The organism is Delftia sp. WSY_7, assembly GCF_043104845.1.
GTDB classification, from domain to species: domain Bacteria; phylum Pseudomonadota; class Gammaproteobacteria; order Burkholderiales; family Burkholderiaceae_C; genus Comamonas; species Comamonas tsuruhatensis.
Genome location: NZ_JBICLB010000013.1, coordinates 1 through 55,133, shown reverse-complemented (window position 1 = coordinate 55,133; position 55,133 = coordinate 1). Strand labels below are relative to the sequence as shown.

The following is a 55,133-nucleotide window of genomic DNA, read 5'->3' as shown; positions in this document are numbered from 1 at the left end:
ATCGAGGGAGAGCTGCGGCAGAGGTTCCAGGCGTCGCTGGTCGATCACAGCGGACAACCGCGCGAGGCGACGGTGGATGACCACTTGGCCCATAGCCAGCGCCGTGTCACGTCGCTGGCACAGGCTGGATACTTCAAGGAAGCGGACCAGGTCACCAGGGATGCGATGGCGCAGTCGTACATCAAGATCCAGCGGGATACCCCGTCGCGCCGGGATGCCGCTGCAAAGGCTGCCGCTGCCATGGCCGAGGGCGACTATGCACCGCTGCGCGATCTCTACAACGGCTATGTTCCCAGCGGCATCAGGATTTCCAGTATCGAAGCGGGGCAGGGCGGCGCCTTGCATATCAAGCGCGCTGACCTGGATGGCCGAGCCTTGCCTGCTGTCACCCTGAGGGACCGCGAAGAGGCCTTGGGCATGCTCAAGTCCATAGATGATCCGAGGAATCTGTACCAGTATTCCCAGAGCGAGTTTGAGCGCAGCCTACGTCCCGGCCGCAGTGTCGGTACAGGCGGCCCGATGCTGGAACCCTCCAGGTAGGTCCCTGTTGATTCTGCGGCCAGATCTGGTAGGCCAGCCTTTGCGCGGACCTGGGCGTTCCAGGTGGCATGAACTCCGGTGGCGGTCGGAGCACCCCTGGTCCACCGTACCAAGCCTGCCAGTCTGTGATCTTGCCGAAAGGGGATCAGATGAGCAGCAAGCAATACACGCCCGCAGCGCGGAACCAGAAGGGCCTCCAAGCCTACGAGCCAGAGGCATTCGAATTGCTGGACGGGATGGATGTGACCGGCATCGGTGCCGGCGCACGCTACCGGCCCGTGCCTGCTCAGCCGCCTGCACAGCCACAGGAGCGCAGCTGGGGTGAGGCGATCGCAGATGCCGGCGTGCAAAGCGCTGAAGGTGTGAATGCAACCTTGGGCAGCGTTGTCAACCTCTTTTCGCCCTCATCCGGTGTCGCGGATTTTTTCCGCAGCAATGGCGAGCATTGGCGCAAGGCACAAAGCCCCGTGATGCAGCGCAAGCTGGCCGAAGCCGAAAAGCTGATCAGCGCGGCGGACCAGGATTCGATCATCGATCAATCCATCGCGGCAGCGCGGGCCTACAGCTCGGACCCCGCACTGATCGCGCGCTTCATCTTCACGAATCTGCCCAGTGTGCTCCCGGGCCTTGGTGCATCTAGGGTGGGGCAGATCGCCACGCTGGCCGCGGGAGGAAGCACTGCCTTGGCGGCCACAGCCGGCACCACCATGGCAGGTGCTACAGAGGCACTTATGAATGCGGGGGGCGCCCGTGGAAAAGCCTTCGAAGAGATCCGCGACACGCTGCGCAAGCAGAACGTCCCGGAGGACGAGGCGGTACGGATCGCCCTCGGCAAGTCGGTGTTGCCAGCTGCCATAGGCAGCTTGACCGGCTTGCTGCCTGGCAAGCGCCGCATCGAGCGTGCTCTGGCGGGCAGGGGATATGCCGCTACCGGAGCGATGGCATCGGCGGTGCTGGGCAAGCAGTTGGATGACGTACTGCCCCAGGTCGCGACAAACCACCAGGCTGGCGGTTTCGATGGGCGGCCGTTGTCGCGCAATGTCGGACGCACGGCGGTGGAGGCCGCTGTCAGCGGCCTGCCGCCTGCGGGCGTCGCCGCCATCGCCGCCAGGCGTGGTCATGCCCGGGGAGGCAAGGCGGGCAGTGAGGGCGATGCAGCGCTGCCCGTCACCGGCCCGGAGTCTGCAAGGCCCGGTCCACCGGCGCTGGCGGACGCAGGCCAGTCTGCTCTGGAGGCCCCCGCAGGCCTTGCCAGACCGGACAAGGCCGTCAGCCCAGTGCCTGCGGAATCCGGCCGTGGAGCCGGTGGCGAGGCTAAGCCGCAAGGCGCCAGGCAGCACCGGCAAGTGCCGGCCGATGCTTTTGCTAGCGGCGATGCGCCGGCCTTCGATCCAGCTACGGTGCAGGCCCGCAATTGGTTGCAGTTCGTGTCCGAGCGCGGCGAGAACATTGGCAGGCTGCGCAGGGGAACACCTGCCTGGGAACTGCTTCAGGATGACTGGAAAGCCGTGCAGGCTGCACGCAAGGACGCCTCGGCTGACCGCACAGCGCCCGTGGAGGATGCCACGGTCCGTGCACCGGGCGACGAGAATGCGCCCGCCGCCCCTGTCGCTGAAGACAGCGCGCCGGTGCCGGGCAGCGAGAAGGCATCCATGCAACCTGCCCCGGGTGCGCGGCGGAGTGGGGAGCCTACTGCGGATGAGGCTTCTGGTGCACAGGACTCCTCCGGGCCGCCCGCCGCTGCGGCGCAACGGCCCCATCCGGATGGACAACTGCCCGCCGCGTTGCCAGCTGCAGCGGAGGTCGGTGCGGGCGATGGCGCCTCGGCACCCCATACAGCGCCTGCTGCGGCACAGCCAGCTTCGCGCCAGGATGCAGACAAGAGTCCAAACCCGGCGCCTGATGCCTCCACGGGCAAGGTGAAAGAGGTGGCTGATGCCATCAGTGCCTCATGGGCCAAGGGGCCTCAGGTGCGCGTCATGTTCGACCTGAAGGAGCCCCGCCTGGCGCAGGCAATGCGTGATGCCGGCAGGGAACCGGGGGCCGATGGCGGCACGCAGGTGCCGCGCGGTTTCTATGCCGATGGTCAGCTCCAGCTGCTTGCCAATGCAAGCCATACGCCGGCCCAGGTTGCACGGGTCGTATACCGGCAGGCGCTAGGCCAGCATGGTCTTCAGGGTGCCTTTGGCGAAGGGATGGATGCCGTGCTCGACCAGATCGTCGCGGCGCGCCCGCGCGATGTGCGTGAGAAGGTCCAGGAGCACGGGCTGGCCGAGGGCCGGGAGGGTCGGCGTGCCGCCGCCCAGGATGTGCTGGCGGCCATGGCCGAGCAGTCGCCGCAGGCGGGGTTCGTTCGAAAGGCTGTCGAGGCGGTCCGCTCGCGGCTGCGTGCTCAACTGCCGTCCATCAGGCCCATGGCGATGTCCGATGCCAGGATCATCGAGGACTTCATCCTGCCTGCCCGCGACTGGGTGCGGCGGGGCGGGCAGCCTGCTGGCAACGGCCTGCCCGCTGCCGTCGCTGTGCCACGCACCGAAGCCGATGCGCAGCGGCAGAGGGTGGACGCGCAGGACCGCACCGGCATGGACAAGGGCGAGTCCGGCGATGTGGGCTCCAGGCAGTGACGCGGGGGCCGTGGCAGGAATCGCCGACCCGGGACGTTGCACACCATGACGACATCCATTGAATCCGTCAGCCCGCCCGAGGATTCGGCGGCGCAGTTGCTGGAGTGCGAGCTGCTGGAGATTGCCGAACAGGAGCTTGGCCTGAGCGGTCCGCAGGCCTTGTGCGTCGCCCAGGCCATGTTGCGCGGGTTGAGAAAGCGCTATGGCGGCATGCGCATGGGCGCGCGCGGCGCTGCCATCTACGTGCCCGCGCCCAGCAAAAAGGAGCGCAACGAAGCCATCCGCCGTGAATTCAACGGAGTCAACCGCCAGCAGTTGCAGACCAAATATGGACTCCAGCGGGCCCAGCTGTACCGCATCCTGGGTGAGCGGCCTGGTTCGGTACGCAACGGCATTTCCAGTCCGGAGACATCGCCTTCCGTAGAGGGCTGAGCCGTGCAGCACCGCTGCGGACGGCGACCGTTGCAGCGCCGGGCGTGTGTTTGAAAACAGTCTCATTTGTCGGCAGGAAATGAGACGCGAGGAAAGAGAAACTGCCTGAACACGCTCTGTATGGGCGCAACGGAAACAACGAATACAGGTGGTCTTTTTTCCATGTTCACCAGCTCGCGAAACAACACCTTCAACACTGCGGGCCTGAGCTCAGCCTCGCTGGATGCCGCAGTCGGCTGTGTCCCCAGCGTGATGGCCGCTACCAGAGAGCACGCCTGATGCTGCAGATCGAGTCCGTCTTGACGGCACGGCTCGGGTCGCTGCCGGCTTTCAGGGGCTGGCGCGTCAGCGGAGCCAGCGAGTCCATCGATCGCTCGGCCGTGCCTGCTGCGCAGGTGCGCATGGCATCTGCCACAGCGGCAACCGCCATGAGGACCTCGGCACAGTTGCAGCCGACCTGGGTTACCGCCCTGGTGGTGCCGCGCGGCGCACAAGCTGCTGCCACGCTGGGCGAGGCACTCGCAGCCCTGGTCGAAGCACTGCACAACTGGTCGCCGGGAGCGGTCGATGGCCGCTTCTGGACCCCCTTCCAGTTCGTCTCCATCCAGGAGGCGGTTTTCCCCGACCCAGGCCTCGTGGGGTACGAGGTCGCATTCACCACCACGGCCCTGTTCGACGGCCAGCCGTGATTTCTTACCTTTGATTGGAGCAGCGACATGCCGATTGCACACCCGAAAAATGACTACCAGATTCCACGAGGCCGCGTCTACATCGACCTCTATGACGCCAACGAGCAACTGACGGGCGAGATTCCCATGGGCAACTGCCCGGGCTTCACCCTCACCGTCGCGGCAGAAAAGGCCGAGCACTTCAGCAGCGAAGAGGGCATGTCCGAGAAGGACGGCAGCTGGCCCATCAAGGTCACCCGCACCGGCGCCCTGACCTGCGACAACATCAGCGCGCGCAACGTGGCCTCCTGGCTGTCCGGTACCCATGCGCTGAAGACACAGGACGCCACCCCCGTGGACAACGAGATCCGCTCCGTGGTCCCCGGCCGCCAGTACCAGCTGGGCGCGACGCCTGCCAATCCGCTGGGCGTGCGCAACGTCTCCACCGTGTCCATCAAGAGCGAGGACGGTCAGACCAGCTACGTCGCGGGCCGCGACTACAACCTGAGCCTGGAGACCGGCCGTGTCCAGATCATCGAAGGCGGTCAGATCGCCGCCGGCAAGGTGGTCTTCGGCTACACGCCCGTGGCCGGCCAGTTCGAGTCCGTGATGACGGGCGCCAAGTCCGACATGACCTGTGCGATCCGCATCGTGTCCGACAGCGCTGCCGGCCTGGACAGCGACTGGTACATGCCGCTGGTGGCGCTCACGCCCACGGGCGAGATGCCCCTGATCACCGAGGACACCAAGCCCGTGAGCATGCAGTTCTCGCTGGAAGTGCTCAAGGGCCCCAACGCGCAGGCCATCTACCGCGACGGCCGTCCGGTCTCCATCCCTTGATGTAAGCCTCCCCACCTGGCCACGCGCCGGGTGGTTCGCCCTGCCGCTTGGACAGGCGACAGGGCGAACCAGAAATGCCTACAAAAAACCTCTGAATCATGGTCGAGAAAATCATTTCCATGCTCACCAGTGCCAAGGATGCCTCAGTGAAGGCATTCGACAGCCTTCAGGCCAAGGCGGCCGAGGTGGGCGCATCGATGCTCAAGAGTTTCGGCGCTGCGGCCACATCCGCTTTCGACAAGGCGGCCAAAGGGATCAGCAACGTCCAGACCGTGATTGACGGCGTGCAGGCAGTCCTGGATGAGTTGGCATCCAAGGCCAGCCAGGGCGCGCAGGCCTTCACCGGGCTGGGAGCGGCAGCCGGCTCGGCAGTGAGCGGGTTGGTGAGCAAGGGAATGGCCTCATTGGACGGCCTGACCTCCAAGCTCCAGGAGGTGGGCGCATCGATGTTCAAGGGCTTTGGCTCCTCGGCGGCGACGACGTTCCAGGGTGCCGTCGACAGTGCGGCAGCCTTCGAGTCAGCGATGGACCGTGTCCAGGTCGCCACCGGCAGTTCGGCCGAGGAGATGGCCGCGCTGACCAAGGCGGCCACGGATGCCGGACTCACCACGCAGTACTCGGGAGTGCAGGCTGCCGGCGCGCTGGAAAGCCTGGCCCAGGCGGGGTTGACGGCCCAGGAGAGCATTGCCACGTTGCCGGCGGTCCTGAGCCTCGCGCAGGCCGGCGGCATGGAACTGTCCGCCGCCAGCGAAGCCTTGACCAAGGCAGTTTCGGGCATGGGCCTGCAATTCGAGGATGCAGGGCACATGGCGGATGTGCTGGCCAAAGGGTCGGTGCTCACCGGCACCAGTATCGGCAGCCTGGCCGAGACCCTGGGCACGGTGGGCCCTGCTGCCGGACGCGTGGGACTGAGCCTGGAAAGCACGGTGGCCATGATCGGCCAGTTTTCGCAGGCTGGGACCGATGCAGGGAAGGCCGGCACGGCGTTCAACACCATGCTGGGCCAGTTCGCGGATCCGGCCAGCGCGTTCCGCAAGGAGCTGGGCGAGGCCGGCATTGTCACCGACGATTTCGAGCAGGCATTGCAGCAACTTGCCGGCAAGGGCCCGGAAGGTGCGCAGGCCATCAAGGCACTGGGGACGGAGGCCGGTCCCGTGCTGTCCGGGCTGCTCAGCCAGGGCATGGGCTCACTGAATGCTCTCTCCACCACGCTGGGCAATGCTTCCGGCAGTGCCGCCGACATGGCAGCAACCATGTCGGACAACCTCAATGGCTCGGTCAAGGGGTTCGGAAATGTCTGGGAGGGTGTCAAGACCGCGCTGGGCACGCCCGTGTTGCCTGTTCTCAAGGAGGCGGTGGATGCGGTGGCGGAGGGTTTCCGCACCGCAGTTGCTGACGGCGCTATCGGGCGCTTCGGCGAATCGATTGCCGCAGCCTTCCGCTCCGGCCTGGAATTCGCCAAGGGCTTCATTTCCACGATCGATTTCAAGGCCGTGGGCGAAAAGCTGCAGGCCTTCGCGGACCAGGCCAAGGACGCCCTGACGCGGGTGCAGGAGTACGGCACGAACACCGGCAACGTGCTGAAGATTGCCTGGGGCACGATGAGCGCTGGCGTCAATGGCGTAATGACCGTCATCTATGGCCTGGGCGCGGGGTTCGCCGAGATCGCCAGCGCTGTCATGACCGGAGTGGCGAAGTTGCGCGAAGGTCTGGCCGCCGTGACGTTCGGCCAACTGTCCCAATCCTTCAAGCTGGCCGCGCAGGACGCCGAGGTGATGGCGGGCGGCTTCGGGGCTTCGGCCCAGGCCATGCGCGACAAGGCCGCCGAGTCCCTGCAGGCCGTGGCCGATGCCGCGCAGACGGCGCGCAATGGATTCACCGGCCTGGTGCAAGGCTCCCAGGAGGCCAGTACGGCGAGCGGCGAATCGGAGCGCGCCTTCCGGCAGATGGCTGCTTCCATCGAGGAGACCGGCCGAAAGAGCATGGAAACCAAGGTGGCGCTGGAGAGTACGGCTACGGCGACGGCCACCGCGTCACAAAGCGTCAGCCAGTTGCGTGCCGAATATCAGCAACTGATGGAGGCGGGCAACCTGCAGGCCGCTGCAGAGAAGCTGGAGGAAATCAACAAGATCCAGAAGGCGCTTCCCGAGTCCGCTCAGAGCGCGCAGCAGGCGGCCAAGGCGGTGGATGAAGCCTATACGGGCCTGGACAAGGGCAAAGCCTCCTTGCAAGGCCTCAAGTCCGAGGTGGACAAGACCGGGAAAAGCACTCGGGACCTGAAAGACGCTGCCGACAAGACGAAAGGCTCGAACGATCAGGTAACCCGTGCCGTGAACGACCAGCGCACTGCACTGGAGCGCTTAAATGCCGAGCGTGAGCGAGAGATCGCCGCGCAGGAAAAGGCCAACGAGCTCAAGGAACGAGAGCTGGAGCTGTACCGAAAGAAATGGAATATCGACAAGGAAGGCCACAGCCTGAACACCGCAGGCGAGCGAGTGGGCATCACCATTCTTTCACGCACGGCCGTGCTCGAAATGGCCAAGGGCCAGGGGCTGGATGACGCGGCCGCATTGCGCGTCGTGGACCAGTTCGAGCAGCAGTACGACAAACCCGCCGGCATTTTCGGCGGGATCCAGGGCGGCGTGAATCCGAACGAGGTGAACAGGGCTATCGCCGATGCTGTTTTGCAGCAGGCGAGGGACAAGGTTGCCCAAGCGCAGAGGGCACCGCTGGAGTCTCCCACCAACACGTCCACGGTTGGGGCCGCAGCTCGGGTCATCGACCTGCGGATCAACGGCAGCTCGCTGGGCAATGTTAGGACCGACGCCGATGGCGAACGGGCGATCGAACGCCTGCTGTCGGAGCTTGAGCGAAGCAAGAACCTTTCCGGAATATGACGATGACAGCCAAGAACCACCTATTGGGAACGCTTGAGATTCCCCGCGGGATGACCTGGACGGATGAATTCACATGGTCCGCCGTGGCGCGCAGTACGGCGCGCAGCATCACGGGGGCGCTGATCGTGGACGAAGCCGGCAAGTCCGCGGGACGTCCGATCACTCTGGAGGGGGATGAGTCCCATGGCTGGATCCGCCGCGCCACCTTGCTCATGTTGCTGCAGATGGCTGGCGCCGCAGGCCAGGTCTACCGCCTGCGGCTGGCGGATGGCCGCAGCTTCGACGTGCAGTTTTCCGGCGACGAGCCCATCACGGCCCGGCCCGTCGGCAGGCCCGAGCTTCCCGCGCTCGCCAATCCCTATGTCGCAACGTTGCGGCTCATCACAGTTTGAGGAGTTGAAAATATGACAGTCAGAGACGGCGATATCCGCCTGCTCGAATCCAAGGTCATGACAGATGACGCCAACGGCGGCGGCGGCCCTACGGGCAACGTCATCGCCTGGGGCAAGAGCAATGGCGTCTTCGAGGACATCACCGAGGTCGACAGGGCCGGCGGCGACGTGTCCATCCGCCAGGTGCACGCGGCCGTGCAAACGCCCACCACCGAGCCGCTGATGGACACCAACATCATTGTCTCGGCCGTGCCCAACGATCCGAATGTGTCCATCACCATCGCGCCGTGCGACGTATTCGCGCGCCGCTCGGAGATCGCCGCGGCCATCGCGGCCTACCTCATCCCGGGCACGGAGTGGGGCGGCTATCTGCTGGAAAACCATGTCCAGGGCCAGGCCTCAATCAAGATCTTCCACCGGCCCGGCACACCGGCGCCGACCATCGGCCGCACGCTGATCCTCGTCTACAACGAGGGGCTGGCCAGCCAGGTGCTGCAGTACGTGCGCGTGCTGCGCGCCGAGACCGAGACCCTGCAGTTTTCCTACTCCAGCAGCGGCGGCTACACGGACTACACCGCCAGCGTCACAACGTGCGAGATCTCCCCCCGGCTGCGCAGCGCCTTCCCGGGGTCGCCACCCAACCGTGGCTATGCGGTGGACCCCGCCAAGACACGCATCCGGGACACCACGGTGGCCGATGCGGCCAGCTACTACGGCGCCCAGCCGCTGACCACAGCGGCCCAGCTCGGCGAGAGCGTGCTGCGCGTCTCCAGCATCTACACGCAGCTGGTGCCCAACTCGCGCACCGAGACGGCTGCGCTGGACCAGCGCCCGGCCGGCGTGCGCGAACTGGTGCTGGCCACCTCCCCGCGCGAGATCCGCGTGCCCAACTCGCCGCATACGCGGCGCATCAAGGTGGGCCAGGAAAACCGGGGTTTCAGCTGGGTGGCGATCCTCAAGCCGTTCCCCGCCCCGGGCACGCTGGTGGTCTCGTTCCAGGTGATGGGCGTGTGGTACACGGCATCCGACAACGGGCAGGGCGAGCTGTCAGGCTCGGCCGTGGGCACGGTCAACTATGCCAACGGCTCCGTGTCCGTGACGCTGCCTGCGCTGCCTGATGTGGGCGGTTCCATCATCTTTCAGTGGGGTGAGGCCTCGGCCTTCGTCAACCGCGCCAGCGCCACAGGCTGGCGGCTGCCTGAACACGCCATGCGCCTGCCGCACCAGGGCATCAAGCCGGGCTCTCTGGTCATCAAGTGGACCTCGAGCGGCGTGCTGCGCACGGCCACGGACAACGGCCAGGGCGACCTGCAGGGCGCCGCCACGGGCGAGATCAACTACGCCTCGGCCGCGCTGCTGCTGCGCCCGCAATTCATGATCGATGCGGGCGGGCAGTTCGCCATCGAGTACGACTACGCCAACATCGTCACGATGAATGTGGCGGTCACGCCCGATGCGGGCGGCTTCGCCACGGTCAACTTCGACACCGAACCTGCACCCGGATCGGTGTCCATCGGCTGGATCACCGTGCGCAACCTGTCGGCCAGCTCGGGTGCAAGCTCCAGCGGTACGGCGGCAGCCAAAAACACCAGCAACACCAGCAAGGTGAGCTACATGCCGCAGGTACCGCCCGCGCCACCGCCTGCAACTACCAGCCGTGTGCCGCTGCCTGGCAACGACATCTATGCCAAATACATGGCCCCCGGCGGCAAGCGCGTGCTGACCCAGGAGGCGGTCTACATCGAAGTGATCGCTGCATACGCCCCGGACGGCTACCACTACCCCGTGCCCGATGCCATGGGCGTGACCTGGTCGGAAGCCGAATTTGCATCTGGGCAGATCAGCATCGGCGGCACCACCTACAAGCGCTGGGGTGTATCGATCAACAACTGGAGTAGCGGATCATGAGCGGGATAGCTGCAGCCGTCGTCACGACGACAACCAACACGAACTCGACGGCCACGTCGACGTCCAGCCACAGCAGGACAAGCTACCAGACAAGCAAGACGCAAGACACCGTGCGCCACCTCGTCACCGACGATGGCTTCGGCTCGCTGGGGCCTGACGGCACGATCAGCTACACAGGCAAGTTCGCCAACGTGCGCCTGGTCTCGCTCGACAGCAAGACCGAGGGCTACAACAGCGACTACGAGAACGCCAAGACATTCGAGAGCACCTCGATGTCCGGTGGTGGCGGCGACCCCGGCTCCACCAGTTCGTCATCCAAGGGCGGCGAGCGCAGCGACACTTCAGTCAGCGAAGAGATCCTTGCCGCCAGCACGGTGACGGTGTCCTATGCCGAGGACTTCGCCAGCGCCCAGCACCATGTCATGAGCTACACGCCTGAGCCGCTCACGCTGGATCTGTGCCCCTACACGACGGACTACATCGTGCCCAACAGTGTGCGTTTCGCCTGGATGGGGCACATCTACGAAGACTACGACGGCGTGCTGGTGCGTGATCGCACCGCCTCCGCACAGGGGACTGTGGCCGGGGCCATGGACTACTCCAGCGGCGTGGCGCGCATTACCGACTATGCCGTCGATGGGCAGCCCTCGGACCTGACGGTGCAAAGCCTGTGGACCGTGCGCCAGAACTGGACCACCGCCAGCATCTTCATGCGCTGCGCGGCGGCCCCGGTGAAGCCCAGCGGGTTCGTGCTCAACCTGGCCGACGCCACGGGCGAGCAGATCACGGCCATGGCCGGCATCGATGGCGTGATCTCGGGCGACCACCTGCGCGGCAAGATCGACTACCAGACGGGCGTTGTCGAGTTGCAGTTCGGCGACTTTGTGCCGGCCGCGACCCTGACCGATGCACAGAGGGCCGAATGGTGGTATTCGGCGGACGACATCGGGGCCGTGCAGCCTGACCGCATCTGGCGCCCATGGCCGGTAGATCCGACCACGCTGCGCTACAACAGCGTCAGCTACTTCTACCTGCCGCTGGACGCGGACGTCATCGGCCTGGACCCCGTGCGGCTGCCGCCCGATGGCCGCGTGCCCATCTACCGCGTGGGCAGCTACATCGTGATCGGCCACACAGGCACGGTCGGCCCCGTCACTGTGGCCAACGGTCAGGTCATCAATTGTGGTCGCGTGCGGCTCTCGCGTGCCTATGTCATCGGCGCGGATGGCCAGCGCATCCAGCAGGGCTGGAGCGTGGATCTGGAGGCCGGCAAGATCACCGTCAGCGACATCACAGGCTGGGCCCAGCCGGTCACCTTCCAGCACCGCATCGAGGAGATGGCGCGCGTCAGCGATGTGCAGATCAACGGCATGCTGGCGATCACCAAGCAGCTGAGCCACGAGTTCCCCGTGGGCAGCGTGGTGTCCAGCGCGCTGATGGCCGGCACACTGCGCGCCCGCGTCAGCCAGATGTTTGACCAGGCCACCTGGACCAACAAATGGCAGGACACGGTCGATGGTCCCGAGGCCCTCGCCAGCTACAACGACACCATTGCGCCCCTGCTCGTCACCAATGCCGGCGCGCTGCCTGAGCGCTGGATGTGCCGCTTCACCAGCGCGACAACCTTCGAGTTCATCGGCGAGCACGTGGGCAACCTGGGCACCGGCTCCACCAATGTGGATTTCGCGCCCATCAACCCGATCAGCGGCGTGCCCTACATCACGATCCGCGCCCTCGGCTGGGGCCAGGGTTGGAGCGCGGGCAACGTGCTGCGCATCAACACCGAGGGTGGCATTGCCCCGCATGCCCTCATCCGCACCGTGCAGCCCAGCGAGGCTGTGGCCGACGACTACCAGTTCGAGCACCTGGTGCGCGGCAGCGTCGACCGTCCCTGAATTTTTGGAGATCACCCATGGCATCCCTTGTCGATACCAGCGTCAAGCACTTTCTCTCAACCATGTACGGCGCGCCCGTGCAAAACGGCCTAGCCGGCAGCAAGATCGCCGTACTCGATGCCTGCCTGATCACCGGCTTCGGCCTGCGCGCGGCCACGCGCATCACGGTCGCGGCCGGCGTCGCCACGGTGGAGTTTTCCGTGAGTGCGGCGCTGCCGCCGCCGCCGGACAGTGTGCTGCTGATCGAGGGCGCTGCGCAGGTGCTGCTCAACGGTGAGCAGCGCGTGTCCGAGTCGGGCAGCGGCGTGTTCAAGTTCCGCACGGCCGCGCCCGATGGCGTGGACAACGGCGCCGGCATCACGTTCAAATATGCAGCGCTGGGTTGGGCCAAGGTGTTTACCGGCACGAATCAGGCCGTGTACCGCTCCACCGATCCGCAGAGCTATGGCATGTATCTGTATGTCGATGACCGCAACGCGCAAGCGACATCGATGCGTGGTTACGAGAGTATGTCGGCCATCGATACGGGGCTCGGTCCATTTCCGACCGTCGCTCAAATGCCGACGGGTCTTTGGTGGGCGAAGAGTACAAGTGCAAATGCAAATGCCGTGCGCTGGAGCTTGGTTGGCGATACACGGTACTTCTTGGAGAACCCCGCCCCGGGCATGTCAACTTCGGCCAGCAGCACCGCAGGCGGATCTCGCTCATTTGGCGATCTGTTGGCGTTGCGCCGTGCGGGGGACGCTTACGCTGTCTTGATATCGGGCGCGTCAAGCAGTTCCGATGCTGTCTCAACGCCCAATCGCAACTCGCTGGAAGTACCTGGGTCGAGCGGGTTCTACATGCCCAGGGCTTCGACTGGCTTGGGAGGATCCATATCCATCAGGTACGCCAGCTTTGTGGGATCGAGCGCGTCAGGCACAGATTCCTATTTTGGATATTTCCCTAGCGATGTGGATGGCGAACTGAAGCTGACTCGTACGTTCGTCGACAACACTCCAGTCTCAAGCTATACCCAGCGCGCATTGGTACCAGGCTTTCGCTACGTTCCCCAGGCTGGCACCTCCGCGTATTTCGAGCGTGACTCGACCTTGATCGAGGCGGCAAGCGGCTGTCGCCTGCTGGCACTTCCGCATTCCAGTTCCTATGGTACCCCTTCAGGGTATGCCTTCATCGACATCACAGGGCCCTGGCGCTAACGGTATGGCAGAGCTGTCCTATCCAAGCCGCCTGCTCCAACCCACGGCTGTCGTGGGAGTGGGCGGGCGCGAAATCTATCGGGCCACGGTCTTGCTGCCGATGATCGCCGCGGGTCAACAAGACTACGTGCTAGGTGGCAACGGCCTGGGCCGTGTGCGCGGCCGCACTGTCGAGCAGCAAGACAAGAACAGCCCCAAGGTGCCCGTCTCGCGCCGCGTGCGGCTGTACCGTGACCGTGATGGCCTGCTGATCCGCGAGGCATGGAGCAACGCCCAAGGCGAGTACGACTTCCCGCGCATCGACAGCACCACCTCATACACCGTCCTCAGCTACGACCATGAGGGCGACTTCCGCGCTGTGGTGGCCGACCGCGTTACGCCGGAGGACATGCCATGACACAGCGCAGTGTTGAAATCACGGTGCAGGCCAACGAGGCCCGCTTGCAGGGCCTGCGCGATCTGCTGCTGGACGTGGGTCCGGGCACGGCCTGCGTGCGCTTCTTTGCGGACGCCCAGCGGCCCGCCTTCGGCGAGCCCTCGGCCCTGCCCATGCTGGTGGAGCTGCCGCTGGCCCGGCCCTGTGGCGAGATCGTGGCCGGCCGGCTGCGGCTGCTGGCCCGTGATGCGGCCGGCGCCATGATCCTGGAGTCCGGCATCGCCACCTGGGGCCGCGTCGTCTCGGCCAGCGGTGCGCTGGTGCTCGACGCGGATGTGTCGATCGAAGGCGGCGAGGGTCAGATCCAGATCCCGGACAGCACCCAGCTGTACGCGGGCGGCTATCTGACGCTGGCACCGACCAGCTACATCGAGTAGCGCCATGGCACGCATCGAGCTGATCTTCCATCGCCCACCAACTGCTGGCTCACCCAGCCAGATGGTGTTCGGCGACGAGGACGATTCGGGCCCGGACCCGGGCTCGACTCAGGACGCAGTCGCACGGATGGCCATCCGGCTGCCGGGGACGAGCGTGGCCATCGGTGCCTTGCGTCGCAAGACCGCTGGCGCCGGCATTCGCCTGCCTGGGGCGCGCATGGCGCTTGGAGCGGCGTACCAGACGCGCACCGACAGGCCGGCCGTGGGGGGCACATTGTCGGGATTTGAAGAGGCCGCCCCGGCACAGGGCGGCCTAGTGTCTGTCTACCAGCAGGCGGCCATTGCCGACAGGGTCACGCAGATTCGCGGTTGGCGAGCGCTGCACGCAGGCGCGGCCACCGTGCAGCGCTGGCAGGACTCGGCGCGCCTGCACCTGACCACACGCCAAGGCATGGGCTTTGCCATGGACGTGGGGGGACTCACGGCGCAGGCCTGGCAAGAGGGTACGCGCTTGCGCCTGGCCACGCGCCAGGGCCTGGCCAACGCACTGGCTGGCCAGGCGGTTGTGCTGCAGAGGTTCCAGGAGGGCATCATTTTGCGCCGTGCCATGCGGCAGGCTTTCAGCGACGGCCTCTGCGAAGGTGCCTGGCACGCCAGCAGCATGGGCGATGCCCGGGTGCTGGGCATCGTGATGGGCGGTGCCCGCCATCAGGACGCCATGGCGCCGCTGCCCGGCGTCACGCCGGGCCGCCCTGTCGATCCGCCCAAGCCGCCACCGTGCTATCGGCCGCCGCCGGGTGGGGCCGTCGAGCTGGCGTTCTCGAGCGTCTGGAGCGAAAGCTCCGAACTCGTGTTCATCTGCTGCAGGCCGGGCCCGGATCCCCAACCACCCCGCTATGTCATCCCGCAACTGAAGGTTTACATGACAGTACACACGATGGAGGCAGCCCTGCTGCCGGACATGGAAGCCGTTGCGCTGAGCGATGTGACGATCGCCAGCGATGACGACGGCTTCGGATGGAGCTTTTCGGCCAATGGTCCGGAACACCTGCTGGATCAACTGGCGCCGTCCGGGGGACTGCCTGCACGGCTGCGCGTGGTGGTCGATGGCATCGACTTCGTCTTTGTCATACAAAGCCTGAGCCGCACGCGCAGCTTCGGCAACCACCGCGTGGCCGTACAGGGCGTGAGTGCCACCGCCTTGCTGAGCAGTCCCTACATGCCGGAGCAGACCTGGCTGAACACGGTGCCGGCCACGGCGCAACAACTGATCCGCAATACGCTGGAGTTCACCGGCGTGCAGCTGGACTGGAAGGTGTCGGACTGGCTGGTACCCGAAGGCGCCTGGAGCCATCGTGGCACGCCGTTGTCGGCCGTGATGCGTGTGGCCGCATCGATTGGTGCGGTGGTGAGCAGCCATCGGACGCAGGAGCGCCTGATCGTTGCGCCGCGCTTCGCGCACCTGCCATGGAATTGGGCGGATGCGACGCCTGACGTGCGCATGCCGGCGGACGTCATCGTGACGGACGAGCTGCGGCCCGAGCCGCGTGCCGCCTACAACGCGATCTATGTCAGCGGCCAGGCGGGCGGCATCCTCGGCCACGTGCGCCGGGCCGGGACGGCTGGCAACAGGCTGGCTCCCCAGGTCACGGATGCCCTGATCACCGAGGCCGTGGCTGCACGCCAGCGTGGCGAGGCCGTGCTGGGAGCATCGGGCAATAAGCTGGTCCAGTCCATCACCATGCCCTTGCTTTCCGGTGGGACGGCACCAGGCCTGATCCGGCCCGGCCAATTGATCGAAGTCGTCGATACCGACGAATCCTGGCGCGGCCTGGTCCGTGGAACCCGTCTCAACGCTGCCATGCCCGTGGTGCGGCAGCAGATTACCGTGGAGCGCGCAACCGTATGAGCACCGTCAATCTCTTCAAGCGTCTTGTCCAACTGCTGCCTGACGAGCCTGTGCTCACCGGACGGATCAGCGCGGTGCATGGCGACGGAACAGCCACGGTCGATCTGCCTGGCAATGGCCGATTGCGCGTACGCAATCCCCTGGGCAGCCAGGAGGGCGGCAGCGTCTATGTCCAGGGGCAGGCGATCACGGGTGAAGCCCCTCAATTGACCTATGTGCTTATTGATATCTAGGGGGTGCGCCAGGGCTTAGATGCAGGGTGATCGGCCGATTGGGTCCTGCTGCGGGGAGGCGCGGTCCCCGCGCTGCCGGCGCACACTGAAAACCGAGGGCAAATCCCCAATGCGGCCTTTCTGATGGGAAAAGCGCCTCGTTTATAATGTCCGGCTTCGCTTACATCACGGGTTGAGCGAACCATGTGCGGTCCCCAGCGGCCAGGTGCATGTGATGTAAGCCCTTGAAATCTGAGGTGCCGCGCGGCCGACTGGCTTGGCTCGCGTCGCACCGTGACTTTTGCGCAATACGGTGCGGGCTGTACAGCAGCCGGCACGGTCCAATCCCTCATAGGAACAAACATGGCCGTTACTGTTGAAACCCTTGAAAAGCTCGAGCGCAAGATCACGCTGAGCCTGCCCCTGAACTCCATCCAGAGCGAAGTCGAGAACCGCCTCAAGCAAGTGGCGCGCACCGTGAAGATGGACGGCTTCCGTCCCGGCAAGGTGCCGATGAGCGTGGTGGCCCAGCGTTATGGCTATTCGGTGCAGTACGAAGTGCTCAACGACAAGGTCGGCGAGGCTTTCGCACAGGCTGTCAACGAAGCCAAGCTGCGCGTGGCCGGCCAGCCCCGCATCTCCGAAAAGGAAGGCGCTCCCGAGGGCGAGGCCCAGTTCGAAGCCATCTTCGAAGTGATGCCTGAAGTCAAGATCGGTGACCTGACCTCGGCCGAAGTCGAGAAGCTGACCGCCGAAGTGGACGACGCCGCCATCGACAAGACCGTGGACATCCTGCGCAAGCAGCGCCGCACCTTCGCGCAGCGCGCCCAGGCCGATGTGGCCGTGGACGGCGACCGCGTGACCGTGGACTTCGAAGGCAAGATCGACGGCGAGACCTTCTCCGGCGGCAAGGCTGAAGACTTCCAGTTCCTGGTCGGCGAAGGCCAGATGCTCAAGGAATTCGAAGACGCAGTGCGCGGCATGAAGGCCGGCGAGTCCAAGACCTTCCCCCTGGCTTTCCCCGCTGACTACCACGGCAAGGATGTGGCCGGCAAGACCGCCGACTTCCTGGTGACGGTCAAGAAGATCGAGGCCGCCAACCTGCCCGAAGTGGACGAGGCTTTTGCCAAGGCCCTGGGCGTGGCTGAAGGCACGGTCGAAGGCCTGCGCGCCGACATCAAGAAGAACCTGGAGCGTGAAGTCAAGTTCCGCGTCCAGGGCCGCAACAAGCAGGCCGTGATGGACGCCCTGGTGTCCAAGGCCGAGCTGGAACTGCCCAAGGCCTCGGTGCAGGCTGAAGTCGCCCGTCTGCTGGAAGGCGCTCGCGCCGAGCTGCAGCAGCGCGGCATCAAGGACGCCGACAAGGCCGAGATCCCTGAAGACGTGTTCCTGCCCCAAGCCGAGCGCCGCGTGCGCCTGGGCCTGGTGGTGGCCGAGCTGGTGCGCGCCAACGAGCTGCACGCCACGCCTGAGCAGATCAAGGCCCACGTGGAAGAGCTGGCCGCCAGCTACGAAAAGCCCGAAGACGTGGCACGCTGGTACTTCGGCGACCGCCAACGCCTGGCTGAAGTCGAAGCCGTTGTCATCGAAAACAACGTGACCGAGTTCGTGCTGGGCAAGGCCAAGGTCTCCGACAAGGCCGTGTCCTTCGACGAACTGATGGGCCAGGCCTGAGGGTTTGAGCACCGCCTGCCTGCCGCTTCGTGAGATCGGCGGGCGGGTTGGCATCTGCGGGGCTTGTGCTTTGGCGCACAAGCCCCATTTTCTTTCCGGATACGGCTAAAGTAGCCCCCTAGTACTGGAGAAAACATGAGCGCATTGGAAACTCAGGGTTTGGGCATGATCCCAATGGTCATCGAACAGTCCGGCCGCGGAGAGCGGTCGTACGACATCTACTCGCGCCTGCTCAAGGACCGGGTGATCTTCCTGGTGGGCCCTGTCAATGACCAGACGGCCAACCTCGTCGTGGCCCAGCTGCTGTTCCTTGAAAGCGAAAACCCCGACAAGGACATTTCGTTCTACATCAACAGCCCCGGCGGCTCCGTGAGCGCCGGCCTGGCCATCTTCGACACGATGAACTTCATCAAGCCCGATGTGTCCACGCTGTGCACCGGCATTGCAGCCAGCATGGGTGCCTTCCTGCTGGCCGCTGGCACCAAGGGCAAGCGCTTTGCGCTGCCCAATTCCCAGGTCATGATCCACCAGCCGCTGGGCGGCATGCAGGGCCAGGCCACCGAGATCGAGATCCACGCCCGCGAGATCCTCAAGACCCGCGAGCGCCTGAACAAGATCCTGGCCGAGCGCACGGGCCAGCCGCTGGAAAAGATCCAGCACGACACCGAGCGCGACTACTTCCTGTCCGCCGACGAAGCCAAGGACTACGGCCTGGTCGATCAGGTGATCAACAAGCGCTCCTGAAGCCCGGAGGCTGTATGAGAATGGGCGGCGTTTTCCCCCTACGGAAAACGCCGCTTTCCATTTGGTTATCATCCTTTTCCATATTTCTGTAACAAGGCACCGACCCCATGGCCGAGAAAAAAGGCTCCTCCAGCGAAAAAAACCTTTATTGCACCTTCTGCGGCAAGAGCCAGCATGAGGTCAAGAAGCTGATCGCGGGTCCGTCAGTCTTTATCTGCGACGAGTGCATCGATCTCTGCAACGAGATCATCCGCGACGAGCAGCCCAGCACCGAGGCCAAGGACGGCCGAGGCGACCTGCCCACGCCCGCCGAAATCAAGGCCAACCTGGACAACTACGTGATCGGCCAGGACCTGCCCAAGCGCACGCTGGCTGTCGCCGTATACAACCACTACAAGCGCCTGCGTCACAAGGACAAGGCCGGCAAGGACGAGATTGAGCTGGCCAAGAGCAACATCCTGCTCATCGGTCCCACGGGCTCCGGCAAGACGCTGCTGGCGCAGACGCTGGCGCGCATGCTCAACGTTCCCTTCGTCATGGCCGATGCCACCACGCTGACCGAGGCCGGCTACGTGGGCGAGGACGTCGAGAACATCATCCAGAAGCTGCTGCAAAGCTGCGAATACGACGTCGAGCGTGCGCAGCGCGGCATCGTCTACATCGACGAGATCGACAAGATCTCGCGCAAGTCCGACAACCCCAGCATCACGCGTGACGTGTCGGGCGAGGGCGTGCAGCAGGCCCTGCTCAAGCTCATCGAAGGCACCATGGCCAGCGTTCCCCCACAAGGTGGCCGCAAGCATCCGAACCAGGACTTCCTGCAGATCGACACGACCAACATCCTGTTCATCTGCGGTGGCGCGTTCGCGGGCCTGGAGAAGGTCATCGAGAACCGCACCGAGGCGTCGGGCATCGGCTTTGGCGCCACGGTCAAGAGCAAGAAGCAGCGCTCCATCTCGGAAGTGTTCCAGGAGATCGAGCCTGAAGACCTGATCAAGTTCGGCATCATCCCCGAGCTGGTCGGCCGCATGCCCGTGGTCACGGCCCTGGCCGAACTGGGTGAAGACGCCCTGGTGCAGATCCTGACCGAGCCCAAGAACGCCCTGGTCAAGCAGTACAGCAAGCTGCTGGCCATGGAAGGCGTGGAGCTGGAGATCCGGCCCGCCGCGCTCAAGGCCATCGCCCGCAAGGCGCTGGCGCGCAAGACGGGTGCGCGTGGCCTGCGCTCCATCCTGGAGCAATCGCTGATCGGCACCATGTACGAGCTGCCCAATGCCGACAATGTCGAGAAGGTGGTGGTGGACGAGTCCACCATCGAAGACGGAAAAGCACCGCTGCTGGTTTACCGCGAGGCGGCCAAGAAAGCCTGATGCGCCGCTGCCTGCAAAGGTCCGGCAGCGCAAGTCCCTGTGGCCCGAAATCCTTTCGGGCTGCGGGGTTGAAATACACCGGTGGGCGGACCATCTTCCGCTGACAAACCGAGGATTCCCATGTCAGGACATACCCCTTTGCCTTCCACCCCCCTAGACCTGGCGCTGCTGCCGCTGCGCGATGTGGTCGTGTTCCCCCACATGGTGATCCCGCTGTTCGTGGGCCGCGCCAAGAGCATCAAGGCGCTGGAGCTGGCCATGGAGGGCGACCGCCGCATCATGCTGGTGGCCCAGAAGACCGCCTCCAAGGACGAACCCACGGCGGCCGACATGTTCGACGTCGGCTGCGTCTCCACCATCTTGCAGATGCTCAAGCTGCCCGACGGCACGGTCAAGGTGCTGGTCGAAGGTCAGCAGCGCGCGCTGGTCAAGCAGGTCATGGATGAAGAGACCCACTTCGTGGGCTCCGTCGTGCCCGTGGCGCCCGAGGCCGAAACCCACAAGCCCAGCGAGATCGAAGCCCTGCGCCGCGCCGTGACGCAGCAGTTCGACCAGTACGTCAAGCTCAACAAGAAGATCCCGCCCGAGATCCTCACCTCCATCGCCAGCATCGACGATGCCGGCCGCCTGGCCGACACCATCGCCGCGCACCTGCCGCTCAAGCTCGAGAACAAGCAGGCCGTGCTCGACCTGGTGGACATCAAGGAGCGCCTGGAAAACCTGTTCGAGCAGCTGGACCGGGAGGTCGACATCCTCAATGTCGACAAGCGCATCCGTGGTCGCGTCAAGCGCCAGATGGAAAAGAACCAGCGCGACTTCTATTTGAACGAGCAGGTCAAGGCCATCCAGAAGGAGCTGGGCGAGGGCGAGGACGGCGCCGACATCGAAGAGATCGAAAAGAAGATCAAGCTCGCTCGCATGCCTGCCGAGGCGCGCAAGAAGGCCGAGGCCGAGCTCAAGAAGCTCAAGCTCATGTCGCCCATGTCGGCCGAAGCCACCGTGGTGCGCAACTATATCGATGTGCTCACGGGCCTGCCCTGGAGCAAGAAGACCAAGATCAAGCACGACCTGGCCAATGCCGAGGAGGTGCTCAATGCCGACCACTTCGGCCTTGAAAAGGTCAAGGACCGCATCCTTGAATATCTTGCCGTGCAGCAGCGCGTGGACAAGGTCAAGGCGCCCATCCTGTGCCTGGTCGGTCCTCCGGGCGTGGGCAAGACCTCGCTGGGTCAGTCCATCGCCAAGGCCACGGGCCGCAAGTACGTCCGCATGGCGCTGGGCGGCATGCGTGACGAGGCGGAAATCCGCGGCCACCGCCGCACCTACATCGGCGCCATGCCGGGCAAGGTGCTGCAAAGCCTGGACAAGGTCGGCACGCGCAACCCGCTGTTCCTCCTGGACGAAATCGACAAGCTCGGCATGGACTTCCGTGGCGATCCGTCGAGCGCCCTGCTGGAAGTGCTGGACCCCGAGCAGAACCACACCTTCGGCGATCACTACGTCGAAGTGGACTTCGACCTCAGCGACGTGATGTTCGTGGCGACCTCCAACTCCATGAATATCCCGCCCGCGCTGCTGGACCGCATGGAAGTGATCCGCCTGTCGGGTTACACCGAGGACGAAAAGGTCAACATCGCCATCCGCTACCTGCTGCCCAAGCAGATCACCAACAACGGTGTGAAGGAAGGCGAGATGCGGGTGGAGGAATCCGCCATCCGCGACATCGTGCGCTACTACACGCGAGAGGCCGGCGTGCGTTCGCTGGAGCGCGAGCTGTCCAAGATCTGCCGCAAGGTCGTCAAGGGCCTGCAGCTCAAGAAGCTGGAGCCCACCGTCGTCGTCACTGCCGACAACCTGCCTGACTACCTGGGTGTTCGCAAGTACACCTATGGCCGTGCCGAACTGAACAACCAGATCGGCCAGGTCGTGGGTCTTGCCTGGACCGAGGTCGGCGGCGATCTGCTGACCATCGAGGCCGCCATCATGCCCGGCAAGGGCGTGATCTCGCGCACCGGCTCGCTGGGCGACGTGATGAAGGAATCGGTCGAAGCCGCGCGCACCGTGGTGCGCAGCCGCTCGCGCATGCTGGGCATCAAGGACGAGGCCTTCGAGAAGAAGGACATCCACGTGCACGTGCCCGATGGCGCCACCCCCAAGGACGGCCCCAGCGCGGGTGCGGCCATGACGACGGCCTTCGTCTCTGCGCTGACGGGTATCCCGGTGCGTGCCGATGTCGCCATGACTGGTGAAATCACGCTGCGCGGTGAGGTCACCGCCATCGGCGGCCTCAAGGAAAAGCTGCTGGCGGCCCTGCGTGGCGGCATCAAGACGGTGCTGATCCCCGAAGAGAACGTCAAGGATCTCCAGGAGATCCCCGACAACGTCAAGAGCGGCTTGGAAATCATCCCCGTCAAGTGGATCGACCAGGTCCTCAAGGTGGCGCTGGAACGCGTGCCAGAGCCTCTGTCCGACGAGGAGGCCGCCGCCGTGGCCCCGGCGGAAACCAAGGCTGTGGAGCCTGCAGTCAAGCACTGAAGATGAAAAAATGTAGCGTTTTTCCTGAACCCTCCAAGAACTACGCTACAATTCATCCCATCGCAGCAAACGACGTTGTAGAATGTCAGGCTTCGATAGAAATGCGGGAATAGCTCAGTTGGTAGAGCGCAACCTTGCCAAGGTTGAGGTCGACGGTTCGAACCCGTTTTCCCGCTCCAGATTTTGAACATGCCGTTTCGGGTGTGTTCGGTTCTGGTGGCGGTTGGTTGCCAGAATGGATGATTCAAGCGGGAATAGCTCAGTTGGTAGAGCGCAACCTTGCCAAGGTTGAGGTCGACGGTTCGAACCCGTTTTCCCGCTCCAGTTTTGAATGTGCCTTGTGTACGTTCGATTCAGGTGACGGGTAGTTGCTTGAATGTTTGCGGGAATAGCTCAGTTGGTAGAGCGCAACCTTGCCAAGGTTGAGGTCGACGGTTCGAACCCGTTTTCCCGCTCCAGTTTTAGAAACTGCAGCAATGCTGCATGTTTGATAGTGATCTTGGCGCGATAGCAAAGCGGTTATGCCCCGGATTGCAAATCCGGTTAGACCAGTTCGACTCTGGTTCGCGCCTCCAAAAATTCTAAAGAAAATCAAATACTTATAAGGCCCTTCGGGGCCTTTTTTCATTTCCGGCCCGCCTCAATATGGGCTCAATCGACCTCAAACCGCACCGAAACTGCGGTCGAACCACGCCTAATCTTCTGAGTTTGTCGATGAGGTGAGTACACTCCGCCCGAGCATCAATGGGAGGTGAGTGTGTCGAGTGTGCGCAAGACGCCCCGCGGGCGCTATGAGCTGACCATCCGCAGCAAGCTGCTGCCCAAGCCCGTCTATATGACGTTCGACGACCAGGCCGAGGCCGAGCAGTACGGCCAGCAGGTCGACCAGCTGCTGGCCGCCGGCGTGGTGCCCGCAGGCCTGGTGCAGCCGACCGCCTCGGCGCCCAAGCCCACCGAGCGGCTGCGATTCGTGCTGATCGCTTGGATCAACACTGGGCAGCCAGCGGCCACCGATATTCCCGTCCTTGACCTGCTAGTGGCCGAGCTGGGTAAGGTGCTGATCGCGGACCTCACCTACAAATGGGCCGAGGCCTGGGTGCGCAGCCTCAAGTTGGAGCGCAATTTCGCGCCAGGCACCATTCGCAAACGCGTAGGCTCCCTGTCCCGTTGTCTGGACTGGTGGCTGCGGCAACATCCCGATGCAATGGTGGGCAACCCGCTGCGCCTGTTGCCCAAGGGGGCTGCCACATACACTCCGAAGGACCGGGCCGACATCGAGGCGCTCAACGCTGCGGCCGGCGACCAGGCCAAGCTCAAGGTTGCCAAGGAAGATGTCCAGCGCGAGCGCCGGTTGCTGCCTGGCGAGCTGGAGCGCATCGAGCGGGTGCTGGCTGGCGAGCGGCGGCCGGACCGCGAGCGCACCATCAAGCTGGACGATGCGCCGGCCCTGCGTGCCCTGTTCCTGTTGATCCTGTACACGGGGCTGAGGCTGCGCGAGGCGTACACGCTACGGCGTGGGCAGTTCAGCCTGACGACGCGCGTGATCCGGGCCAAAGCCAGCAAGCAGTGGCATGGCAAGGTCAAGTTCCGCGAGGTGCCAATTCGGCCAGAGCTGATCGGTGTGCTCGAGGCTTATCTGCAGTTGCTGCCGAATGAGGGCGAGCAGCAATTGGTTTTCCCCTGGTGGAATGGTGATGAGAATGCGCAGGAGTTGGCCAAGGCCTCGTCGCGGCTGTCAAATCGGTTTGCCAGCCTGTTTGCCTATGGGCAATGCGAGGGATTGACAGAGCATGATCTGAGGCATGAGGCAACGTGCCTGTGGTTTGAGATGCGCAGCAAGACTGGGGATTGGATGTTCCGTGAGGTGGAAATCCATCGCATCATGGGCTGGGCGCCGGGTAGCAAAATGGCGCAACGGTATGCTAGTTTTCGGGCTGAAGATTTGGCAGCACGAATGTTTTTTTAGAGCATTAAGGTCAAAAATTGAGGAGATAATTTTGGCTAGATTCCAAAAATTGAAAATTAAAGATGCGTCTGGAGAGGCTAAGTTTAAATCATTAGTCTCTGAGGGTATTGTTGTCGCCGGTTTAACGGCTGCTATATATTTTCTGACATTTGTTTTTGAATATGGTTACTGCAGTTATTTTGGGATACCAGGGTTTTTTGTTGAACCTACTACTGGTAATATACTTTTTTCTGCACTAATTATGTCATTCACAGTTGCATATTTTATTAGCGTGGGGCAGATGCCTGTTGTATTTTTTAAGATGATACCTTCGGCAACACTAAAGGTTAGGCTAGTATTGGTGGCCATTCTATGGACAAGTTATTTTTTGTCTGTTGGAGGTTTTCGATGGAGTGGATTGGTTTTGGCAATACTTTTGACCTTTATTCTTCTCCATGAGTATATGTTAAATTTGATATTTACGTCAGGGACGCTGAATGAACGTATTGCAAGTGCAGATGCTTATATTAAAAGAAGTGATTCTGGTTCTCTAACTGAGCGAAGTAAATTATATAAAAAAATATTGGCATATTTTATGCTGACGTACTTAGCGTTGGTTGTCGCATTTTTTTCAGGTTTGGCTCATGCGAGATTGCAGAAAGGATTTGTTGTTTTGAAATCTTCGCCAGAATTTGCTGTGATAAAAAGATACGGTGATAGAGTTATTGCGATTCGTTATGAAGGTAGCCCTGCGAAGTCCACAGGTGAATTCAGGTTGCTAGATAAGGACAATGAAAGAGAATTTCTTAATTTAGATGATCTTACTATTAGTTCATATAAAAATTAATTAATAAAGTCGTCGAGAATACCTCAGTATGCTGGGATGTATGCTCTTGGTGGAATTTTCTACTGGCGATGTAATTCCTTGATGTTTTTTTTGAGTTAATTCCGTTCGTGAACTCAGTTTTCTGGTTCTTTAAGATGATTGTATGGAGATATTTAAGATACTATTATATTGATAATGTTTATTTTATTTAACTTGTTGCATATCTGTGAATTCCGGTAACGAAGGAAGTTGCGGTGGTGTACGTCGTGTCCGGCCGCGTTGTCGAGAGGATGTGTGAGTTAATCCTGACAGCTGTCGAACGCTGGATTCCTCAATTGTTTTTTCCTCCATGACACTGCCTTTCCGTAGAGCAGAATTCCGTGCAGTATCAAGATAAGATCGTCGAGTCGCCGCCTCCTCCCGAGCTTTCTCGTTTAAACGCTCAAACAAGGCTTGGCGGGGAATAATCCAGCTTCTCCCCACCTTCACACCCGGTAGATCGCCGCTTGTCAGCCGTGCGGCGGCGGTCTCTTTGTCGCAGGAAAAAAGCTTGGCCAAGTCCTCAACGGTTAGGATCTCGGAGTCAACGCGCGTCATGGCTATGTGCCTCCAGTGCATGTTCGGGAACGTTGAAGAACTGCAGGCGACCTTTCCACGGCACGAAGGGCATGGGCCTGCTGTCACCCAGCACGAAGCCGAAGCTACTCTCCTGTTTCCACTTCGAGGCGCTGTGCTCAACGCAATCAACGATGCGAGTCCAGCCCACCAGGCCGCCGCGCGGCAGATCTTGATATGAGGGCAAACCGCCGGCAGGCAGCATGCTGGCGTTGCCCAGCTCCTCGGTGACTTGGTCGTAGTAGGCGCGGGTCAACGTCAGGCCCGCATGAACCAGCAACTGGCCGCGAAACGGCGTTGACCAATCCCGGTTCTCGATGTCCTTGTGCCCGTGGACGATGAGCCAGGCCCAAGGCTGGCGGATACTGAGGGCGGGGATCATGGTGTGGCCTCCTGGGGTTCGGTATTGAGGATTTCCAGCTCGGTGTAGTCGGCACTCAACTCCCAGCACCTGGTCGAGGCCATGGCCTCGTCGTCGTCCAGGGACACCGAGGAATCGATGGGTAGCTCGACCATCCAGGCGCGGTCGCCCATGGGCTGGATGGCGACGGCCATGCGGCCCATGGTGGGCAGGAGCTTTTTTCCCGGGCCGCGCAGGTCTACGCGGATGCGGACCTGCTGCCGCGGCTCGATGGCGTTGGGGCTGGTGACTTCGGCAGCGGCCATGGCGTCGGCGATCGCGCGGCGGGCCTCTGCGGCCGTGGCCTTGCCCTTCTTGAGCTTGGGCGTGGCCTTGTCTGTGGATGCTGCCTTGCCGGCGCGCGTGGCGGCCTCGGCTTTCATCTCGTCTTGCACCTGGCTCTGGATCGAGTCGAGATCCACGCCAGAAAGATCCGCCATTTCCTCGAAGATGGGGGTGGCTGTGTGCAGGTCGTGTGCGCAGGCCATCATCAGCATGTACTGGATTTGCGCGGGCAGATCCTGTTCGGCCAGATCCTCCATGGCATCCTGCAGATCCTGTTCGGCTCGGCTGTCTTTGCCGTCGATCTGGAACATGCGGTAGAGGTGCTGAGTGGGCACGCTTTCGGACAGCAGCTTGAGGATCAGCAGGGCTGCGCCGCTGGGCATGTGATCGAGATCTGCCGGGGGAAGACGCAGAAGCCCGTCGATCGTTGCCTCGGCCGCGCGCTCGCGCCAGCGGATTTCGTACTCGCGCTGCAGCGCTTCCCGCGTGGGTTCGGCCGGTTTCTCTGCCGAGGCCTTGGCTGCGGCTTGGCGCTCGCCCTTGACCTTCACGGCCGCGCTGGCGGTGTGCGTGGCCACGGCCTCCACCAGGTTGCCGCTGGGCGCCTCGATCAGCACCACGCTGGCCGCCGGCACGTCCTGGCCCAGCACCCGGCGCACAGGCGCGTTGCTGCCCTGGCTGGGCTTGTCCAGCAGCAGGTAGCCGCGGGGCGCGCCGTTTTCGCTGGGCATGATGTCGCGGGCCTGGCGGCCGGTGATGATCTGCTGCCCGCGCTGTTGGGCCTGGGCCTTCACGCGGTCGAAGTGGGCTTCCTTCTTGTCGGCAAAGCAGGCGGTGTCAGTACAGACGTCTGCATCGCTCTTGTCCCACAGCTCGGGCGATGCGCCCGTGTGCTTGGGGCAGACCGTGCACGCGCCGGCAGCGGGGCACAGGGTCGCGTCGTCGAGCGCGAAAGGGGCCTGGTCCAGCTTGAGCATGTAGCTGCGCCGTGCCAGGTCCAGGGCATTGCGGTAGCTCATGGGGCCGCTGTCGGGGCCGCCGGTGAGCACGCGCTGCGTGTACTCGGCCTGGATGGCCTGCGTGGGCCGTTGGGCCACCAGCAGGGCCACGCTGCGCGTGAGCGTGCCAGCCTTGAGGCCTGCGATCGCTTCGGGGCACAGCGTCAGCAGGCGCAGGGACTCGAAGACGTGCGTGCGGCTCTTGCGCAGGGCCTCGCCCGCCGTGTCGGCGTTCATGCCGTGGTCTTCGACCAGGCGCTGCACGCCCAGGGCTTCCTCCAGGGGGTTGAGGTCGGTGCGGTGCAGGTTTTCGATCAGCTGCATCAACAGCGCCTGCATGTTGTCCGCGTCGCGCTCGAGGACGGGCACGGCGCGCAGGCCCGCGATCTGGGCTGCGCGGTAGCGGCGCTCGCCGGCAATGATTTCGTGCGTGGCGTGGCGCGTGGCCGCGTCCTCGAACGTGTCCTGCAGGCGCTCGGCGGGCAGGCGGCGCACCAGCAGGGGTTGCAGCACGCCGTACAGCTTCATGGTGGCCGCCATGTCGTGCAGCGCGTCGTCTTCGACCACGCGGCGGTTGGTGCGGCTGGGCGCGATCTGGGTGATGGGCAGCGTGGGGTGCTGGGCTGCTGCGTCTGCGGGGCTGCGATCGCTCACCACCTCGAACGCATCCATGGGCAGGTTGACCAGGCTGTCGCTCACGGCGATCTGGTACTGGCGCCCGCCGGGCGTCTTGCCGATCACCTTGCCGCGCTGGCCGGCCTGGGGGTGGGGCTTGCCGCCCTTGCCCGTGGCCTCGGCGCTGATGACGACCTCGCGGTCGATCAGGGGGTCTTTATTTTTGGGAGCCACGGGCGGCCTCCTTTTCGTTGAGTTGCTGCACGCGCTCGGCGGCCACCTTGCGGCGCGCGTCGAGCTGGTCGGCAGACATGGGGGCGAAGCTGTCGCAGCGGTTGGTGCCCGAAAAGGTGCGCCCGGGTGCGTACCGCTTGCCGCAGTGCGCGAAGCCCAGGCGGACCATGCGGGGGTCGCTGGTGTCGGGCTGCCAGTGCGAGCAGTTCCTGCAGGTGGGCGCGCTCATGGCTGGCCCTTGGGGTACACGCGCTTGCCGCTGATCAGGCTGGGCAGCTTGAAGGCATCCATGGCACCGGGGCGCCCGGACGGCAGCAGCTCGGGGGCGTGGAACGTGCCCTGGGTGGTGCTGGCCCGGATGGGGCGATCGCGCATGCGGCGTTGGCGCAGCGCCTTGGCCGATGGCACCGGCTCCTGCGCGGAGTCGATGGCGCGGCGGTTCATGCCGAAGCCGGCGCCATGGTTGATGGGGGTCAGAACGGGTTTCATGCGAGATCCTTGCGGGGGCTGGCCGTGGACACGGCGCGAATGAGTTGGGCCAGGCAGTCCATGCGCTGCCAGGTGAAGCGGGGGTTGGTGGCGTACAGCTCGGCCTGCTGGCCCTTTAGCTGGCGCGCCAGCGTCATGGCCGCGTGGCTGTTGCTGGCGGTGGCCTCGGGGTAGATGTGCTTGGCATGCACGGCCTGGCCGTCCGGGGTCTTCAGCTCGACCTCGATCAGTGGCCGGCCATCGGTGGTGGTGCGGCAGGTGGCTGCGGTGACCTGGCCGTGGATGCGCAGTTCCATGGTCAGCCTCCTGTGAACAGGTGGATTGCCGATGCGATGAAGGGGCCGGCGATCAAGGTCAGTGTCAGTACGGCCAGGGCGATCAGCTGCCGGCGCACGCGGCGCTGGTGCAGGCGGCTGTGGTGCGGGCCGTCCAGCTCGATGGGGTGGCGCGTGCTCATGGCTGCACCCGGATGGCTGATGCGCTGTGCACGCGGTGGAAGCACTGCGCCAGGAGCACGGCCAGGCTGCCACTCAGGTAGGCGCCCGTGAAGGTGCGGCCGGCGACGCGGATGCGGTAGGTGCTCATGCTGCCCTCCCGGTCCACGCGTGCTCGAGCAGGAAGTCCTCGCTCAGTGGGTACTGGCGCAGGTAGTGGCCGAAGTCGACGGCGCCGCCACGGCCGCGCCAGTGGATCAGCTCGCGGTACAGCTCGGGCGTTGCGGGCGGTGCTGTGTCAATGGCGAAGTAGCGCCGGTCGCTGGGTCCGAGCCAGGTGGCTTGGCCTGTCACGAAAACGAGATTCAGGCGATTGAGTTCGACGCGCGCTGGGTGGCCCTTGGTGTTGATCTGCAGCGTGGGGTTGCTGATCAGGGCTTTGAGCTGCTCGCACTGCTTGACGGACTTCGGCGCCTCGTCGAACTTCAGCAGGCGCTTGCCGGACAGGAAGCCATTGAAAGGCTCATCCAGCAGCTCGGCGCTGCCCAGTGGCAGATAGGCGGCGCCATGGATCTGGCCCATGACGTCCAGCAGCATGGCGGTGCCGTTGCCACGCGGGCCGCGCAGCACCAGGGCGCTGCGCAGCTTGCCGTGCGGGTCTTGCAGGGGGTGGGCCAACCACGACAGCAACAGGCTGGCGGTGATGGGGTTGGGTTGGCCGCCGGGTGCGCTGGTGAGGTGCTCCACTAGGTCGAGCATGGGCTGGACGGTGCTCATGCTTCACCTCGCAGAACACCTTGCAGTGCTACGTCGTTGACGTGGCGCGCCTCATGTATGGCCGCCTGCTGCCCGAAAAACAGCAAGGCCCCCTTGCGCACAACGTCGTCAATGGCGATCTCGGCCGTGCGCCTGAGTTCGTAGTAGCCGGCCCACAGCGCGTCTTTTTCTGCGCTGCTTTCGGTCCTGCGATTCCAGAGTGCGCGCAGCGTGGCTGCTTCGGCGCTTCGGTCCGTTGCCAAGATCAGGTAGATGGCTTGGCCTGGCCTGATGTGCGCGGGCTGCACGGTGCTCATGCTGCACCTCGCAGTCCCGGGGCTTCCCGGGTTTCGGTGATGCTGGCCGTGGCAATCTGGGTCGCCGAGAAGGTGCGTGCGACCTCGATGGCGATGAGCGTCGCATTGACCTGGTCGCGCAGCTTTTTCAGCAGCGGGACGACGTCGGTGTCTTGATGGGGATCGTGCTCGAAGCCGGCGACGAACTGCTCGGCTTCCTGCAGCGCTTCATGGAGCGCAAGAAGGGGGGCAAGGGACATGGAACCTCCAGCACCCGGGATGGGTGTGGAGGTGATTATCCAAAATGGATTATCTGTGTCAATCCATTTTGGATTTATGTACTCTTACGGCTGGCTTCGGCTGGCTTCTGACCGAGCTGCAGTGCGCACCGTCGCGTCGCTCAGGTCGGCCAGCATCAAGCTCATTTCCTTGGCGACCTTTGCAAACACAAACACCAGCGCGCCGACGGCGATTCCGCCTGCCAAAGCCCCGAGGCCCGCTGAGAACGATGCCATCACGCCGCCGAGTGCAATGCAGATGGCGGCGAGCACGCCGATCCAGTAGGCGATCTTTACAACTGTGCGGAACGTGGGGTAGATGCTTTCCTCTCGCAGAACCGTTGCGAAGGCGTGGTGGTCAACTTCAGTGGTTGGCAGTCGGGTAGTTGGCGTTCTCACTACAGGCTGTGGTCTGGGCGCTTGACCATCTCGCAAGGCTTGCTCGACCTTCGCGTACACGGCGCCGCATGACGGGCAGGCAAGGGGTTGCTCTGCTTCAAACTGGGCGGTGTGGCCGCACTTTAGGCATTGTTTACGGCTGGTCACTTGGTCTCCCTCCTGGGGGTCGTTTGATGAATTGGTAGATCTTTGCCCCGCTTGCACTGGGGGGTGCTCTAGTTTGTTGTGCCGTTTTTCGCTTGGGCAGGACTTTTGATGTGCCCAGTTTCTTCGGGGAGTGGAGCTACGGCATTCACCATGGATCCGATGGCGTCCCAGAGGCTCTCCGGCAAACGCCCGGATCTTTCGAGGAGGATCAGCTTGCGAACCACGGACCTGGCTGGACCAGGTAAGCCATCAGTGGAGTCGCTGGGGTCGATGCCATAGGTCAGCCAAGTGCGTGTTACGCCCAGGTGGTCGGCAATCTGGTTTATCTCTTCAAAGGCCGGCTGGCGTGCGCCGGCCAGCCACTTCTGCATGCCAGCTGGCGTCATGCTGAACTGCTCGGCTAAGCGCTCTTGCGAGATGCCGAGTTCACGCATGCGGGCCTTTGCCCGGTCTCTCCATGTTTCCATGGAGCAAGTTTCCCAAGCAGGCCACGCTTGTGGAATGCACAAAATGGACTTCATGACTTGGTGATCCAATGTGGATTGATCCATAATGGATCAATGCAGCTCAAAACCTACCTTCAGAAGCATGGGATCACCATGGCCGCCTTCGGGCAGCGCCTTGATCCGCCGGTCAGCCCGGGAAAGGTCAATCACTGGTTGCGTGGCACGCGACGGGTAAGTCTTGAAGAGGCCCTCCAAATAGAGGTGCTCACCCAGGGCGAGGTTGGGCTGCGTGAACTGGCAAACCGCCGGGCGCCAGAGTCGGGGTGCGCTCATGCGTGATGCTGAAGCAGGGGTGCTCACCCGCCGCCGCATGCTGCTGGCATTGCTTGCGATGCCTTGGGCCAGGGCTGTCAAGGCGAGCCCGGCCCGCAGGCCGATCTTCCGGGATCTCGCCAGCGAGGCTGCTGCGTTGGACGCCGTCAGGCTGTCCCAGCGCTGGGTGAGCTGGAGCGCTACGCGCCCGACCCACTCACTGCCGCACCGTGCAACCCGGTCAGCAGAGTAGCCGTGGCCATATCCCCTTCCTTTTCCGCTGCCGCGCCGAAGGTGGCCAGCGCTTCCGCGAAGCGCCGCTGCTCGGCCGCCGGCATGTGCTGCACGGCCAGCATGGTCAGCGCGCCCAGCGCGGCCTCGATGGCATCGATGCGCTGCAAGGCCTCTTCGAGGCGCTGTGGTGTGTTGGCCGGCATTGGGCTGTCCTTTCTTGGTTTCGTGGTTGCCAGGGGCGTGTCCCGCCCCGGGCGCATTTTCCGCCCTGTGCCCTTCGTGGGCCTGGGCGGCTTTTTCTTGCGAGGTTTCGGTGCGTGGGTTCATGTACCGAAGTCTCTTTTTTTTGCCTCGTCGAGGCATTCCGAACGGTTCCGAAAGATTCGGAACGGTTCGGAACGGGGCCGGAAACCGGCCGGATCACAGTAGAGAGGTGACCCATGGATGACGATGAAATCCTGATGTACGAAGACGAGCTGGACGCGGCCAAGGCCGCCGTGCAGCGCCTGGGCGGCGCCAAAAAGGTGGGCGAGATGCTCTACCCCGAGAAGACGCCCGAGGCCGCTGCGCGCTACCTGCTGGATGCGCTCAACCCCTCGCGCTCCGAGCGACTGAACCCGGGGCAGGTGCTGCTGCTGATGCGCAAGGCGCGCGAGATTGGCTTTCACGGCCTGGCAGCTTTTTACATGCGGGGCGCTGGATATGCCCCTCCTGTGCCACTGGACCCAGTCACCGAGACAGCGCGCATGGCACACGCACTGGAGCGTGTCATGGGTACCGCGCTGCAGATTGCAGCCCAGCTCCGGCAGTTGAACGGGAGCAAGGACTGATGGACAACTACCAGGACGTTCTGCACCAGATGGAGCAGTTCGGGATTGAGCTGCGCCACCGCGACCTGGGCCTCATGCATGAGCGAATCCGCCGCGGTCGCAAGACCACGTGTGGCAAGGGTGGGAAGGACTGGTACAAGCTCCACCTGTGGCAGCCAGACGCCGGCGGTACGTATGTGGTCGGCTCGTTCGGCACGTATCGGCACGGCGGCGATTGGCAGAAGGTGGAGATTGACCTGGCGCCGCTGTCCGAGGCCGAGCGCGCCCGCCAGGCCGCCCAACGCAAGGCCCTGGCCGAGGCGGCGGCGCAGGAGCGCGCGCAGGAAATCGCCAACGCCGCGGCCGAGGCCATCGATATCTGGCGCAAGGGTGTGCGCGTGGCCACCACGCCCTACTTGGACCGCAAGCAGGTGCAGGGCGAGGCCTTCCGGGCGCTGGACCGTCAGTTGTCCCTGCGCTGGCCCTCCCGCAAGCGTGGCGAGGATGACGTGGTGGTGCGCCTGCCGGCCGGCACTGCGCTGCTGCCCCTGGTTCGGCCGGATCTGCCGCGCGCTCAGGCGCTGCGAGGCCTGCAGTTCATCCGCCCCGATGGCGTGAAGATCTACCTGCGGGCCTTCGACAAGCCGGGCTGCTGCATCCGGCTGGGCGAGATCGACGCCGGCAGCACCGCGCTGCTGATGGTGGTCGAGGGCTATGCCACGGGCCTGACGGCCCGCATGGCGGTCGACCGCCAGCACCCCGTGTTCGTGGCCCTGGACGCCGGCAACCTGGCCGAGGTGGTGCGCGTGCTGCGCAGCCTGTACCCGGCCACGCGCATCCTGATCCTGGCCGACGACGACTACATGACCCGCGACAAGCGCACGGGCGCGCTGATCAACCCGGGCCGCACGGCCGCTGCGCGCGCCGCCAAGGCCACGGACGGCTGCGATCTGGTCTGGCCCATCTTCAAGCCCTCGACACGGGGGCCGAAGGATACCGACTTCAACGATCTGCACGTCCTCGAGGGCCTGGACGTGGTGCGCCGGCAGCTGGTGGGTGTGGTCGAGGCGATGGCGAGGCGGTATGGCTGAGCACACCGACGACATCAACGACGGCGGGGCCTCGTTTCCGCCACTGCCGCCACCGCATGCGACCGAAGAGTCGCATGCTTCGTCAGCTCACGGCGCGCCAGCGCCGCTGGATAACTCTGTCGTGCACGTCGACTTTCAGGCGGGTGTGCGCGTGCCGGGCGAGGCGCAGGCCGAGCCATCTTCTTCGCGCCCCCGCCCCCCCAAAGTAAGCGCAGCTGCGCGCGACTCTGGGGATGGGGGTGGCAAGGCCCCGGCCGACAAAGCCGATCCGCCTGTGCAGGGCAAGAAAAAAGAGAAGACCGTCGACTGGGGCAAGTTCAACCACCTGGCCGAGAACTTCGTGCTGATCTACGGCACGGACACGGTATGGGATGGTGCCGAGCGGCTGATCATGAAGATCGCCAACATGGGCCACGCGCACGGCGCAGACATGGTCCGCATGTGGAAGGCGAGCGAGAAGCGCAAAACCGTGCGGCTGGAGGATGTGGTGTTTGACCCGACCCTCAAGGTCGACCCGGCCACCAGCGTGAATCTCTACGACGGCATGGCGATGGTGCCGAAAGAGGGCAACGTCCAGCCCATGCTGGATCTGGTCTCGTTCCTGACCAGCCGCGCCACTGCTGATGAGGCCGATACGGGCGACATCATGCACTGGCTGCTGTGCTGGCTGGCCTATCCACTCCAGCACCCGGGCGCCAAGCTGCGCACGGCCGTGGTCATGCATGGCGACGAAGGCGCCGGCAAGAACTTCCTGTTTGACATCATGGTCGCGCTGTACGGCAAGTACGGCGCGCTGGTTGGCCAGGATGAGCTGGAGGACAAGCACAACGATTGGCGCAGTTGCAAGCTGTTCGTGGTCGGTGACGAAGTCTCCAGCCGGGCCGAGCTGGTCCACAACAAGAACCGGCTGAAGGCGCTGATCACCTCGCCCACGGTGCAGATCAACCCGAAGCACCTGACGCGGCGCGAAGAGAAGAACCACATGAACATCGTGTTTCTCTCGAACGAGCTGCAGCCGCTGGCCCTGGACAACTCGGACCGCCGCTACCTGGTCGTCTACACGCCCAGGGCGAAGGGCTTCGAGTATTACAAGGCGCTGGGCGAATGGCGGGACAACGGCGGAATCGAGGCCTTCTACCACTACCTGCTGAACTATCCACTGGGAGATTTCCACGCCTACGCCCCGGCCCCCATGACTGAGGCCAAGTCGGCGCTGATTGAGATCAACCGCAAGAGCCCCGAGCTGTTCTGGTCTGAGTGGCAAGTGGGCGAGCTGGATCTGCCCTACCACTCCTGCGCTGTCGCCCAGGCTTATGCCGCCTACCTGAAGTGGTGCCAGCGGACAGGGGACCGCTACCCCTTTCCCCAGAAGGCGTTCACGCCCACCGTGATTCGGTTTGCCGAGGGCCAGGGCCATCCCATGCGGGTGAAGCCCATGAACGTTGTGCGGCCCGGCCAGGCCAAGAAGACCGAACGGATGTTGCTGGTGACGGAGCCCATCCTGGGCGAAGGGGAGCAGCGCGTCACCGAGGGTGAGTGGGCAACGTCCGCTGTCCGCGATTTTGCGGATGCGCTGCGCAAGTACTCGGGCTACGGCAGCGGCTCCCCGGCCCCCCAAGGGCAAGAGCCAGAGGGAGGTCAGTGATGCGGCTGGATTACTCCATTACGAAGGTGCGTAACGCTGGAATCCAGCATTGGCGCGGGTTGTTACGTGATTACGCAGTTACGGATTGCGCACACATGCATGCATGTGTGGGCGAGTGCGGGCGCATGCATGGGTGTGCGTGCATGTGTGTGCACGACATGCGTAACCACGTAAATGCGTAACTCGCTAGGCGTGGCGCGGGTTTCGTGTTTACGCGCGCTCGTAACCGCGTAATCACTTCTTTGTTTTTTAGAAGAGAGGAAGAGGAAATGGATAGGCAGGATCTGGCGACGGCGGGCGGCGCGGCGACCCCCGCCCACCCCATCGGGTATACCCCACCCCCCGGCATAGGTACTCCCGGCGCATGGAATCACGGGGGTAATTCGGCCCCCGCGCGAGCGCTAGTGGCTGGTCTGGGGAAAAGTGAACGAACTGGTGAACGCTGGGGGCCGAAGTGAACGGGCGCGTCGAGCTGGTCTCGCAGGCCGAGTACGCCCGGCGCCGGGGCGTGGCGAAGTCCGCCGTGGCGAAGGCTGTGAAGGAAAAGCGCATCACCCTGATCGAGGGGAAGATCGACCCGGCCGTGGCGGACATCCAGTGGCAGCAGAACACGCGCGCCAGGGCCGACAGCGGGCGCGCTGGCGCATCGCTGCCGATAGAGCAGGGGGGCGGGCAGGGTGCGTCAGAAAACGCGCCACAAGCCCAGGATTCCCAGCCCGTGGCGCCCGGCGATGACTACCAGAGCCTGCGCGTGCGCCGGGAACGGGCGTCGGTGGAACGCGAGGAGCGGGAGAACGCCCGCGAGGCCAAGCTGCTGGTGTCCCGCGAGGCGGCTTGGCGCGGCGTTTTTGACGCCTTCCGCGCCCTGCGCGATGAGGCTATGGGCGTGCCCCAGCGTGCTGCGCCGCAGCTGGTGGGCCTGGCCGACTCGCGCGAGATCGAACGCATCATCCACGACGAGCTGCGCAAGGCCTTCGGCGCGGCCGAACGCCGCCTGCAGGGCGTCTTGCCAGAGGAGACCGACCAGTGAATCTCGCTGACGGGTATGCACTGATGGTTCAGGCAGCGGTCGAGGGCATGCGCCCGGATCCCGAGCTGCTCTGCGACGAGTGGGCCGAGGAGTTCATGGTCCTGCCCAAGAGCGGCCCGAAGCCGGGGCGCTTCAGTTTCGACCACAGCTATCCAGCGCGTCGCGTGCACCAGGTGCTGTCGCCCGGCCACCCCTGCAAACGCGTGGTGGCGAAGGTCGCATCCCAGATGTTCAAGACGCAGACGGCCCTGAACTGGATCGGCTCGCTGATCCATCGCCGGCCGCGCAACATCCTGGCTCTCGAGCCCACGGATACCCTGGTCAAGCGCTTCTCGGCGCGGATCTCGACCATGATCCGCAGCGTGCCGGAACTGAAAGAGCGCGTGGCTGCGGCGAAGAGCCGCGACTCCCGGAATACGGTGCAGGCCAAGGATTTTCTGGGCGACGCGACGCTGTACATGAACACGGCTGGCTCGGCCGCCAACCTGGCCGAAGTTTCCGCCCCCTACATCTACGTCGACGAGATCGACCGGCTCGAGCTGAACGTCGATGGCGAAGGCGATCCTGTCGAGCTGGCCGAGGCCCGGGCCACGCAGTACGCGAACGACGCCAAGTTTTTCTACACCTCCAGCCCGGCCATCGAGGGCTTCTCGAAGATCGACACCCTCTTCGAGATGGGCACAAAGGAGTACTACCACGTCCCGTGCCCGCACTGCGGCGAGCTGCACGCCCTGCTGCTTGAGAACTTCAAGTATCGGCGCGATGAAGACACAGGCTTCATGGTCCGGGCTTGGTTCGACTGCCCACATTGCGGCTGCGAGATCGACGAACGGCACAAGACCTCGATGCTGCGCGACGTGGCGGCTGGAGGCCAAGCACGATGGGTCGCCACGGCCCAGGGCGATGGCGAGACCATCAGCTTCACGCTGTCGGCCTTCTACATGCCGGTGGGCGCGATCACCTGGCTCACGCTGGCGCGCCAGTACGCGCGGGCAAAGGACCGCCTGGCGCGTGGCGATCACGAGGCCATGCAGGTGTTCTACAACACCCGCCTGGGCCTGTCGTACAAGAATTCGGAGACCGTGACCACGGCCAAACAGCTGCGCGACAGGGCTGAGAAATACCCGCTGCGCGTACTGCCCGACGCGGCCCTGGTGGCCATCCTGACGGCTGACACCCAGCCCAACCGCTTGGAGGTCCAGATCGAGGCCTGGGGGCCTGGCCTGGAGCATTGGGTGATCGACTATATCGTCCTCAACGGCGCGCCCACCGACCCGCCCGATACGCCGGGCAGCGTGTGGCAGCGCCTGGACGAGATCCGGCGCACGCCGCTGCTTCACGCATCGGGCCGGCCCATCATGATCAGCGCCTATGGCATCGATGCCGGTGGCGCGAACACGCAGGATGTCTACAACTACGGGTCAGCGCGCCGCACCTTGAACTGCACGGTGCTGCATGGTTCCTCGCGCCCGAACAAGCCCATCATGGGCAGCGCTCCCAGCCGCGTGGACATCGATTGGGGCGGCACCAAGACGCCCGGCGGCGTAGAGCTGTGGACGGTCGGTACCGACGTCGCCAAGGACTGGCTTTCCAACCGCATGCAGTTGGCCGAAGGCCCGGGCGCCATGCACTTCAACGATGCCCTGCCACCCGAATGGTTCGACCAGATGGTGGTAGAGCAGGCGCGTACGCGCTGGCAGAAGGGCCGCGCCATCCGCGAATGGGTCAAGCCCAATGGCGCGCGAAACGAGGCCTGGGACGTCAGTGTCTACAACCTTGCCATCGCCCATCAGCTGGGGCTGCACAAGTGGACCCCGTTGGATTGGCAGCGGCTGCGCGACAAGCTGATCCCCCCTATCGGCGATCTGTTCGCACCTGTACCGGCGCCAGTGCCGGCCCCCGTGCTGGCGGCGGCTCCAGTGCCCGAGCCGGTCGCGCCCGTGGCGCCCGTCCCGCAGCCTGCACCTGTGCCGGTACAGACGTCTGTACACGCCGAAGCGCCAAGCCCCGCGAGCGTGGTCCTGCCGCCGCCTGCAATGCCGCCACCGGCACCTGTCCCGCCCCCGCCGCCTTTCGCGGCCCCTTCGCCATTGCCCCCCGTTGCCCGCCCGGCGCCCGTTGGCCGCCGCATTTACTCAAGAGGAATCCAATGACCCGCCACGACGATCTCCACGACCCCGAAGCCCTGCGCCTGGCAGCCCCCGCGCCCGGACAGGACGATGAGGCCGAGCCTCACGCCGACTATGAACAGCAGAACCTGGACCAGCTGTGCGAGCGCTGGGTGGCCTGGAAAGCCACTCGGCGCTTCTACGGGCCATCGCCGAGCATGGGGTCTATCCTGGGCCAGCTCAGCGGTGCGCGCACCAGGCCGCTGCGCACAGATGGGCCGAACGCTGCCTGCAGCGCTGAGCTGGCGGCATTCCATCTCGCGTACCAGTGCCAGCCGGATGCGCTGGACAAGCGGGTGTTCGACCTGTACTACGTGCATCGGGTCACGCCCGTGAAGGTCGCCGCCTCTGCGCTGGAAATCAGCCGACAGCACTACTACCTGGTGTTGGCCTCGTTCCGAAAGCGGCTTTACTCTGCGTCACAGGCCATTCTTGAGGAATGGAATCCAGGCAATAGCGCAGAAGTCAAGGATTAAAGTGTCAGCTCTGGATATGACAATTTAGGGCTCGCTTTGATATGACACTTTGGCCCAAAATTGGCATCAATTCAGGTAGGTCTAAAAAATCCGCCTGACGCAGAAAACATCCTCCCGACACCCAACCGCAGCAGCGAAAGTCGGTATCAGCCCCCGGTCTCCGAAAGGAGTCGGGGGCTTTGTTTTGGAGCCTCCATTCATGCTTTCCATCCAACGCACGGGCGCCTCGATCGCCGACGTGATCGCGTCCGTGCGCGGTGTGCCGTCGCGCATGATTCCCTATGCGGCGGCCACGGCGCTGACCCGCTGCGCCAAGCAGGCACAGGCCGAGGATCTGCCGGCCGAGATGCGCAAGGTGTTCTCCAACCCCGTTCCCTACACGCTCAACGCGCTGCGCATCGAGCCCGCCACCAAGGACAACCTGATGGCGCGCGTCATGGTCAAGACCGGCGCGCATGCCCCGGGCGTCGCCCCGGAAAACTTCCTGTTCCCGGAGGTCGAGGGCGGCGTGCGCAAGCACAAGGGTCTGGAGATGGCCCTGCGCTACCAGGGCGTGCTGTCGCCCACGCAGTACGCCATGCCGGGCGCAGCGGCCAAGCTGGACGCCTACGGCAACGTCAGCGGCGCCCAGGTTCGCACCATCCTCAACGCCCTCAAGGGCATCCGCGCCGCCAGCTCCACGCGCGACCGTGCCACGGGTGCCAAGCTGCGCAAGGGCCGGCGCCTGGCCAACGACATGTTCGTAGGCCAGCCGCAGGGCGGTGGTCGCCCTGACGGCATCTGGCGGCGCGAGGGCAAGCGCCTGCGCGCCCTGTTCGTCTTCACCAGCGACGCGCCGGACTATTCGGTTCGGCTCGACTTCAGCGGCACCGTGCAGCGTGTGGCGCTGGCGCGCTTCCGCCCCGAGTTCGGGCGTGCGATCGCCGACCTGCAATCCAAAGGATCTTGGTAATGACCGATGCCGCCACTGAGCTGACGCAGGAGCGCGAGCGCCTGCAGTCCTATCTCGACGCCGAGCAACGCATCCTGAACTCGCAGGAATACATGATCGGCAACGGACAGACCGCCAGGCGCAACCGCCGCGCCGATCTCGAGCAGGTCCGCGCAGGCATCGAGCAGTGCCGCGCCAATATCGAACGCCTGCAGGGCCGGGCCGGCCGCGTGCGCCGCGTCGCTTACCTGTCCCCCCGGTAAACGGCCATGGAACTCAATCTGCTTGACCGCGCGATTGCAGCGGTGGCTCCGGGCTGGGCGGCCGATAGGGCGCTGTCCCGCGCCAAGATCCAGACGCTGGGGGCAATGCAGGCCATGGGCGGCGAGATGCCATCCGCCGGATCTGCCTCTCCACGCCGCTTCTGGAACCCGCGTCCCCGGGACGCCCGGTCGGACACGATGCGGCAGCTGCCTTTCCAGCGCGGCGCCTCGCGCGAGCTGGCGCGCACCAGCCCCATCGCGGTGGGTGCCATCAACACCAACATCGACCGTGTCGTGGGCACGGGCCTGGCGCTCAGCGCGCAGCCGAACCTCGCCGTGCTGGGTTGGTCCCGCGATCGCGCCCTTGCCTGGAAAGCCAAGGTACAGCAGGAATTCAGCCTGTGGGCCGACAGCACCGAGTGCGATATCGAGGGCAAACAGAATTTCTACCAGCTGCAGGCTCTGGTGCTGCGGTCGGCGCTGGAAAGTGGCGACTGCTTCTCGCTGCTGCCTGATGGCGAGCGCACGGCCACCCAGCCCTACGAGCTGCGCATCCAGGTGCTGGAAGCCGACCGCGTCGGCAACCCTGGTGGCAAGGCCGACAGTGACACCGTCGCCGGCGGCGTGCGCCTGAACGCTCACGGTGCACCAGAGGCCTACCACCTGTACGACAAGCACCCGGGCAGCGGCTTGCCGACAGCGGGTGGCGCGTACAGGGGCGAATGGATCGAACGCCTGGGCCGCAGCGGTCGCCGCCGCATGCTGCACCACTTCCGCTGCCTACGCCCGGGCATGCCCCGGGGCGTGCCTTACCTGGCGCCCATCATCGACTGCATCAAGCAGATCTCGCGCTACACCGAGGCCGAGATCATGGCGGCGGTGCTAACCGCCTACCTCACGGTGTTCATCGAAGCACCAGGGGGTAACGCGGCGCCGGTATTCGACGGCACCAGCTCGACCCACTCCGAGGCCCCGGCCGACATCGCCCTGGGCCAGGGCGCGGTCATAGGCCTGCAGCCTGGCGAGAAGGTCCAAATGGTGAACCCGGTGCGGCCGAATCCGAATTTCGAGCCCTTCATCCAGGCCGTCATCAAGCAGATGGGCATCGCCCTGGGCCTTCCCTTCGAGCTGCTGACCAAACAATTCAACGCCAGCTATTCCGCGAGCAAGGCCGCGCTGCTGGATGCATGGGTGTACTTCCGCAGCGTGCGCTACTGGCTGTCGCTGAGCTTTTGCCAGCCCGTGTTCGAGACCTGGCTGGCCGAAGCCGTGGCCATTGGCCGCGTGCCCGCGCCGGGCTTCTTTGCCGACCCGCTGCTGCGCTGGGCCTACACGCGTGCCGCCTGGCCGGGCGACAGCATGGGCAGCATCGATCCCAAGGCCGAGGTGGAGGCCTACGTCGAGGCCATCGACGCGCGGCTGATGACTCGCGAGCGTGCCGAGTGGGAACTGTTCGGCAGCGGATGGGATGAGACCTACGACCAGAAGCTGGCCGAGTACGAGCGACTGGTCAAAGACGGAATGCTGCCCACGCCCAAGGCCGGCGCTGCGGCGCCCCAGCAACCCAAAACAACCCCTCCGAAACAAGCCCCCCAGGAGCAGGAATGAGCACTGATCTCGCCCCCTTGACCGAGTCCCACCACCACCGCCGCCGCATGGTGTTCGACCCGACGATCAACCTCGGTCACATGCTGACCTTCGTCGGCTTTCTGGTGGCCGGTTTTTCTGCGTACAGCACGCTGGACAAGCGCGTCAGCGTCACTGAGATCCAGGCCACCGTCGCCATCGAGCGCATGCGCGAGCAGGACTCGCGCATGAAGGAAACGCTGACGGACATCCGACGCGACGTCAAGGATCTGCAGAAGTCCATGAACGATGTGAACCGCTACCTGAGCAGCGGGCCGAGCAGGGGAGGCTGACACCATGACGCTGCACGACATGATCCTTGGCGCCTGGGCCATCGAGCCGGGCATGCTGCGGGAGATCCAGGGCATTTACGCCATGCATCTGCGCGGCGAGAAGCTGGACCTTGACGCCATCGAGGCCCGGCTGGGCCGGCCGCTGGCGCACGAACAGCAGGAGTACGAGGTCTTGCCCGGCGGTGTGGCGCTGTTGAAGCTGTCCGGTGTGATGGCCCCCAAGGCCAACCTGTTCATGCGCGTCTCGGGCGGCATCAGCACTCGACAGGCCACGCTGCAGATCGAAAGCGCCCTGGCAGACGCGCGGGTGCGCAGCATCGTGGTAGCGATGGATACGCCCGGCGGCAACGTGATCGGCGTGCCGGAGTTTGCCCAGGCCATCCACGATGCCGGTGCCATCAAGCCGCTGGTCGTGCACGCCAGCGAGATGCTGCTGAGCGCGGGCATGTGGTCCGGCAGCGGCGCCAACGCCATCTTTGTCAGCGGCTCTGTCGTCAGCGTGGGAAGCATCGGCGTGGTGGTGGACCGCGAGTTCGACCCCTCGTCTCGCGTGCAGCAGGAAAGCATCACAGCGGGCAAATACAAGCGCTTGTCCAAGCCGAACGAGCCCCTGTCCGATGAGGCCCGGGCCGTTGTCCAGGCGGACGTGGACTACGTCTACACGCTGTTCGTGGACGACGTTGCGCGTTACCGGGGTGTCAGCGCCGAGCAAGTTCTCGAGCACATGGCCGATGGCCGCGTGTTCCGTGGCCAGCAGGCCATCGATGCGGGGTTGGTGGACGGTGTCTCCACCCTCGACGCATTGCTGGAGCGCATGGCCGCAGATCCCACCGAGTTCGCATCGCGCCGCAAGGCCGTGATCAAGCCGGTGGCCCCGTCAGCAAGCGCCGGTGCTGCGCCCAAAGACAAATCCTCAACCCGTGATCCAAAGGAAACAGCAATGTCCGATCCCATCACGCGTGCGTCTTTCGAGCAGGACCACGCCCCTCTCTTCGCCGCCATCCAGGCCGAGTTCACCGTCCTGGGTGCCACCCAGGAGCGTGACCGCATCAAGGCGGTCCTCGCCGTGGGCGAGGGACTGCCCGGCCACGAGGAGCTGCTGCAGGGCCTGGCCTTCGACGGCAAGACCTCGGCTGCCGACGCCAGCCTGGCGGTGCTGGGCGCTGAGAAGGCGCTGCGTGCTGCTGCCATCGAGGCCCACAAGCAGGATGCGCCGCCAGCTGCCAAGGGCAGCGCCGCCCCAGCCGACAAGGGCGAAAAGACCAAGGCGCAGCAGGTCGAAGAGGCCAAGGCCGTGGCGAAGGAGCAGGGCATCAGCCTCGTCGCCGCGCTCAAGGAACTGGGCTACGCCAGCTGAGCGCCCGGATCGTCAACCCCCTCACTAGGAGCACAACATGCCCTCCGGGAACATTTCCACTCTGACCCTCACCGTGGTGGCCAGCGCCGCCGTCTCGGCCGAACGCTTCGTCACGCAGTCCGGCGGCTATCCCACCGCCGGCGGCGTTGCCTTCGGCGTCACGCGCACCAGCGCAGCCCAGGCCGGTGATCTGCTGCCCGTCGATGTACAGGGCACTTCCATCGTCGAGGCGGGCGCTGCCGTCACCCTGGACGCAGCACTGATGGTCGACGCGCAGGGCCGCGTCGTGCCATTGACCGTGGGCAGCAAGAGCCCCGTGGCCCGAGCGCTCGGCGCAGCTGCTGCAGCGGGCGAGCGCATCGAGGTGCTGCTGGTTCCGTCCGCCGGCCTGGTCAGCGCTGCCGCCTGATCCATCCCATCCCTGAATCACTCTCTGGAGAAACTCATGCCGCAACCCAACCTTTCCGATCTCCGCGTCGTCGATCCCATCCTCACCGAGGTGGCGCGGGGCTACGGCTCGCCGAATGCCAAGATCGCCAGCATCCTGTTCCCCATCGTGCAGGTCGGCCAGCGCGCCGGCACTATCCTGGTTTTCGGCCCTGAGAGCTTTCGCCTGGTGAACACGGCCCGTGCGCCCGGTGCGAACACCAAGCGCATCCAGCTGGGCTATGCCAAGGGCAAGTACTCGCTGGTGGACCACCGCCTGGAAGGCCAAGTCCCCATCGAGAATGAAGAGGAAGCCCAGGCCGTTCCCGGCATCGACATGGGTGCCATGGCGGTCAACACGGTGCAGGACGTGATGGCGAATGAGCGCGAGAAGCTCGCCGCCGATCTGGCGCGCAACCCTGCCAACTACCCCACGGAAAACAAGACGGCCTTGTCCGGCTCCAGCAAGTGGACCGACCCCAACAGCAACCCGGCCGAGGATGTCAACGAGGCCAAGGAAGTGATCCGCAAGAAGATCGGCAAGAAGCCGAATGTCATGACCCTTGGCCCCCGGGTGTTGTCGGCTCTGCGCAACCACCCCAAGATCCTGGACCGCATCAGCGTGACGGTGGACCGTGTGCCGGCGACCATCGAGCAGCTGCAGCGCCTGCTGGAGATCGACCGCATCGTCGAAGGCGAAGCCACCTACTACGAGGACAGCGAATTCAAGGATATGTGGGGCCTGGACGCCATCCTGGCCTACACCACGCCGGCGTCCATGCAACAGCGCGGATCTCCCAACTACGGCTACACCTACCAGCTCAAGGACCGCCCCCAGGTCGAAGAGCCGTACTTCGACAAGAACACGCAGACGTGGTACTACCCCGTCTCCGACGCCTATAGCCCCGAGCTGGTCGGTGCCACTGCGGGCTTCCTGTTCCAGGGCGCGGCAGCGTAACGGCCATGCCGAAGTACACCGTACTGTCGCCCGTCAAGCATGACGGGAAGCGCCACAGCGTGGGCAGCCCCATCACGCTCAAGGCCGACGAGGGCGCGGCCCTGGTCGCGCTGGGCGTGCTGGAGGACCCAGCGATCGACGCAGCCCGTGCTGCAGCCGAGAAGGCCGAAGCCGCGCGCCTGGTGGCCGAGAAGGCTGCTGCGGAGCAGGCCGAAGCCGAGCGCCAGGCTGCCGAGAAGGCTGCTGCGGAGCAGGCCGAGGCCGAGCGCCAGGCTGCCGAGAAGGCTGCTGCGGAGAAGGCCGAAGCCGAGCGCCATGCTGCCGAGAAGGCTGCTGCGGAGAAGGCCGAAGCCGAGCGCCATGCTGCCGAGAAGGCTGCTGCGGAGAAGGCCGAAGCCGAACGCCTCGTTGACGACAAGGCCAAGGGCGGGAAGGCCTGACCATGCTGGACCTCGACCGCGACCTGCGCGAGGTGTTCTACGGCGACGACTTCGCCCTGACGTTCTCCATCGAGCGACAGGGCGCAGTCGTGGGTTCGGCCACGGGGATTCTGGGCGTCATCGATGAAGAGGCACTGGACGGCCGGGTTATCGCTGCAGACCGTACGCTGCGCCTGCCATCGATCATCAACCTGCGCGAGCGCGACGTGCTGATCGCGCAGGCCGATGAGCCCACGATCGGCGTGCGCGTGGGCGACCGATTGCGCGTGCTGGCCATGCCTCGGCGTGTCAACGATGGATCGGAAATGGAGGCGCTGCTGGGCAGCGCGAGGCCATGACCAAACCGCATCCTGATGTGCTGCGCTATGGGGCACCGTTTGTGATCGGCCGCGCCGTTGTCCAGGCCCTGCAGGCGGCTGAAGGCCTGCAGGGCGCGGTCCTCTGCGACAACCCTGTGACCGCTGCGGACCTATCCACAGGCGACCGCGTGCTGCTCGTTGAGGACCAGGCCGACAAGCCGCGAGGCGATCAGCCGGGCCAGCGGGCGCGCCGGTCCTATGGCTTCGCACTCGGAGTCATCAGCCGTACCGATTCCGCGCGCCAGGATGCCCACGCCGACTACCGCCTCGCCAAACGCACTGTGCTCGAGTGCCTGCCACTGCTCGCGCAGATGGGCATCGAGATCGAAGGCGGCGGCATGGTGGAGGGCGACGTGCGCTACCGCATCGAAAACATCGACGTGGGCGGTGCACTGGTGCAGGGCCTATTCACCCTCGCGTACCGCGATCCGGCATAGGTGCCGGGTCGATTCAGCAGATTGCCCGCCTTGAGCGGGTTTTGTTTTTTGGAAGGAAATCACCATGTCCACCACAGCACGTGCCATCCTGGCCGGGGGCCTTGTCTCGCTCAACATCTGGAATACGGCCGCTCAGGCCTATGACGGTTTCGGCGAATCGCTCGACGCCGACAAGTTCGAGATCAAGCCCAATTTCGAGGAGAAGGTCTCCGAATCCCGCTCCCACCTCGACTACGGCCAGGCCCGGGCGTCGGTGGTGCTGCCCAAGCCCACCGAGATCACCGTCGAGCTGTCGGCCGCCAGCGTTGCTGCCATGGCCATGCAGTTCCAAGGCCTTGTGGAAACGGTCACGCAGGGTTCGGGCACGCTGACCGACCAGAACTTCGTTGTCAGCGCCGTGGGCGTTTGGCTGCCTGTGGGTAAACGCAATCTGAGCGACCAGGGCTTCGCGGTCAAGCCCGCAGGAGCTGGGGATGACTATGTCCTTGGCACCCACTACGAAGTCAACTGGCTGCGCGGGGAGATCCGCATTCTGGCAACGAATGGGGCGCCTGCGAAGGACGACACGGTACGGTTGACAGGCACCTATGCTGCTGTGGACGGCAAGAAGATCCTGGGCGGACGTGTTACCCAGGTGCGCTGCCAGGCCCGCTTCGACGGCAAGAACATGGTGGATGGCTCGCCGATCGAGGTGGACGTTCACGAATGCGTGCTGGGCGCCAACAACGGCTTCGACTTCCTGGGCTCGGACTACTCGGCAATCACCCTGACCGGGAAGATCGTCACGCCGGCGGGCAAGACCGAAGGCTACGAGGTCCGTTTCCCGACCGCAGGCGACTGATCAGCGGCGCGGTGCAGACGTCTGTACCGCGCCCATCAGCAGCAGCACCGGCCATCCCACCACCACGGTGGCGATGGCCCCGGCACCGATCGCCATCAGGCGCTCGGAATCCAGCCACAGGCCCAGCAGGGCCAGCGGCAATCCCGCGCACACCAGTGCGATGCACCAGATCAATCCTCTCATCACCTGACCTCTGAGCGCCAACATGGCAGACCCAAAGATCAAATACGACATCGAAGCCGCCGTCAAGGGCGAGGCCGATGCCGAGCAACTGGCGAAGACGCTGCGGGATGTCGGGGACGTGCTCGAGGGCGATCTGCAGAAAAGCGCCCAGGACGCAGCCCAGGCCCTCGAGGCGCTGGGCGCCAAGCAGCGGGCGCTGAACGAATTCGGGGCACTGAAGCTGCAGACGCAGTCTCTGTCGCAGGAGTTTGAAAAAGCCGTCTCCACCGTCGATCGCCTGGGCAACGAGCTGCAGGAAGCGGGCGGCAAAACGCAGACACTCGCCACCGCCGAGAAGACAGCGACGACTGCCACCCAGCAGGCCCAGGCCGAACTGCAGCGCAAGAAAGACGCGCTCAAGGCCGTGCGCGATGAGACCACGGGCACGGCCAGGCGCACGGACGACTACCGCAATACTGTCGCGGGCCTGAAGGACGGCATCAAGGCTGCGACCGCCGAGCTGAAGTCTCAGCAGGCCGGCCAGCGCGAAGCGGCCCAGGCTGCGACTACCGCGCAGAATGCCGAGGCTGCGCTGCGCAAGGAATACGACCTGGCCATCGGCAGCGCAGCGAAGCTGTCGAGCGAGCTGCGCGTCAAGAACGGCACACTGGCCGGCGTTCGGGACCAGATGCAGGCCGTGGGCCTGAGCACCACGAACCTGACTGCACAGGAGCGCAACCTGCAGGGCGCCGTGCAGCAAGTCCGAGAGGCCGTGGCGGCCATGGCGCCGGCATACCAGCAGGCCGCTGCAGCATCCTCGCAGTCCACCCAGGTGCAGGCAGCGAACCAGCGCACGCTGCGTGAGGGTATGTCATCGATCAGCGCGCAGCTGCAGCGCATCCAGCAGATCGCCACGCTGGCGATTGGCGGTGGCTACTTCGGTGGTCTGATCAAGGACGTAGGCGCGACAGCCGACGAATTCAAGAACCTCGAGGCCCGTGTCAAGCTCGCCACGGGTGAAGGCCCGCTGTTCGAGAAGTCCTTCGGCGGCGTGCAGCGCGTCGCCCTGGCGACCAACAGCTCGCTGGAGGAAACCGGCAACCTGTTCGCGCGCCTGACCAAAGCCTCGCAGGAGGGCGGCATGGCTGCAGCCGCCGCGCAGGAGCGGGCGCTGCGGCTGACCACCACCATCAACCAGGCCACGCAACTGTCGGGCGGCGCGGCCGAGTCCGCCAGGGCCGCGCTGACGCAGCTGATCCAGGGCCTGCAGTCAGGTGTGTTGCGCGGCGAAGAATTCAACTCGGTCATGGAGCAGGCTCCGCGCCTGGCCGAGGCGCTGTCCAAGGGCCTGAACGTCACCACTGGCGAGCTGCGGGAGATGGCCGGGCAGGGCGCCCTGACGGCGGAAACCGTCATGAAGGCCCTGGAGGGCCAGGCAGATGTGGTGGCGCGCGAGTACGGCAAGCTGCCGCCCACCGTGGGCCGTGCCCTGCAGAACCTCTCCACGCAGTGGACGCTGTATGTCGGAGCAGCGGACAAGGGCCTGATCAGCAGCACGAACGCTGCCAAGGTCATCGACGCCCTGGCCGGCAACCTCGACATCCTGGTCAACACACTGACTGCGGCCGGCAAGGTCTGGGGCGCGATGCAGATCGCCAAGATTGCCGAATGGTTTGCGGGCTGGGCTGCCAAGACCATCACTGCCACCCAGGCGGTCGAGGCCAACAGCGTGGCCACGGCCGCCAACACGGCCGCGCACCGTGCCAATGCCATCGCTGTCAACGCCAGTGCGGCGGCCCAGGCTGCAAACGCTGCAGCCTCCGCCACCAGTACCGCCGCCCAGACAGCGAATGCCAAGTCCTGGGGTGAACTGGGCAATGCCCTCAAGGGCGTGAATGGCAGCCAGGGGGAGTTGCAGCGGCAGACGGCGCAGACCACGGCTGCCCTCGACGCATCGGCGGCAGCCAAGGGACGCTTTGCTGCAGCAGCGGCCTCGGCAACTGGAAATGTGGGCCTTTTGGGCCGAGGCGTGGGCGCGCTCACCGGCCTGCTGGGCGGCCCGCTGGGCTTGGGCGTCGCGCTGACATTCCTGGCGCCGGAGATTCAGCGCCTGGGCGTGTGGCTGGGTGAGACCGCCGCGAAGGCCATGGGCTACGGCAAGGCTTTGGAAGAGGCCGAGCGCCAGTCGCGCCTGTCCGAGGAAGCCGCCAAGCAGCATGCCGATGCGCTGCGGCGCCAGGCTGCAGCATTGGAGGAGGTGCGCAGCCGCAGCTTTGACCTGAGCAAGCAGTCGACCGAGCTGATCGGCAAGTTCGACAAGCTGCGCAAGGATGGAGATACGGCGGCCGAGGCCATCGCCAAGATCGGCAAGGACTTCGACCTTGGCTCTGCGCCGGGCATCCGTAACGCATCGGCCGTGCTGGACAAGCTGGTGGCCGATGGAAAGCTCAGCGCGGGCGAGTTCCAAGCCGCCTGGGCTAAGGCCCTTGAGGGCCAGGATCTGCGCAAGTTCGAGGTCTTGGCGCGCCAGGCATTTGCCAGTGCCGGATATGAGGCCAAGAAGCTGGGCAAGCAGCTCGAGGAGGCGATCAAGTCCGGCGCGTCGGAAGAGGTAGTCAACGGTCTGCGCCAACGCCTGGAGGGCACCATGGCGGCGGCCACGCGTGAAGGTGAGCGCGTCGCCCAGATGATGGACAACGTGCTGCGCGCAGCCGTGCAGCGAACCGGCGTCGAGTTCTCCAGCCTGCAGGGCAAGATCGGCGCCGCATCTGCCAGCGCACTCAATGATCTCGACGTCGTGATCGGGGGGCTGGACCGTCTCAAGCAGCAGGGCATTGATGCGGGCCGGGTGCTTGAGGCCAGTCTGGTCAAAGCCATCAACACCGCCGACAGCCAGAAGGCCATCGACGAAGTCCGCGTGCGCGTCGAACAACTGCGCAGGACGCTGGGTGACAAGGTCGTCGACGGCCTGCTCGACCAGGCCAAAACCAAGGCCCTTGAGCTGACCGATGCGCTTGAGAAGGCCAAGCCGGGAATCAACAGCCTGCGCGAAGCCATGGCTCAGCTGGGTGTTACATCGGATGCGACTTTCAAGGACGTCGCTGCCAAGTCGCGCAGCGCGTTTGAAGTGATGCTGACCTCTGGAAAAGCCAGTGCGCGGGAACTAAGCGATGGCTTCAAGAAGGCCGCTGAAGACGCCATCGCGGCAAACAAGGGGATTGCCCCTGAATGGGTCAAGTCAATGGCCGCGGTGCGTGGCTACAAGGTCGAAGTGGATGCGGCAGGCAAGGCCACCTTGGTCTCGACCGCCGATGCAAAGAAAGGCGTGGACGGCCTGGGGCTGGCGGCCAAGGGTGCCGCCGGTGAGTTCACCACGCTGGGCCGCACGGCCGCCGATGTGCTGCGCAGCATGGGTATCGAGGCCGACAAGGTCTCCGAGAAGGTCCAGCAACTGGTCAAGCAAGGTCAGATGCTATCTGCGGCCTTCCAGCAGCGACAGGACAACTGGAACTCCGATCTCGACAAATCCAAGTTCATGAATCGGGGCGCGACGTCCCAGCAGGATCTTGTGCCCACGTTCAACAGCACCGCAGAGGCCGAAGCGTGGCGCAAGAAGTGGGAAGAACAGTACGCCCGAGACAACCCCTTCACTACGAAGAGTTCCGGGGCGCTTGGCAACTACATGTTCGACCTGACCATGTTCGAGTACCAGCGTGAGCTGGACGCCCTGTCGATCCGCGAATCCATGGAGGCCGCGAAGAAAAAGGCCGAGACCGGCAGCGGTACCGGAGGCGGCACGGGCGGCGGCACGGGGGGCGGTACCGGCGGTGGTGAAGGTGGCTCGGGTGGCGGTCGTGTCGATCGCATCGTCAATGTCTACATCGGCAACAGCATGGCCTATCCCGTGCCGACAACTGCCACTGGCCAGCAGTCCATAGAAGCCCTTGCGCGGGAAGTCGTGCGTGTGCTTGAGCAGCAGAAGATCCAGCTGGGAGCCTGAACACATGTCCATCACCCTCACATACGGCCTCGACGTGATCGAGTTGCCCAAAGACCTGATTTGGGTCGATGAGCTGACGTGGTCGGCCGTGGCTCAGAAGAGTGAGCGAGGCATTTTCGGCACGCTGATCATCGACGCCATGGCGCGCAACGGCGGCCGGCCCATCACGCTGCAGGGCGATGGCAACAGCGCCTGGATCTCGCGGGCAACTCTTCGGGCTCTGCGCGCATGGGCTGCAGTGCCCGGCCTGCGTATGACGCTGCGCCTGCTCGGCGAGGACTACATCGTCGTGTTTGACCACGGCGATGCGGAGACCACGCGCGCCCTGGCGATGCAGTCGGTCATCGAGTACAGCGACCCCGAGGACGGGGACTACTCCTGCAGCCTGGTGCTGCGTTTCCTTGAAGCGAGTGAAATCCTATGACTATTCGAGACGGCGACATCGTTCTGCTCGCCAGCAAGGTGATGGACGACGTTCCCGAGGGCGGTGGTGGCCCCTCGGGCAACGTGATCGAGTGGGGCGTCAGCAATGGCGTGTTCCCCGATGTGACCGAGGTGGACCGTGCTGGCGGCGATGCCAGCATCCGTCAGCTGTTCTCGGCCGTGCGCACCCCTGACACCGAAGCGCTGCTGGACGCCAACGTGATCCTGTCGGGCATGCCCACGGACCCCAACGTGAGCGTGACGCTGGTGCCTTGCGGGGCCTTCGACCGGCGCACTGAGATCGCTGCGGCCATCGCCAGTTACCTGATCCCTGCGCCCGAGTGGAACGGCTTCCTGCTTGAGAACCACGTCCAGGGGCAGGCAGCCATCCACATCTTCCACCGCCCCGGGACCCCGGCACCTACGATCGGCCGCACCCTGGTGCTGGTGGCCAACGAAGGCGCCGGCAATGAGGTGATCCAGTATGTCCGCGTGCTGCGGGTCGAGACCGAGACGCAGACTTTCAGCTTTTCCGTCTCGGGGGGCTACGTCGATTACCAGGCCAGCGTTACACGGTGCGAGATCACCCCGCGCCTGCGCACTGCTTTTGCAGGCAGCCCGCCCAGCCGGGCCTTCGCGCCCGATCCCAGCAAGACCAAGATCCGCGACACCACCGTCGCCGACGCGGCCACCTACTATGGCGCACAGACACTCAGCGCTGCGGTCTCCCTGGGCGAAAACGTCCTGCGCGTGTCCAGCATCTACACCCAGCTGGTGCCGAGCTCGCGCACCGAGTCCGTGGCGCTGGACCAGCGCCCGGCCGGCGTGCGTCAGCTGACCCTCGCCACGGCGCCGCGCGATATCAGGGTGGCCGCTGCTCCACACACGCGGCGCATCCGCGTGAGCCAGGAAAACCGGGGCTACTCATGGGTGAACATCCTGCGCCCCTTTCCCGCGCCCAATACTGTGGCCGTCTCGTTCCAGATCCTGGGCATCTGGTACACGGCCACGGACAACGGACAGGGCGAGCTGACAGGCGGGGCCGTGGGCACGGTCAACTACACGAACGGCTCCATCTCGGTCACGCTGCCGGAACTGCCCGATGACAGCTCGAGCATCATTTTTCAGTGGGGCGAGGCCTCGGCGTTCGTGAATCGCACCGGCGCCACCGGCTGGCGGCTGCCCGAGCATGCGCTGCGCCTGGACCACCGGGGCATCAAGCGCGGCACGCTGTCGATCAAGTGGCAGTCGGCCGGTGTGTTGCGGACGGCCACGGACAACGACGGGCAGCTGCAGGGCGATGCCACCGGCGAGATCAACTATGCCTCGGGCGCGCTGCTGCTGCGTCCCAAGTTCATGGTCGATGCGGGCGGCCAGTTCGCCATCGAGTACGACTACGCGAACATCATCGAAAAAAACGTGGTCGTGACCCCCGATGCGGGCGGCTTCGCCACGGTCAACTTCGACACCGAACCTGCGGCCGGGTCGGTGTCCATCAGCTGGATCACGGTGCGCAATCTGTCTGCCAGCTCGGGCGCGTCATCGGCGGGGACGGCGGCCGCCAAGAACACCAGCAACACCAGCAAGGTGAGCTACATGCCCCAGGTGCCGCCCGTGGCGCCCCCGGCAACGACCAGCCGCGTGCCGCTGCCAGGCAACGACATCTATGCCAAGTACATGGCCCCCGGCGGCACGCGGGTGCTGACGCAGGAGGCCGTCTACATCGAGGTGACCGCCGCATATGCGCCGGACGGCTACCACTACCCCGTGCCCGATGCCACGGGCGTCACTTGGTCCGAAGGGGACTTTGCGCAGGGGCAGAACAGCATCGGTGGCACCACCTACCGGCGCTGGGGTTCATCCATCACCAACGGGAGCAACGGATCATGACCGGGATGGCCGCAGCCGTCGTCACAACGACAACCAATACCAACTCGACAGCCACGTCGACCTCAAGCCACAGCAGGACCAGCTACCAGACCAGCAAGACGCAGGACACCGTGCGCCATCTGCTGACCGATGACGGCCATGGCTCGTTCGGCCCGGATGGCACGATCAGCTACGCGGGCAAGTTCGCCAACGTGCGCTTCCTACGGCTGGACAGCAAGACCGAGGGCTACAACAGCGATTTTGAGGACGCCAAGACCTTCGAGACCACGTCCATGTCCGGTGGCGGGAGCGACCCGGGTTCGAGCAGTTCGTCGTCCAAGGGCGGCGAGCGCAGCGACACCTCGGTCAGCGAAGAGATCCTGGCGGCCAGCACCGTCACGCTGACGTATGCCGAGGGCTTTGCATCCCCGCAGCACCATGTGATGAGCTACACGCCCGAGCCGCTCACCCTGGACTTGTGTCCCTACACCACCGACTACATCGTGCCCAACAGCGTGCGATTCCGATGGATGGGCCAGGTGTATGAGGACTACGACGGAGTGCTTGTGCGGGGCCGCACGGCGATCAGCCCGGGCATCGTCGCGGGCGCCCTGGACTATTCCAGTGGCGTGGCGCGCATCACGGACTATGTCGTGGGCGGCTCGCCCACGGATTTCGCCGTCGAGAGCCTGTGGACCGTGCGCCAGAACTGGACCACGGCCAGCATCTTCATGCGCACCGCAGCCGCGCCTGTCAAGCCTTCGGGTTTCGTGATGAATTTGTCCGACGCCACCGGCGCCCAGATCACGGCCATTGCCGGAATCGACGGGCTGATCACGGGCGATCACCTGCGCGGGCGCATCGACTACCAGACCGGCGTGGTGGAGCTGCAGTTCGGGGACTACGTGCTCGACACCTCGCTCACTGCGGCCCAGAAGTCCGAATGGTGGTACTCGGCCGACGACATCGGCGCCGTGCAGCCGGACAAGATCTGGCGCCCCTGGCCCGTGGACCCGACCACGCTGCGCTACAACAGCGTCAGCTATTTCTACCTGCCCCTGGATGAGGCCGTCATCGGCCTGGACCCGGTGCGCCTGCCGCAGGATGGCCGCGTGCCCATCTACCGGGTTGGCGGCTATCTGGTGATCGGCCACACCGGCAAGATCGG

General features: G+C 64.6%; 57 protein-coding genes, 4 tRNA genes and 1 pseudogene (1 of these 62 running past the window's edge). 45 read left to right on the top strand and 17 right to left on the bottom strand.

Annotation, left to right across the window (positions count from 1 at the left end; all coding sequences use genetic code 11):
• From ACF8ME_RS05730 to ACF8ME_RS05720, 3 genes are all read left to right on the top strand, one after another.
• On the top strand, nucleotides 1-540 hold the 3' portion of the coding sequence (locus tag ACF8ME_RS05730; protein WP_061287675.1) for a hypothetical protein. Its footprint begins 483 nt before the window's first position; 540 of the gene's 1,023 nt are visible here — the last part of the coding sequence; the start codon falls outside the window, past its left edge; it ends in the stop codon at nucleotides 538-540.
• Between the two features lie 149 nt (nucleotides 541-689).
• Complete coding sequence (locus ACF8ME_RS05725) at nucleotides 690-3,164, top strand: hypothetical protein (protein WP_392415637.1); 2,475 nt, start codon at nucleotides 690-692, stop codon at nucleotides 3,162-3,164.
• A 45-nt stretch (nucleotides 3,165-3,209) separates the two neighbouring features.
• On the top strand, nucleotides 3,210-3,596 hold the full coding sequence (locus ACF8ME_RS05720; RefSeq protein ID WP_017406055.1) for a Mor transcription activator family protein: 387 nt from the start codon (nucleotides 3,210-3,212) through the stop codon (nucleotides 3,594-3,596).
• A 259-nt stretch (nucleotides 3,597-3,855) separates the two neighbouring features.
• Here the strand turns inward: ACF8ME_RS05720 and ACF8ME_RS05715 are convergent, their stop codons facing one another.
• Nucleotides 3,856-4,026 (bottom strand): hypothetical protein, encoded by a 171-nt coding sequence (locus tag ACF8ME_RS05715; protein ID WP_392415636.1) that lies wholly within the window; start codon nucleotides 4,024-4,026, stop codon nucleotides 3,856-3,858.
• Between ACF8ME_RS05715 and ACF8ME_RS05710 the strand changes: the two genes are divergently transcribed.
• The 21 genes from ACF8ME_RS05710 (at nucleotide 4,025) to ACF8ME_RS05610 (ending at nucleotide 25,444) form a co-directional block, all read left to right on the top strand.
• Nucleotides 4,025-4,285 (top strand): hypothetical protein, encoded by a 261-nt coding sequence (locus ACF8ME_RS05710; RefSeq protein ID WP_392415634.1) that lies wholly within the window; start codon nucleotides 4,025-4,027, stop codon nucleotides 4,283-4,285. The genes ACF8ME_RS05715 and ACF8ME_RS05710 overlap by 2 nt on opposite strands.
• Nucleotides 4,286-4,312: 27 nt before the next feature.
• Nucleotides 4,313-5,104, top strand: a complete 792-nt coding sequence (locus tag ACF8ME_RS05705) for a hypothetical protein (protein ID WP_017406053.1) — start codon at nucleotides 4,313-4,315, stop codon at nucleotides 5,102-5,104.
• A gap of 98 nt (nucleotides 5,105-5,202) precedes the next feature.
• Complete coding sequence (locus ACF8ME_RS05700; RefSeq protein WP_392415632.1) at nucleotides 5,203-8,001, top strand: phage tail tape measure protein; 2,799 nt, start codon at nucleotides 5,203-5,205, stop codon at nucleotides 7,999-8,001.
• A 2-nt stretch (nucleotides 8,002-8,003) separates the two neighbouring features.
• Nucleotides 8,004-8,393 (top strand): hypothetical protein, encoded by a 390-nt coding sequence (locus ACF8ME_RS05695; RefSeq protein ID WP_139223852.1) that lies wholly within the window; start codon nucleotides 8,004-8,006, stop codon nucleotides 8,391-8,393.
• Nucleotides 8,394-8,405: 12 nt separating this feature from the next.
• Nucleotides 8,406-10,301 carry a hypothetical protein gene (locus ACF8ME_RS05690; protein ID WP_392415630.1) on the top strand — a complete coding sequence of 632 codons (1,896 nt, stop codon included), beginning with the start codon at nucleotides 8,406-8,408 and terminating at the stop codon, nucleotides 10,299-10,301.
• Nucleotides 10,298-12,196 carry a hypothetical protein gene (locus tag ACF8ME_RS05685; RefSeq protein WP_392415628.1) on the top strand — a complete coding sequence of 633 codons (1,899 nt, stop codon included), beginning with the start codon at nucleotides 10,298-10,300 and terminating at the stop codon, nucleotides 12,194-12,196. The genes ACF8ME_RS05690 and ACF8ME_RS05685 overlap by 4 nt, the downstream gene beginning before the upstream one ends.
• A gap of 17 nt (nucleotides 12,197-12,213) precedes the next feature.
• Complete coding sequence (locus ACF8ME_RS05680; RefSeq protein ID WP_392415627.1) at nucleotides 12,214-13,395, top strand: hypothetical protein; 1,182 nt, start codon at nucleotides 12,214-12,216, stop codon at nucleotides 13,393-13,395.
• A gap of 4 nt (nucleotides 13,396-13,399) precedes the next feature.
• Nucleotides 13,400-13,792 carry a hypothetical protein gene (locus ACF8ME_RS05675; protein WP_392415625.1) on the top strand — a complete coding sequence of 131 codons (393 nt, stop codon included), beginning with the start codon at nucleotides 13,400-13,402 and terminating at the stop codon, nucleotides 13,790-13,792.
• Nucleotides 13,789-14,208, top strand: a complete 420-nt coding sequence (locus ACF8ME_RS05670; protein WP_017406048.1) for a hypothetical protein — start codon at nucleotides 13,789-13,791, stop codon at nucleotides 14,206-14,208. The genes ACF8ME_RS05675 and ACF8ME_RS05670 overlap by 4 nt, the downstream gene beginning before the upstream one ends.
• A 4-nt stretch (nucleotides 14,209-14,212) precedes the next feature.
• The gene (locus tag ACF8ME_RS05665) at nucleotides 14,213-16,117 is read left to right on the top strand and encodes a hypothetical protein (protein ID WP_392415624.1); all 1,905 of its coding nucleotides are present in this window, start codon (nucleotides 14,213-14,215) and stop codon (nucleotides 16,115-16,117) included.
• Nucleotides 16,114-16,350, top strand: a complete 237-nt coding sequence (locus ACF8ME_RS05660) for a hypothetical protein (RefSeq protein WP_013803266.1) — start codon at nucleotides 16,114-16,116, stop codon at nucleotides 16,348-16,350. The genes ACF8ME_RS05665 and ACF8ME_RS05660 overlap by 4 nt, the downstream gene beginning before the upstream one ends.
• Nucleotides 16,351-16,692: 342 nt before the next feature.
• Entirely contained in the window at nucleotides 16,693-18,003 is a 1,311-nt protein-coding gene (gene tig, locus ACF8ME_RS05655; RefSeq protein ID WP_016445087.1) for a trigger factor, read from the top strand.
• A 135-nt stretch (nucleotides 18,004-18,138) separates the two neighbouring features.
• A complete protein-coding gene (clpP, locus tag ACF8ME_RS05650; protein WP_016445088.1) occupies nucleotides 18,139-18,747 on the top strand; it encodes an ATP-dependent Clp endopeptidase proteolytic subunit ClpP in 609 nt (202 codons plus the stop codon).
• A 107-nt stretch (nucleotides 18,748-18,854) separates the two neighbouring features.
• Complete coding sequence (gene clpX, locus ACF8ME_RS05645; protein ID WP_012204530.1) at nucleotides 18,855-20,117, top strand: ATP-dependent Clp protease ATP-binding subunit ClpX; 1,263 nt, start codon at nucleotides 18,855-18,857, stop codon at nucleotides 20,115-20,117.
• A gap of 120 nt (nucleotides 20,118-20,237) precedes the next feature.
• Nucleotides 20,238-22,652 (top strand): endopeptidase La, encoded by a 2,415-nt coding sequence (lon, locus tag ACF8ME_RS05640; protein ID WP_016445089.1) that lies wholly within the window; start codon nucleotides 20,238-20,240, stop codon nucleotides 22,650-22,652.
• Between the two features lie 103 nt (nucleotides 22,653-22,755).
• Nucleotides 22,756-22,831, top strand: a tRNA-Gly gene (locus ACF8ME_RS05635).
• A gap of 69 nt (nucleotides 22,832-22,900) precedes the next feature.
• A tRNA-Gly gene (locus tag ACF8ME_RS05630) sits at nucleotides 22,901-22,976 on the top strand.
• Between the two features lie 58 nt (nucleotides 22,977-23,034).
• Nucleotides 23,035-23,110 (top strand) — tRNA-Gly (locus tag ACF8ME_RS05625).
• Between the two features lie 43 nt (nucleotides 23,111-23,153).
• Nucleotides 23,154-23,227: transfer RNA gene (locus ACF8ME_RS05620), tRNA-Cys, on the top strand.
• 191 nt (nucleotides 23,228-23,418) lie between these two features.
• Entirely contained in the window at nucleotides 23,419-24,618 is a 1,200-nt protein-coding gene (locus ACF8ME_RS05615) for a tyrosine-type recombinase/integrase (RefSeq protein ID WP_392415622.1), read from the top strand.
• Between the two features lie 31 nt (nucleotides 24,619-24,649).
• Nucleotides 24,650-25,444, top strand: coding sequence for a hypothetical protein (locus ACF8ME_RS05610; RefSeq protein WP_392415620.1), 795 nt, complete (start codon nucleotides 24,650-24,652; stop codon nucleotides 25,442-25,444).
• A 183-nt stretch (nucleotides 25,445-25,627) separates the two neighbouring features.
• On the opposite strand, the gene ACF8ME_RS05605 is transcribed toward ACF8ME_RS05610, so the two are convergent.
• The 15 genes from ACF8ME_RS05605 to ACF8ME_RS05535 form a co-directional block, all read right to left on the bottom strand.
• Nucleotides 25,628-26,020, bottom strand: coding sequence for a helix-turn-helix domain-containing protein (locus ACF8ME_RS05605; protein WP_392415618.1), 393 nt, complete (start codon nucleotides 26,018-26,020; stop codon nucleotides 25,628-25,630).
• Nucleotides 26,007-26,420, bottom strand: a complete 414-nt coding sequence (locus ACF8ME_RS05600; protein ID WP_392415616.1) for an ASCH domain-containing protein — start codon at nucleotides 26,418-26,420, stop codon at nucleotides 26,007-26,009. The genes ACF8ME_RS05605 and ACF8ME_RS05600 overlap by 14 nt, the downstream gene beginning before the upstream one ends.
• On the bottom strand, nucleotides 26,417-28,570 hold the full coding sequence (locus ACF8ME_RS05595; protein ID WP_392415614.1) for a ParB/RepB/Spo0J family partition protein: 2,154 nt from the start codon (nucleotides 28,568-28,570) through the stop codon (nucleotides 26,417-26,419). Before ACF8ME_RS05595 ends, ACF8ME_RS05600 begins: the two co-directional genes overlap by 4 nt.
• Nucleotides 28,554-28,799 (bottom strand): hypothetical protein, encoded by a 246-nt coding sequence (locus tag ACF8ME_RS05590; protein WP_392415612.1) that lies wholly within the window; start codon nucleotides 28,797-28,799, stop codon nucleotides 28,554-28,556. Before ACF8ME_RS05590 ends, ACF8ME_RS05595 begins: the two co-directional genes overlap by 17 nt.
• Nucleotides 28,796-29,059 carry a hypothetical protein gene (locus tag ACF8ME_RS05585; protein WP_392415611.1) on the bottom strand — a complete coding sequence of 88 codons (264 nt, stop codon included), beginning with the start codon at nucleotides 29,057-29,059 and terminating at the stop codon, nucleotides 28,796-28,798. Before ACF8ME_RS05585 ends, ACF8ME_RS05590 begins: the two co-directional genes overlap by 4 nt.
• Entirely contained in the window at nucleotides 29,056-29,355 is a 300-nt protein-coding gene (locus tag ACF8ME_RS05580; RefSeq protein ID WP_392415609.1) for a hypothetical protein, read from the bottom strand. The genes ACF8ME_RS05585 and ACF8ME_RS05580 overlap by 4 nt, the downstream gene beginning before the upstream one ends.
• 2 nt (nucleotides 29,356-29,357) lie before the next feature.
• Nucleotides 29,358-29,516: a hypothetical protein gene (locus ACF8ME_RS05575; RefSeq protein ID WP_392415607.1), complete on the bottom strand. Its 159-nt coding sequence runs from the start codon at nucleotides 29,514-29,516 to the stop codon at nucleotides 29,358-29,360.
• On the bottom strand, nucleotides 29,513-29,644 hold the full coding sequence (locus tag ACF8ME_RS05570; RefSeq protein WP_392415606.1) for a hypothetical protein: 132 nt from the start codon (nucleotides 29,642-29,644) through the stop codon (nucleotides 29,513-29,515). The genes ACF8ME_RS05575 and ACF8ME_RS05570 overlap by 4 nt, the downstream gene beginning before the upstream one ends.
• Entirely contained in the window at nucleotides 29,641-30,270 is a 630-nt protein-coding gene (locus tag ACF8ME_RS05565; RefSeq protein ID WP_392415604.1) for a primase-helicase family protein, read from the bottom strand. Before ACF8ME_RS05565 ends, ACF8ME_RS05570 begins: the two co-directional genes overlap by 4 nt.
• Nucleotides 30,267-30,566, bottom strand: a complete 300-nt coding sequence (locus tag ACF8ME_RS05560; protein WP_392415602.1) for a hypothetical protein — start codon at nucleotides 30,564-30,566, stop codon at nucleotides 30,267-30,269. The genes ACF8ME_RS05565 and ACF8ME_RS05560 overlap by 4 nt, the downstream gene beginning before the upstream one ends.
• Complete coding sequence (locus tag ACF8ME_RS05555) at nucleotides 30,563-30,805, bottom strand: hypothetical protein (protein WP_392415601.1); 243 nt, start codon at nucleotides 30,803-30,805, stop codon at nucleotides 30,563-30,565. The genes ACF8ME_RS05560 and ACF8ME_RS05555 overlap by 4 nt, the downstream gene beginning before the upstream one ends.
• Nucleotides 30,806-30,889: 84 nt before the next feature.
• A complete protein-coding gene (locus ACF8ME_RS05550) occupies nucleotides 30,890-31,369 on the bottom strand; it encodes a hypothetical protein (protein WP_392415599.1) in 480 nt (159 codons plus the stop codon).
• Between the two features lie 68 nt (nucleotides 31,370-31,437).
• Nucleotides 31,438-31,920: a helix-turn-helix domain-containing protein gene (locus tag ACF8ME_RS05545; protein ID WP_392415597.1), complete on the bottom strand. Its 483-nt coding sequence runs from the start codon at nucleotides 31,918-31,920 to the stop codon at nucleotides 31,438-31,440.
• A 6-nt stretch (nucleotides 31,921-31,926) separates the two neighbouring features.
• Complete coding sequence (locus ACF8ME_RS05540) at nucleotides 31,927-32,148, bottom strand: hypothetical protein (protein WP_392415595.1); 222 nt, start codon at nucleotides 32,146-32,148, stop codon at nucleotides 31,927-31,929.
• Nucleotides 32,149-32,327: 179 nt separating this feature from the next.
• Entirely contained in the window at nucleotides 32,328-32,564 is a 237-nt protein-coding gene (locus ACF8ME_RS05535; protein WP_392415593.1) for a hypothetical protein, read from the bottom strand.
• 237 nt (nucleotides 32,565-32,801) lie between these two features.
• Between ACF8ME_RS05535 and ACF8ME_RS05530 the strand changes: the two genes are divergently transcribed.
• The 17 genes from ACF8ME_RS05530 to ACF8ME_RS05450 all read left to right on the top strand — a co-directional run bounded on the left by ACF8ME_RS05530 (nucleotide 32,802) and on the right by ACF8ME_RS05450 (nucleotide 47,511).
• Nucleotides 32,802-33,191, top strand: coding sequence for a hypothetical protein (locus ACF8ME_RS05530; RefSeq protein ID WP_392415592.1), 390 nt, complete (start codon nucleotides 32,802-32,804; stop codon nucleotides 33,189-33,191).
• Nucleotides 33,191-34,261, top strand: coding sequence for a toprim domain-containing protein (locus tag ACF8ME_RS05525; protein WP_392415591.1), 1,071 nt, complete (start codon nucleotides 33,191-33,193; stop codon nucleotides 34,259-34,261). Before ACF8ME_RS05530 ends, ACF8ME_RS05525 begins: the two co-directional genes overlap by 1 nt.
• On the top strand, nucleotides 34,254-35,906 hold the full coding sequence (locus ACF8ME_RS05520; protein WP_392415590.1) for a primase-helicase family protein: 1,653 nt from the start codon (nucleotides 34,254-34,256) through the stop codon (nucleotides 35,904-35,906). Before ACF8ME_RS05525 ends, ACF8ME_RS05520 begins: the two co-directional genes overlap by 8 nt.
• A gap of 454 nt (nucleotides 35,907-36,360) precedes the next feature.
• Complete coding sequence (locus tag ACF8ME_RS05515) at nucleotides 36,361-36,936, top strand: hypothetical protein (protein ID WP_052947228.1); 576 nt, start codon at nucleotides 36,361-36,363, stop codon at nucleotides 36,934-36,936.
• The gene (locus ACF8ME_RS05510) at nucleotides 36,933-39,089 is read left to right on the top strand and encodes a phage terminase large subunit family protein (RefSeq protein WP_152683552.1); all 2,157 of its coding nucleotides are present in this window, start codon (nucleotides 36,933-36,935) and stop codon (nucleotides 39,087-39,089) included. The genes ACF8ME_RS05515 and ACF8ME_RS05510 overlap by 4 nt, the downstream gene beginning before the upstream one ends.
• Nucleotides 39,086-39,580 (top strand): hypothetical protein, encoded by a 495-nt coding sequence (locus ACF8ME_RS05505; RefSeq protein WP_046240441.1) that lies wholly within the window; start codon nucleotides 39,086-39,088, stop codon nucleotides 39,578-39,580. Before ACF8ME_RS05510 ends, ACF8ME_RS05505 begins: the two co-directional genes overlap by 4 nt.
• Nucleotides 39,581-39,779: 199 nt before the next feature.
• Nucleotides 39,780-40,532, top strand: coding sequence for a hypothetical protein (locus ACF8ME_RS05500; RefSeq protein ID WP_052734096.1), 753 nt, complete (start codon nucleotides 39,780-39,782; stop codon nucleotides 40,530-40,532).
• Nucleotides 40,532-40,774 carry a DUF6148 family protein gene (locus ACF8ME_RS05495; RefSeq protein WP_046240442.1) on the top strand — a complete coding sequence of 81 codons (243 nt, stop codon included), beginning with the start codon at nucleotides 40,532-40,534 and terminating at the stop codon, nucleotides 40,772-40,774. The genes ACF8ME_RS05500 and ACF8ME_RS05495 overlap by 1 nt, the downstream gene beginning before the upstream one ends.
• A gap of 6 nt (nucleotides 40,775-40,780) precedes the next feature.
• On the top strand, nucleotides 40,781-42,382 hold the full coding sequence (locus ACF8ME_RS05490; RefSeq protein ID WP_046240443.1) for a phage portal protein: 1,602 nt from the start codon (nucleotides 40,781-40,783) through the stop codon (nucleotides 42,380-42,382).
• Complete coding sequence (locus ACF8ME_RS05485) at nucleotides 42,379-42,693, top strand: hypothetical protein (RefSeq protein WP_128422739.1); 315 nt, start codon at nucleotides 42,379-42,381, stop codon at nucleotides 42,691-42,693. Before ACF8ME_RS05490 ends, ACF8ME_RS05485 begins: the two co-directional genes overlap by 4 nt.
• Before the next feature lie 4 nt (nucleotides 42,694-42,697).
• Nucleotides 42,698-44,050 (top strand): S49 family peptidase, encoded by a 1,353-nt coding sequence (locus ACF8ME_RS05480; protein WP_046240445.1) that lies wholly within the window; start codon nucleotides 42,698-42,700, stop codon nucleotides 44,048-44,050.
• A 37-nt stretch (nucleotides 44,051-44,087) separates the two neighbouring features.
• Nucleotides 44,088-44,459 carry a capsid cement protein gene (locus ACF8ME_RS05475; protein ID WP_046240446.1) on the top strand — a complete coding sequence of 124 codons (372 nt, stop codon included), beginning with the start codon at nucleotides 44,088-44,090 and terminating at the stop codon, nucleotides 44,457-44,459.
• Between the two features lie 36 nt (nucleotides 44,460-44,495).
• A complete protein-coding gene (locus tag ACF8ME_RS05470) occupies nucleotides 44,496-45,434 on the top strand; it encodes a major capsid protein (RefSeq protein ID WP_202760065.1) in 939 nt (312 codons plus the stop codon).
• Nucleotides 45,435-45,439: 5 nt separating this feature from the next.
• Nucleotides 45,440-45,874, top strand: a complete 435-nt coding sequence (locus tag ACF8ME_RS05465) for a hypothetical protein (RefSeq protein ID WP_392415585.1) — start codon at nucleotides 45,440-45,442, stop codon at nucleotides 45,872-45,874.
• A 2-nt stretch (nucleotides 45,875-45,876) separates the two neighbouring features.
• Nucleotides 45,877-46,212, top strand: coding sequence for a hypothetical protein (locus ACF8ME_RS05460; protein ID WP_046240449.1), 336 nt, complete (start codon nucleotides 45,877-45,879; stop codon nucleotides 46,210-46,212).
• Complete coding sequence (locus ACF8ME_RS05455) at nucleotides 46,209-46,670, top strand: hypothetical protein (RefSeq protein WP_046240450.1); 462 nt, start codon at nucleotides 46,209-46,211, stop codon at nucleotides 46,668-46,670. Before ACF8ME_RS05460 ends, ACF8ME_RS05455 begins: the two co-directional genes overlap by 4 nt.
• A 64-nt stretch (nucleotides 46,671-46,734) precedes the next feature.
• Nucleotides 46,735-47,511, top strand: a complete 777-nt coding sequence (locus ACF8ME_RS05450; RefSeq protein ID WP_046240451.1) for a hypothetical protein — start codon at nucleotides 46,735-46,737, stop codon at nucleotides 47,509-47,511.
• Here ACF8ME_RS05450 and ACF8ME_RS05445 read toward each other — a convergent pair whose 3' ends face one another.
• Nucleotides 47,512-47,694 (bottom strand): hypothetical protein, encoded by a 183-nt coding sequence (locus ACF8ME_RS05445; protein ID WP_128422740.1) that lies wholly within the window; start codon nucleotides 47,692-47,694, stop codon nucleotides 47,512-47,514.
• A 22-nt stretch (nucleotides 47,695-47,716) separates the two neighbouring features.
• Here ACF8ME_RS05445 and ACF8ME_RS05440 point away from each other — a divergent pair, with 22 nt between their 5' ends.
• From ACF8ME_RS05440 to ACF8ME_RS05425, 4 genes and pseudogenes are all read left to right on the top strand, one after another.
• A complete protein-coding gene (locus ACF8ME_RS05440) occupies nucleotides 47,717-51,673 on the top strand; it encodes a tape measure protein (protein ID WP_392415583.1) in 3,957 nt (1,318 codons plus the stop codon).
• Between the two features lie 4 nt (nucleotides 51,674-51,677).
• Nucleotides 51,678-52,097 (top strand): hypothetical protein, encoded by a 420-nt coding sequence (locus tag ACF8ME_RS05435; protein ID WP_052734097.1) that lies wholly within the window; start codon nucleotides 51,678-51,680, stop codon nucleotides 52,095-52,097.
• Entirely contained in the window at nucleotides 52,094-53,986 is a 1,893-nt protein-coding gene (locus tag ACF8ME_RS05430; protein ID WP_392415581.1) for a hypothetical protein, read from the top strand. The genes ACF8ME_RS05435 and ACF8ME_RS05430 overlap by 4 nt, the downstream gene beginning before the upstream one ends.
• A pseudogene (locus ACF8ME_RS05425) lies at nucleotides 53,983-55,133 on the top strand (hypothetical protein); the annotation flags it as partial. The gene ACF8ME_RS05430 and the pseudogene ACF8ME_RS05425, both read left to right, overlap by 4 nt.

Bases quoted from the DNA above. Each gene is read 5' to 3' on its own strand.
- ACF8ME_RS05725 (WP_392415637.1), top strand. From the start codon at position 690: ATGAGCAGCAAGCAATACACGCCCGCAGCGCGGAACCAGAAGGGCCTC.
- ACF8ME_RS05720 (WP_017406055.1), top strand. From the start codon at position 3,210: ATGACGACATCCATTGAATCCGTCAGCCCGCCCGAGGATTCGGCGGCG.
- ACF8ME_RS05710 (WP_392415634.1), top strand. From the start codon at position 4,025: ATGAGGACCTCGGCACAGTTGCAGCCGACCTGGGTTACCGCCCTGGTG.
- ACF8ME_RS05715 (WP_392415636.1), bottom strand. From the start codon at position 4,026: ATGGCGGTTGCCGCTGTGGCAGATGCCATGCGCACCTGCGCAGCAGGC.
- ACF8ME_RS05705 (WP_017406053.1), top strand. From the start codon at position 4,313: ATGCCGATTGCACACCCGAAAAATGACTACCAGATTCCACGAGGCCGC.
- ACF8ME_RS05700 (WP_392415632.1), top strand. From the start codon at position 5,203: ATGGTCGAGAAAATCATTTCCATGCTCACCAGTGCCAAGGATGCCTCA.
- ACF8ME_RS05695 (WP_139223852.1), top strand. From the start codon at position 8,004: ATGACAGCCAAGAACCACCTATTGGGAACGCTTGAGATTCCCCGCGGG.
- ACF8ME_RS05690 (WP_392415630.1), top strand. From the start codon at position 8,406: ATGACAGTCAGAGACGGCGATATCCGCCTGCTCGAATCCAAGGTCATG.
- ACF8ME_RS05685 (WP_392415628.1), top strand. From the start codon at position 10,298: ATGAGCGGGATAGCTGCAGCCGTCGTCACGACGACAACCAACACGAAC.
- ACF8ME_RS05680 (WP_392415627.1), top strand. From the start codon at position 12,214: ATGGCATCCCTTGTCGATACCAGCGTCAAGCACTTTCTCTCAACCATG.
- ACF8ME_RS05675 (WP_392415625.1), top strand. From the start codon at position 13,400: ATGGCAGAGCTGTCCTATCCAAGCCGCCTGCTCCAACCCACGGCTGTC.
- ACF8ME_RS05670 (WP_017406048.1), top strand. From the start codon at position 13,789: ATGACACAGCGCAGTGTTGAAATCACGGTGCAGGCCAACGAGGCCCGC.
- ACF8ME_RS05665 (WP_392415624.1), top strand. From the start codon at position 14,213: ATGGCACGCATCGAGCTGATCTTCCATCGCCCACCAACTGCTGGCTCA.
- ACF8ME_RS05660 (WP_013803266.1), top strand. From the start codon at position 16,114: ATGAGCACCGTCAATCTCTTCAAGCGTCTTGTCCAACTGCTGCCTGAC.
- tig (WP_016445087.1), top strand. From the start codon at position 16,693: ATGGCCGTTACTGTTGAAACCCTTGAAAAGCTCGAGCGCAAGATCACG.
- clpP (WP_016445088.1), top strand. From the start codon at position 18,139: ATGAGCGCATTGGAAACTCAGGGTTTGGGCATGATCCCAATGGTCATC.
- clpX (WP_012204530.1), top strand. From the start codon at position 18,855: ATGGCCGAGAAAAAAGGCTCCTCCAGCGAAAAAAACCTTTATTGCACC.
- lon (WP_016445089.1), top strand. From the start codon at position 20,238: ATGTCAGGACATACCCCTTTGCCTTCCACCCCCCTAGACCTGGCGCTG.
- ACF8ME_RS05605 (WP_392415618.1), bottom strand. From the start codon at position 26,020: ATGACGCGCGTTGACTCCGAGATCCTAACCGTTGAGGACTTGGCCAAG.
- ACF8ME_RS05600 (WP_392415616.1), bottom strand. From the start codon at position 26,420: ATGATCCCCGCCCTCAGTATCCGCCAGCCTTGGGCCTGGCTCATCGTC.
- ACF8ME_RS05590 (WP_392415612.1), bottom strand. From the start codon at position 28,799: ATGAGCGCGCCCACCTGCAGGAACTGCTCGCACTGGCAGCCCGACACC.
- ACF8ME_RS05585 (WP_392415611.1), bottom strand. From the start codon at position 29,059: ATGAAACCCGTTCTGACCCCCATCAACCATGGCGCCGGCTTCGGCATG.
- ACF8ME_RS05580 (WP_392415609.1), bottom strand. From the start codon at position 29,355: ATGGAACTGCGCATCCACGGCCAGGTCACCGCAGCCACCTGCCGCACC.
- ACF8ME_RS05575 (WP_392415607.1), bottom strand. From the start codon at position 29,516: ATGAGCACGCGCCACCCCATCGAGCTGGACGGCCCGCACCACAGCCGC.
- ACF8ME_RS05570 (WP_392415606.1), bottom strand. From the start codon at position 29,644: ATGAGCACCTACCGCATCCGCGTCGCCGGCCGCACCTTCACGGGCGCC.
- ACF8ME_RS05565 (WP_392415604.1), bottom strand. From the start codon at position 30,270: ATGAGCACCGTCCAGCCCATGCTCGACCTAGTGGAGCACCTCACCAGC.
- ACF8ME_RS05560 (WP_392415602.1), bottom strand. From the start codon at position 30,566: ATGAGCACCGTGCAGCCCGCGCACATCAGGCCAGGCCAAGCCATCTAC.
- ACF8ME_RS05555 (WP_392415601.1), bottom strand. From the start codon at position 30,805: ATGTCCCTTGCCCCCCTTCTTGCGCTCCATGAAGCGCTGCAGGAAGCC.
- ACF8ME_RS05545 (WP_392415597.1), bottom strand. From the start codon at position 31,920: ATGGATCAATCCACATTGGATCACCAAGTCATGAAGTCCATTTTGTGC.
- ACF8ME_RS05540 (WP_392415595.1), bottom strand. From the start codon at position 32,148: ATGAGCGCACCCCGACTCTGGCGCCCGGCGGTTTGCCAGTTCACGCAG.
- ACF8ME_RS05535 (WP_392415593.1), bottom strand. From the start codon at position 32,564: ATGCCGGCCAACACACCACAGCGCCTCGAAGAGGCCTTGCAGCGCATC.
- ACF8ME_RS05530 (WP_392415592.1), top strand. From the start codon at position 32,802: ATGGATGACGATGAAATCCTGATGTACGAAGACGAGCTGGACGCGGCC.
- ACF8ME_RS05525 (WP_392415591.1), top strand. From the start codon at position 33,191: ATGGACAACTACCAGGACGTTCTGCACCAGATGGAGCAGTTCGGGATT.
- ACF8ME_RS05520 (WP_392415590.1), top strand. From the start codon at position 34,254: ATGGCTGAGCACACCGACGACATCAACGACGGCGGGGCCTCGTTTCCG.
- ACF8ME_RS05505 (WP_046240441.1), top strand. From the start codon at position 39,086: ATGACCCGCCACGACGATCTCCACGACCCCGAAGCCCTGCGCCTGGCA.
- ACF8ME_RS05500 (WP_052734096.1), top strand. From the start codon at position 39,780: ATGCTTTCCATCCAACGCACGGGCGCCTCGATCGCCGACGTGATCGCG.
- ACF8ME_RS05495 (WP_046240442.1), top strand. From the start codon at position 40,532: ATGACCGATGCCGCCACTGAGCTGACGCAGGAGCGCGAGCGCCTGCAG.
- ACF8ME_RS05490 (WP_046240443.1), top strand. From the start codon at position 40,781: ATGGAACTCAATCTGCTTGACCGCGCGATTGCAGCGGTGGCTCCGGGC.
- ACF8ME_RS05485 (WP_128422739.1), top strand. From the start codon at position 42,379: ATGAGCACTGATCTCGCCCCCTTGACCGAGTCCCACCACCACCGCCGC.
- ACF8ME_RS05480 (WP_046240445.1), top strand. From the start codon at position 42,698: ATGACGCTGCACGACATGATCCTTGGCGCCTGGGCCATCGAGCCGGGC.
- ACF8ME_RS05475 (WP_046240446.1), top strand. From the start codon at position 44,088: ATGCCCTCCGGGAACATTTCCACTCTGACCCTCACCGTGGTGGCCAGC.
- ACF8ME_RS05470 (WP_202760065.1), top strand. From the start codon at position 44,496: ATGCCGCAACCCAACCTTTCCGATCTCCGCGTCGTCGATCCCATCCTC.
- ACF8ME_RS05465 (WP_392415585.1), top strand. From the start codon at position 45,440: ATGCCGAAGTACACCGTACTGTCGCCCGTCAAGCATGACGGGAAGCGC.
- ACF8ME_RS05460 (WP_046240449.1), top strand. From the start codon at position 45,877: ATGCTGGACCTCGACCGCGACCTGCGCGAGGTGTTCTACGGCGACGAC.
- ACF8ME_RS05455 (WP_046240450.1), top strand. From the start codon at position 46,209: ATGACCAAACCGCATCCTGATGTGCTGCGCTATGGGGCACCGTTTGTG.
- ACF8ME_RS05450 (WP_046240451.1), top strand. From the start codon at position 46,735: ATGTCCACCACAGCACGTGCCATCCTGGCCGGGGGCCTTGTCTCGCTC.
- ACF8ME_RS05445 (WP_128422740.1), bottom strand. From the start codon at position 47,694: ATGAGAGGATTGATCTGGTGCATCGCACTGGTGTGCGCGGGATTGCCG.
- ACF8ME_RS05440 (WP_392415583.1), top strand. From the start codon at position 47,717: ATGGCAGACCCAAAGATCAAATACGACATCGAAGCCGCCGTCAAGGGC.
- ACF8ME_RS05435 (WP_052734097.1), top strand. From the start codon at position 51,678: ATGTCCATCACCCTCACATACGGCCTCGACGTGATCGAGTTGCCCAAA.
- ACF8ME_RS05430 (WP_392415581.1), top strand. From the start codon at position 52,094: ATGACTATTCGAGACGGCGACATCGTTCTGCTCGCCAGCAAGGTGATG.